The organism is Endozoicomonas acroporae (assembly GCF_002864045.1).
In the GTDB taxonomy this organism is placed as follows: Bacteria; Pseudomonadota; Gammaproteobacteria; order Pseudomonadales; family Endozoicomonadaceae; genus Endozoicomonas; species Endozoicomonas acroporae.
The window spans coordinates 1-57,671 of record NZ_PJPV01000022.1 but is presented as its reverse complement, the minus strand read 5'-3'; the positions used below and the strand labels follow the sequence as shown (position 1 = coordinate 57,671).

Below are 57,671 nucleotides of genomic sequence, written 5' to 3'. Positions count from 1 at the left end.
AAGTTGGGTAATGAGACAGTGCTGCCAGTGGTAGAGACAGGCGATAGTCCTGTGGCTTCCGGGCTGACGTCGGTGGTTGTGTATTCTTCGGATAATTTAGTGAGTGGTTTGTTGGCAATGGAATGTGTGTCAGAGCTATTGCCGTTGTTCTGAACAGTGTTCTGATCAGGTACAGAGGGTGGCTTAATAAAAAGTGTATCATCAGGGCGATGCTGGAGGCATTCAGTTAATTTCTTTTGCATTTTTTCTATCTTGCCTTCCAGAACCTTGGTTTCTGCCTGGTTTTTATTAATCAGTTTCTGGACATCTGACTCGGCATTTGTTCGATAAGACAGAAATTGTCTTTTGGTTGGTTGTTCGGATAAATCGTTTTGAACGGTCCTGGCAGTATATGAATTCTGATAAGTGGCTGTCGTGGGTGCTATCTGGTTGCTCATTACCTGTAACCTGTGTCCTGGTCAATTAAAGTGGTTAGTCTTGGAATTGATTGAATAACTGATTTTTCAGCTGGCTTCAGCCGGGTCGCTACGAAAGTCGGCAAATTCCCTGTTCATTTGCCTTGTCACTGCCTGTTGCCACTGACCGGTTGTTTTGCCCTTGAGTTCCTGCAAACTGGTCCTTGCTAGCTGGGCGATCACTTCCTCCTGCAACTGGGCGTCGTTGATCTGGTCGCCGAATACTTGTTGGAATTCCCTGCTGACCAGCGACTTGATGGCTGCGTAACTGTTGAGAATTTCGGTGATGCGTTGCCGGTTGAACTGGTGCAGTCTGACTGGTCGTGGCAGCGCGTTACCCTCTGTGTTGATCAGGCGGGCCCGGTCACTGGCACTGGTGCGCACCGGCAGCAGTGTTACCACCAGCTGATTGAGGCGCTCGGCATCATCCGGATGGGGCTCAATGCCCTGACGCTGGATCAGTGCCGCTGTCTTTATCCGGTTGATGGCCTCTGCCGGTGCCAGATCCATAAAGCGGGACTGGGTCTTATGGTAACGACCGGAGACCAGGCCATTGACCAGTGGCAGGTCGGTGGGCGGTGTGAAGTCGGCACTCTGGCTGGACGTCAGTCGTTGTTCAAAGCGTTTAGCCAGTGAGTCCCGGGTGCCTGCCGATGACGCCTGCTCCAGCCCGAGCCATTGGCCCAGTCGAGTGACAAATCCCTGAGGCTGGCGATTGTGCAGTTGTGCCGCCTGGTCAATAATCTTGTTGGACAGGTGTTGTGGTATATCGTCGTTAATTGTCTCTTTAGATAGTCGGCTTTTGGCCATCGCCTGTAACATAATTCTCGCCAGTTGCCCGGTTGCACCATGGTCAATGGTCTGACCCGTTGACGGGTCATGGAAAATTGGCGTGCCGGAGGCCTGGCTGGTGCCGCGCAGGGAGCCATCGGCCCGGAAAATATGGTCAGGCTGCTGGTGTTGTATGCCCACTGTCGTAGAGGTGAGAACGTTTGACAGGTAGGTTTCCATCACCTTGGCAACGGATGCTTCTGGCAGGGTCTGGACAATGGCCAGATTAATCAGATCGTCCTGGTTCCACTGTGTACTGACATTTTGATCCGGGGTGGTCAGTTCGTTGGCCAGGGCCGACAGTTCTGCCCGCAGTTGTCCGGCCAGGGCCTGGCTGTCAGTCAGTAGCCTCATGCCCGGTGACTGGTCAAGCGGGGAGGTGTGCTTGTCCGTGGTTTGTGGAGCCGTGGTGTGGCTAAGGTGTATGGGGCGATCACTGATTTTGGCGGTCAGCAAGTTGGCCAGCATCAGGTTATCGGTAACCGGATAGTTTGCCGGTGTTATAGCGTTTTTGGCGGTATGGCTATCGGTGCCGGGTTTACTCGCTATGGCCGATGGAGTACTGACCTTGCCGGAAATTGGAACCGGATGGCCGCTGGATTGGCCCGGGTCAGGCTGGACACTGGCCATGCCCCGGGTTTGGTGAGTTGGTGTGGTGCAACTCTCCAGTTTCCTGACAGGGTTTATATTGGGCTGCTGCTGGATACTCTCAAGAAACAGGGTTTGCTCCCGTTGCAAGATACTGGTTAATAACTGATGGTTGTGGGGCCTTTTTTGCCGGGCAAGGATATCACTGTTGAATCGGTCACCAGGCTGTTGTTCCACTGGCCCAGTATTCCCCGGCGGCTGGGAGGCTGCTGATGCCGACTGCCGTTTCTGGCCAGTTGTCCCACGCAGGGACTGGCCCAGGTCGGCCATAAAACGATCAAAGCCGTCGGGTTTGGCTGGCTGTGGTTGCTGCTCGATGGCCTTGAGCAGATGAGCTGTATTCCGCGAGACTACTGCCGGAGGGGAATAGACACCAGACGATAGTCGTAGGATGGTGGCACAGTCCAGCGGTTGTTGGTTGGTGTAGCCCAGGTCTGACAGCATTTGCAGGCGTATATCGCTGAACGTGGCATACATTGTCTGGAACTCGGACATTACCCTGGCGGTGATTAAGGATTGGGCAGTACGATGGTCATTGTCACTGGTCGCAGCTGAGCCCAGGGACTTCATAAACCGGTGAGCATTTTTATAAATATTCAGGAAATTGGTGCTGAATTGTTGATTCAGTTGGTTCAGAGAGTCCCCCAGAAGAATCTCTTTTTGCCAACTGTCTAATGGTTGCCCCAGCGTTGTTGGTGCCCGGCGGACCTTGTTGCGTGTATCGGCATAGGTTTTGGCCATGTCTTTATTGAATCGTAAATGGATCTTTTTGATTATGTTTGTGAAGGGTTTGATGACTCCCGGCAGCTCCCGGTTGTTATCCGATTCTGGCTGTGGCGCAGGCGAAGCATTTGTTGTTGCAGTTGTTGTTGCAGTGTCCGTTGTGTTTTCGGTTGAGTTTGTGTGATCGGAGATACCGGAAGTCTTTTCTTGTGGGGTGCTGTCGGAAGCAGTTGCCGACTGTTGTGTTGTTACCTGTTCGGTAGCCGTGCCTGTTGATTTTTTTGGTGCAGTGGTCAGTGACGTAGAAACAGCTGAGCTATCTCTGGAACCAGAAGTCACTGTCTGCCTGGTGGTGTCGGGGGTTGGTGCTTTCGTCTGGCTCGATTGCCTGGTCTGTACGGCAGTTGAGATGGTTGTTGAGGTTGGAGACACCGTTGTGCTGTCAGCTCTACCAGAGGTGCCTTCTGCTGTGGTGGTTTCAGATGTTGATGTTGCTTTTTCTTGGTTTGTCGTTTTTTGATGTGTAGCTTTTGTCGTCTGAGTTGTAGTGTCTGTTGTTGGCGATGTTACTGATTGTCTTGTTTCTGCAGGTGTTGAGGTTTCTGTCAGCGATGAAGCCGTCGTTGTGCTATCCGGAATAACGGAAGTTTCTTGTAGTCCCGGGCTATCAGACGTTGATTGGGCTTTTTCCTGAGTGACTGATTGTTGTGTTGTTGCCTGTTCGGCAGCCGTGCCTGTTGATGCCGACGTCAATGATGGAGAAGCGGCTGAGCTATCTCTGGAACCAGAAATAACTGTCTGCTTGGCAGTGTCGGGGTTTGATGTTGTCGTCTGGCTAGATTGCCTGGTCTGTGCAGCGGTTGAGATAGTTGTTGAGGTTGGAGATGCCGTTGTGCTGTCGGATCTACCAGAGGCGTCTACTGTTGTGGTGGTTTCAGTAGTTGATGTCTCTTTTGATTGGTCAGTACTGGTTGTATCTTCTGCAACAGTAGCAATATCTGCCTTTTTATTGTTGCTGTTTCCGGAGGTTGATGACGTCGCTGATTTGGTTGTTGGCTCTAGCGTGGTGTGCCCTGCAACGATTGCCTGTTTTGCTGGTGGCTGGTTTGGTTTTGCTGCCGAGCCCCGGGAAGTGTGCTTTTCAGAGTGTTCTTTATGATGTTTTTTGTTTTTGTCGATAGCGTCTTCTATGTCCTTGAACAACTTCCCTAATGTTTTGCCTACTTTCTTTACTATGATAACACCACCACCAGCGGCTGCCCCACCAGCGGCTGCCCCGCCACCGGCACTTGCCGCACCGCCAGCGCCGACTCCAGCAGCACCGACTCCAGCACCCGCTCCCGCAGCAGCTCCAGCTCCAGCCGCAGCTCCAGCACCAGCCTCTCCTGCTCCAGCAGCACCGCCTTCACCTGCTGCTTCTCCGCCAGCTTCACCACCTTCACCTTCGCCGTCTTCTACCTGGTTACAGCCGCCAACCGACCGTGTGCATCTGGCGGCCTGCCTTCCTGCTTTCCTGCCAGCTTTCCTTTCAACCTCTTCAACGGCTTTTTTCCCAGCTTTTTCTCCGGCTTTCTCCCCAGCTTTTTCTCCGGCTTTCTCCCCAGCTTTCTCCCCAGCTTCTTCTCCAACTTTCTCCCCGACGTTCTCACCTGCGTTTTGAGATAGCCGGTTAAGGACTCTGTCTGCAGCATCCTCGGTGAACTCATTGGCCATTTCTGACAGGCACTCGGGGCAGCGGGCCTTGAATGCTAACAATGCCAGGCCAACCTCTCCGGCAAAGCCGCCGATCCCGCCACCGATTATCCCACCAAGAGTATTACCTGATACACCGCTGCTGCCCTGGCTTTCTGGTGTTCCATGGGCACCGCCGGGTTGGGCTGCACCGGCCTGTGCTCCAACGGCACCAGCGACCGGCTCTGGAACAAGCAGGCTTAAGTCTCTTTCAATAGCCAGCTTGACCAGCTCTCCGGCAGTGCTGGTGGCCAGGTCAGTGGTTGCCTGTGCCGCACCTTGTGGTACTGATTGAGCATCGGCATCAGCGGTTTTTTTCGGGGCGGAGGTCAAGTGTTTGGCGATGTTATGCAGTGTGGTGACAGCGTGGGCATTCATCAGCCTGATGTCGTTAAATATTGAGCTACCGTAATGTTCAACAGGGTTCGGATGGGTGATGAATGTAAGGACTTCCCGCATCAGATACACCATGGGCATTTGCGCAAACTTTGCCAGATCTGCTGACTCTGATTGTGACAGGGATTTCAGATTGATGTTCAGAAGTTTCCGGGTGGCATCATTTTTGACTGTATCAAGGTATTTTGTCGTCAGGGCGTTGATTCTTTCCTTGTCAAGTGCTTTGAGTTCGGAGGGGGGGAGGGTCATGATATCTTTAACGGTGAGTGCTGAATCCCTGATCAGTTCCATGTTTTCCAACGGATCCAGCAGCGAGTTGGTAAGGTGAGCGAAACCTCTTCCGGGAACGGGGGCAGTGTGAGGCCCGGGGTGCAGCGGTATGTTATATTGAAGAGCAAATTGCTCTAGCGCATTTGGTATGGCTGTTTTTAGCTGCTCCAGAGTCGTACCGGTAACTGTCGTCACACCGGTTATAATATCTTGAACAGTTAGCCTGAAGAGATTGTTGCTTTTGCTGAAAGCAAAGTAACAGATGTGACCGTAAACAGGAGAGTCAACAGGAGAGACCGCAAATTGGACCCATTCAGTGCCAAGGCTGTCAACAGGAATCTGGTCTAACAGTTTATCGATCAGACGACTAATTGAATTGTAACCGTGCGATATGGATTCAATCAGCAACTCTAGATCATCCCCCACACGAACTGCTGCGTCGATCATCTGTTTAATATATATGCTTTTAGAATCCAGGCCCACTGACTCGGGATGGTTGTACAGTATCTCGTCGTTTCCGTAATATAATGCATCCTGCAAGATCATTCTGATCTGGATCGGGAGTCGACTGTAATCGAAACCAAATAATATTGACTTTGCCAAACTCACCAATGAATTGGTGAACATCCCATAACGACCGGCAATGGCTGTTGCCATTACATCCCCGGCACAAAATCCTTTTTCCTTCTGTGAATTGAATGCCAGGTCCAGTGCATCCTGGGCTAATGCTTCTAAAATGAGCTCTTTAAGAGGGACCGAGGCAGCTGCCTTATCGGTCAGTGATTGCAAGGCATGAACATTATTGAATTCTAACCTCCTGATCTTCTGTAAAAGGTCAAAGTAAGGATTTTCTGATGCGTAGTTATTTAGGGTACTTTGTACTTTGTGATGAAGTAAATTAACACTGAAGGTAATTTGGCCAACTCGGTAATAATTGCTGTTAGCGATGGCCTGTTCAATTTCGTCATTGTAGTTCTTCAGCCCTTTCATAATTGTGATTTTGTTTTTCATCCATTCAAACATCTCTGAAAATTCAGGGTCATCAGTGATGGTATCGCCATCATACAGAGCTTTGGCGAAGGCATTGCGTGTTTCTTCGAAGCCTTTGAAGAATACTTTCATTTCATTAGTCATTGGCGCTTTTTCAAATTTAATCAGCGCTTCGAGCAGAGCTTCAGTTAATTCTCTTGCAAGCGTTCTTCTGGTTCTTTTTCTTTTGGTGTCACTCTGGTTGTGGTTCAGGACGTAATTATTTATTTCATCAGTGAGCTGTTTCAGTTCATTGTCATAAACCCTGACAACGGCCGGAAAGGATTTTTTAATAGCCTCGGTGAAGGAAGAAACCATTAATACCAGATTGAATAGTTCATACATTTCCACCCTTGCTTCAATACCTGATATTAACTCGGACAAATCAATCATTGGGTGTGGCCGCTGACTGTAACGGATGTGCGGCAATGGATCATCCGGACGTTTACCGATGATGGTATCGGGCTGCTGGTCGATCCCGGTCATGGTATCGGGTTGCTGAGCTATCCCGGTGATATTCCCCCCGTAATTTTCTCCCATGAGCCTGCTTTTTTGCTGTTGCTGGTAGTAGTCCACCAGCTTGTCTCTCAGTGACGCCATTAACGTGATATTCACACTACCGGAAACCAGCTCCTTCAGTGGGGGGAGGGCAGTAGTCGGGATAAGTGCACTTGTGGCGTTGGTCGCCCGGGTTGTGTTTCCTGGTTGGGTTGTTATAGCCGTTGCTGAACTGTCGTTAGCGGTTGTGTGTGGGGGTATTGATGATGTGGTATGGGCTGTATGGTCAGCAGCTGATAAGTTGGGTAATGGGGTAGTGCTTGCAGTGGTAGCGACAGGCGTTAGTTCTGTGGTTTCCGGATTGACGTCGGTGGTTATGTATTCTTCAGATATGAGTCTGAGCGGTTTGTTAGCAATAGAATTTGTGTCAGAGTTATTGCTGTTGTTCTGGCCAGTGTTCAGACCAGGCACAGGGGGTGGCTTAATAAACAGTGTATCATTGGTACGATGCTGGAGGCATTCAGTTAATTTCTTTTGTATATTTTTTATCTTGCCTTCCAGCACCTTTGTTTCTGCCTGGTTTTTGTTAATCAGTTTCTGGACATCTGACTCGGTATTGGTTCGATAAGAAAGAAATTTCTTTTTGGTTGATTGTTCGGATATGTCGCTGTGAATAGTTGCAGCAGTGTATGCATTCTGATAAGTGAATGTTGTTGGTGCTATCTGGTTATTCATTACCTGATACCTGTGTTTTGATCAATTGGCATGAAACAATGTGTTGGCCATTTTTGTTATGATTTTTTCTGGCAGATAAACGGATAAATCAGGTGCTATTGTTTTTTGTAATAATTCAGTACACGGCAAAGGTATATTGTTGTAGTTTTGAGTACTAAACAGTGACTGGTAAACGTACATTGGATGGCAGAAAAACGTCATGGTTAAGATAGACGTCCATAGCCTTACTAAGGTCTCCACATGTACAGTTTTTGACTTCAGACCTGCAGGCCGCCAATGAAAATGTATCCGGTTTTTCTGTATCAAACATTTGTCCTTCAATATCAAAAAATGAAGAATGACGTTTAGAGCACTCTTTTGTCTGAAGTCGTTTAATTTTGATAAGTGCTGATAAACAATAATGTTTAAGAGAATGGTATATAAATCAGAAAATTCCAGATTTATGTTAGGTATTTTGAATGCTACTACTGAGGTTAATTCCACATCGGAGTTACAAGTGGTATACCAAGCGTTTTCTGGGTTTGTTGCGGTAAATAGTTAACTGTTGATTGTTTCTCTTTGGCTGCAGTCCTTTTCCTGAGTTAGTGGTCTGGGGCATACCATTTATGGGCAGCATTCGCTTTTTTATCAGAGAGTTGTCTTTAGCCAATATGGTTACACTGGTTGCTATTACATAGGGGGATAAAGCAAACACACACAAACAAGTGGATGGCTACCCTGCGGATGGCCGCCCCACGGATGGCCGCCCCACGGATGGTCGCCCCACGGATGGCCGCCCCACAGAACACACTCCTGTTTTAGATCACCATGTGATTGTGCCCGAACGAATGGCTTTACGAAGATGTTGCTAATTCCCGACTGCTGCCGATAGCAATGGCAATATTACTGACCAGTTATGAATCATGCACAATTTCCTGAGATACCCACTTTGCAGCATCCCTTCTGGTGCTATTGACCCCAGCTCGGTCCAACATGCTTCGGTGCCACTGCCATCCTCTCAAACGACTGTTGGCAAATTTGCGACTCACCAGGCTGAAGTCATGCAGGATGTGCAACCACAAGTGAGCCAATCGGGGGTAGACAGTTTTGACCATACGGGGAACGCCATCGGTGATAAAGCGCTCAGCGACAGGAATATCCAACAGGCTACTGGTCAATCGCTGCCTTCTATTAAGGGGGATCAGCTGGAAAAACCTGACCAGACAGAACTGAAGGAAACGCAAGGCCAGCTGCTCAAACAGGCCGATGGACTGCTTAAGAAAAGTAGTGAAAAGAAGGCGGTAACTGCCTCTCTGAGTGGCTTGAAAAAGTCAGTAGCTGAATTGAAAAAGGCTCAGAACGATAGCCCGAAGGTGGCTCTTGAGGCACTGCAAAAGACAGAGTTCCCGCCCGCCCTGAAGGTCAAAATTACGCTTGGAAGTGGCGAAAAATTGAGCCTGATCCCCCCCGGGGAAGAGTTGGAAAATCAGACCAACCTGGGCGAGCTGATGGAGAAAGCCGTAAAGATTCTTGAAAAGCATAACGATGAAAACTTCGCATCATTTGATCAGGCCAGCACTGACCGGGAAATCGCTAATCTGAAACAGCAAGTCTCTGACATCGATCAACAAATCGGGGAGGAGCCCTCGGGTATTAATGACTTGGCCAGGCTTGAGAACAGACAATGTCTGCTTACCATCAATGTGCGGGCCAGAGTTGAGGACGGTTCTGTCAGTGCCACGCACATTGATGGTGGTCCGATAGCCCAACAACAGACAATGGGAAGTTCTCTGGCAGGGCCTGTGCATATAGCCACAACTGACCAGCCTTCTCAAACCGAGCCTGAGGTGGGGCCGAACAATGACAGCTCTGTAAGGCCTGAAACAACAGCGCAGGGTCTGACAGATGCAAGCCCGGCTGATCAGGATATTTCCATCAACTCTGCGGATGCCGGAGGTGATACAGCCCCCCCGGAAGATATCGCAGTAGCAGTGACGATTGATAATCCTGTTATAGGGGACACTTCGCTGATCCCCGGCATCATGCAGGGTCCTTCCGGGCAAACAGACTCTACACCAGGCATAAGTTCGCAGCCCGATGGTACTCAGCAAACCGGTGGTACCGGTGAGGATTACAGTGAGCTTGATGGCGTCGAAGATTTGTTTGCTGAGCCAGCGAACTTCGCCAACAGTGCAGAATTAGACAGTGGTTTATCCGCCGGTGAAGTCGATCAAAGTGATACCGAGTCGCTCAAGACAGAAGAAGAATTGACAGAGGCAACACCGGCCGTGGATGGCGACAGTGGGCTTGGTGGAGTCGCTGAAAGTGATGTTGATGCTGAGCCGATCAGGAGCGAAGTTGATCCTCAGCCGGTTGAGACTGAAGCTGATACTCAGCCGATCGAGAATGAAGATAATACTCAGTCAATTGAGAACGAAGATGATACTCAAACGACCGAGACCAAAGCAAAATCGACTGAGCAAGCATCAGTCGAGGAGGATGATAGTGAGTTTGATGGCATCAAGGAGTTGTTTACTGAGCCAGGGAACTCCGCCAGCAATGCAGCATTAGACAGTGGTTTATCCGCCGGTGAAGTCGATCAAAGTGATGCCGAGTCGCTCAAGGCAGAAGAGGAATTGACAGAGGTAACATCGGCCGGGGATGGTGACAGTGGGCTTGATGGAGTTGTCGCTGAAAGTGATGTTGATACTGAGTCGATCAGGAGCGAAGTTGATCCTCAGCCGGTTGAGACTGAAGCTGATACTCAGCCGATCGAGACTGAAGATAATACTCAGTCAATTGAGAACGAAGTTGATACTCAAACGATCGAGACCAAAGCAAAATTGACTGAGAAAACATCAGTCGAGGAGGATGATAGTGAGTTTGATGGGATTGAGGCGTTGTTTGCTGAGCCAGACTCCGCCAACGATGCAGCATTAGACAGTGGTTTATCCGCCGGTGAAGTCGATCAAAGTGATGCCGAGTCACTCAAGACAGAAGAGGAGTTGACAGAGGTGACCTCGGCTGGGGATGGTGACAGTGGACTTGATGGAGTTGTCGCTGACAGTGTTGTTGATGCTGAGTCAATGAAGACAGAAGAGGAATCGACAGAGACAACATCAGCCGGGGATGATGACAGTGGGCTTGATGGAGGAGTCGCTGAAAGTGATGTTGATACTGGGTCGATCAGTAACGAAGTTGATTCTCAGCCGATTGTGACAGAAGCAGATACTCAAACGATCGAGACCAAAGCAAAATCGACTGGGCAAACATCAGTCGAGGAGGATTACAGTGAGCTTGATGGCGTCAAAGAGTTGTTTGCTGAGCCAGAGGTCTCCGGCAATAGTACCGTATTAAACGAAAATCCGGAGCCAGAGGTCGTTGATGATGGTACCTCACTAGACGAAAATCCGCAGCCAGAGGTCGTTGATGATGGTACCTCACTAGACGAAAATCCGCAGCCAGAGGTCTCCGGCGATAGTACCGTATTAAACGAAAATCCGGAGCCAGAGGTCGTTGATGATGGTACCTCACCAGACGAAAATCCGCAGCCAGAGGTCTCCGGTGGTAGCACCGCATTAGAAGACAATCAGCAGATAGATGTCAGCGCAAGTGAAAGGTCTGGAGATAATGCGCCAATCGACAGTGATACAACCACGGTTGGAGATGACCAAAGTGATGTTGATACTGATTCGATCCAGACCGAAGCGAAATTGACTGAGCAAACATCAGCCGAGAAGGATTACAGTGAGCTTGATGGCATCGAAGAGTTGTTTGCTGAGCCAAAGGTCCCCGGTGATAGTACCGCACTAGACGAAAATCCGGAGCCAGAGGTCTCCGGCGATAGTACCGCACTAGACGAAAATCCGCAGCCAGAGGTCTCCGGCGATAGTACCGTATTAAACGAAAATCCGCAGCCAGAGGTCTCCGGCGATAGTACCGTATTAAACGAAAATCCGGAGCCAGAGGTCTCCGGCGATAGTACCGCACTAGACGAAAATCCGCAGCCAGAGGCCTCCGGCGATAGTACCGTATTAAACGAAAATCCGGAGCCAGAGGTTTCCGGCGATAGTACCGTATTAAACGAAAATCCGGAGCCAGAAGTCTCCGACGATGATAGTACCGGATTAGAAGACAATCAGCAGATAGATGTCAGTGCAAGTGAAAGGTCTGGAGATAGTGCGCCAATCGACAGTGATACAACCACGGTTGGCGATGACCAAACAGATGTTGATACTGAGTCCCCCCAGACCGAAGCGGAGTTGACTGAGGAAACACTGGTCGATGAGGGTTTCAGTGAGCCTGATGAAGTCACTGGTATTGATGACTCTGAACGGTCAGAAAGCGTGATGCAGCGATCAGATGATAGTGACGTGGCTGAGGCCAGCACTCCAGATGAAAGTGAATTTACCGCTGAGAGCCCAGAACCTCAGGACTCGGTATCCAGCGATTCTGATTACTTCTCTGACGATGAAGGTGATCAGGGGACAACACAGACGCTCAGTCCCGAGCCCGACTTTGCCACGGATTTAGCTAAAGAGTCAGCCCCGATGGAGAGGGCTGAGGTCGTCCGTCAATCAACGGCTAATATCGGCGAGATCGCCAGGCGTCGAAAAGAAAGCCTGCGGGCTGCTTCGGCCCCGGCAAGTACAAAACCTGCTCCCTCTTCACCTGCCCCGAGGCCAGCAACGGGCATAGTAAACAAGCCTGTTGATGTGAGTGGTGTGAAGTCTGTCGTTGCTGGTCAGATAAACGCCACCAGGAATGCCAAATCAACAGACGCAATATCAAAAGAGGAGAGGGCCAGGGACAAGAAAAAGCTGGGTGTTTCGAGTACCTATAACGAAGCCAGTGTTATTGAGAATGCCTTTGACAAGTTGCAAAAAAATGCAGGTAAGCTGGAGGTTTCAAAAGATATTGCCAAGACTGCCAGAAAATACATTGCCAGTGAGGCTCAGGATAGTGGACGTTTTCTGCCCCGTCCTAACCCACAGCAGCGAGAAGCCCTCCGTTTTCTTGGTTTGAAAAGCAATGCCTCAGAGAGAGATATTCGTCTTGCCCTGTTTGACAAGGCCAGTGAATCGGCTGAATCAGGCAACAGGAAGCATGACAGTACTATGAAAACACTGAGCAAGCACCATAAGGCACTGTTTAACAAGTGATGGCGTATAAATATAACATTTATGGGGCAGTCTTTATGCCTCGTTCCCAGGCAAAACGGGGAACGAGGGGGGAAGGAGATTGTTTACATTAAACCCATTGATTCAAGTACTCAGTCTTCTTCAGGGGCTGGCGTTGAAGTTGGAGCCGGAGCTTCTTCGGGTAGTGGCGCTGGGGTGGGAACCTTGCCTTTGCCCTGGATGGCGGCATCATGGAACGGGAATTCCTCGCCATTTGCCAGTCGATTGATAGTGATCCCCTTATCCACATGGGAATAATATCGGGCTTCAAACTGAACTTCGGCAGCTCTGACAGGAAGCTTGCCCTCCTCCTTTCTTTTATTAATTTCTTTCTGGATAGCCTTCAGCGTTTCAAGCAGATCATTCAGCCTTGCTTGAGCTTGTGCAAGCCCCTGGTCTGCATTAAGTTCCCGGGCCTGATTTTTCATGGCACCAAGCGCGTGGACGTAACAACGGTAGATCTCTATAGGCGCTTTTTGTTCGAGACCAGCACCTACCGGAATCAGGGAGATGGCCTGATGGTTGGGCGGTGGGAAGGTGATGGTAACGGTCAGATCCTTTGGCGCGTCGGGGGGCAGTTCAATATTTTTTAAGGCAGTAATCATCTCTTTCGAACTTGTAAACCAGCCTACACTACCAGGCCCCTTGAGACCCTTGGCGCATGCGGCAAAGATTTCAAGGGTATCCCGGGCCTTAAGGGCAATGTTCATTTCGCCAAAGGCGGTATAGGCCTTTTCAGCTTGTTCCAGTTGGTTTTTACCCCGATTGAGCAGTTCCTCATTGCCCAGTGCCTGCAACGCTTCAGCGATTTTCCCGGGATCCTCCGTCTCGGCAGGTGGAGTTACGGCAGGGGCTCCATTGACGGAAATGTCAGGGTTCACACTCTTTACGTTATCTGGTAAGCCTTGTGGTTGAGCCGAAGGTGGTGGTTCAGGTTGGCGTTTCGGCTGAGCAAAATATGACTGGGGTGGCGGTGCTAATGTGGCACCATGTCCATTAAACGCAGGTCGATTATACGCAGGGGTGGGCTCGAACCGTGTTGGCTCCGAACCAGTGCCGAAGCCCTGTGCAGGAAAGGGTGGTGGTGTAATCTGAGTAGTCATGTCAATTACCTCCTTGTGCTGGATTAAATAGTCAGTGTCATACCTCTTTTGGACAAGAGAAGCCTGATTTAGTTCCAATCAGGCTTTCAGGAGGGGGTATAGTACATGGTGTTAATGAGTTTGACGGGTTGTCGTGCCTCCGCACTCCGTTCGTTCTGAGCCTGTCGAAGGACCCATAGGGCCTAAAGGCGGAAACTCCGGACTCTGATAGATCGTGCCACGCACCCTTCGACTCCGCTCAGGGTGAACGGAGATTGTACACGTCAAACTCATTGAAACCGGAGACGATTGGCTAATGAGGACTACAAACGCCGAACCTTGAATTTTCTGCCCTTAATCCTTCCTGCTTCCAGCTTTTTCAGTGCAGATCGGGCATTTTCCCGTTTGACTGCAACATAGGCGGTAAAGTCAAAAATATTGATCTTGCCGACCTGGTCTGCGGGAATCCCGGCATCGCCGGTCAGCGCTCCGAGGATGTCGCCAGGGCGGACTTTATGCTTTCGGCCACCATCAATGGCCAGGGTAACCATGGGGGCCGGTGCTGGCTGTTGGTTTCCGGTGAGTGTTTTCGGGTCACCAAAGACCAGGGGAGCCTTGAGGTCATCGCTGATATTATCCAGCTTGTACTGCTCCTGCCGGGTATGCAGGCTCAGTGCCAGACCTTTTTTACCCGCCCGCCCGGTGCGGCCAACCCGGTGAACGTGTACTTCCGGGTCCCGGCTCAGATCGTAATTGATCACTGCGGCAAGGTTTTCTATATCCAATCCCCGGGCTGCGACATCGGTGGCAATCAACAGGTTGGCGCTCTGATTGGCGAATCGTACCAGCATCTGGTCACGCTCTTTCTGATCCATATCGCCATGCAGCACTACCGGTTTGTAGCCCGCTTCGTAGAGTTCAGTGCCGACCTCTTTGCAGATTTGCCGGGTGTTGCAGAAAATCACGCTGGACTCAGGCTGGTAGTGTTGCAACAGCTTGATCAGCATGGCGGGTTTGTCCGCGTTTTCAGCATGATAGAAGCGCTGCTCAATATGCTCATGGTTATGGGTGCTCTCAACGGTAACGGTAACCGGCTGATGCTGGAAACGTTCGCTTAATGCCCGGATACCGCTTGGGTAAGTGGCCGAAAAGAGGAGAGTCTGTCGCTGTTCTGGTAAATGGTCGATGATGTTTTCAATGGCATCAATAAAACCCATATCCAGCATGCGATCGGCTTCATCAAGCACCAGCGTATTGACCCGATCGATCAATAAGGTCTTTTTCCGCAAGTGATCCTGGATTCTCCCGGGAGTTCCGACAACCACATGGGCACCATGCTCCAGTGAACCGATCTGTGGACCAATAGGCTGGCCACCACAAAGGGTAACGACCTTGATATTTTGCTGATATCGCGCCAGACGCCGGATTTCCTGGGTAACCTGGGTTGCCAGTTCCCGGGTCGGGCAGAGAACCAGAGCCTGGCAGCCAAAATCCCGCTGTTTCAATTTGACAATCAGGCCAATGGCAAAGGCCGCCGTTTTGCCACTGCCGGTTTTGGCTTTGGCAATGACATCGTGGCCTTCCAGAATTTCTGGCAGGCTGTTCTGCTGAATGGGGGTCATTTCCCGGTATCCCAGAGTGTCGAGGTTTTGCAGCAGGGCATCGGGCAGGGAGAGATTGGTAAAGCGGGTAGACGCTGTGGTGGTAAGAATAGGTGCAGTCAAATCAGGCTCTTGGCGTGTGCCATGGTACAGAATAGGTAAATGATTATAACAGAGTCTACCCTTAATGACGGTGAATCATTACCTATCAACTGATTGACGGTTGAATTGGCTATAAATTTTATCAAATGCAATGGAGCGAATCATGAAATCAGGTTCTCCGGAATTGCTTCCAGAGTCTGCACAGCAGGAAAGTACTCAGGAAGGGAAGCCGCTCTTCTGGCTCACAGGACTTCTGATTGGCATTGCATTGCAGCTATTCACATTACTGGTTGACCCTCCGGCCGGAATGAATGAGATGGCCTGGCGCTGTGCTGGCCTTGCCATGATGATGGCAGTGTTCTGGTCGGTCGAAATTCTTCCGACGGCGATTACCGCATTGCTCCCTCTGGTGTTGTCGCCAATGCTTGGTCTGGCCACCATTGATAAAGCGGCTGTTCCCTATGCACATCCGGTAATATTCCTGTTTATGGGCGGTTTTGTGCTTGGCCTTGCCATGGAGCGCTGGAACCTGCACAGCCGTATAGCCCTGAGAATCATGTTGATTACGGGCACAGGGGAGAAGCGACTGGTGCTTGGTTTTATCGTTGCCACAGCCCTGATCAGTATGTGGGTTTCCAATACGGCAACCACGATTATGATGATGCCCATCGGTTTATCGGTTATCGCCATGATTCGTCACCAGGGGAAGATGAGTCATGGCTTTCCTGTTGCTTTGTTGCTGGCCATTGCTTATGGGGCTTCAATCGGTGGTTTTGGCACCCTGATCGGTTCGCCGCCTAATGCATTACTGGTTGCTTTTCTTCAGGAGCAGTACGGTATACAGATTGGTTTTGTTCACTGGCTGATCATTGGCCTGCCTGCATCGATCATTCTGCTGGCTATTACTGGCATCTGGCTGGGGTATTTTGGCTACTGTCTGGGCGGGGAAGAAAACCATGGGGTAAGAGAGTCCATTAAGGCGCAGCAAAAAAAGAACGGTGCAATGAGCGGTGCAGAAAAAGCAGTCACCGCGATCTTTCTTCTAACGGCTTTTGCCTGGGTCCTGCGGCCCTGGCTGGGGGCAATGATGCCAGCACTGGCACTTTCCGATACCATGATTGCCCTGGTGGCCACCGTTCTATTGTTTATCTTGCCCGTTCGCTGGAACAAGCCTGAGTTTCTGATGAGCTGGAAGGAGATGCACCGTCTTCCCTGGGACGTGTTGTTATTGTTTGGTGGTGGCCTGAGCCTGGCATCAATGATTCGAACAACAGGGCTGGCAGAGTGGATTGCCGGATCATTAAACATCCTGGGGGATATGCCTCCTTTGATGGCCATCGCTTTGGTTGTCACCATTATTATTTTTCTGACCGAAGTCACCAGTAATACAGCAACCACTGCCGCCTTTCTTCCTCCATTGGGAGCCCTGGCCATGTCACAGGGAATGGACCCGGCTATTCTTGCCATCCCTGCCGCTATTGCTGCCAGTTGTGCCTTTATGTTGCCTGTGGCGACACCGCCCAATGCCATAGTCTATGGGTCAGGCATGTTGCCTATTCGACACATGGTGCGCAGTGGTATGGTGTTGAACCTTGCGGGTATTGTAATTATCACGTTGTTGAGCCACTGGCTGGTGAAATTTGTTATTTAATCTCCTCTTTATAAACTTTTAGCCCCCTGGCCTGATAGTTGTTCAGGGCAAAGGGGTGATCCAGTGAACAGGTATGCACCCAGACCCGCTGAGCCCCCCAGTTCCAGGCTTCCTGAATGGCGGTACTTAACAGGGCACCACCCAGGCCTTTGCCAATGAAGGGCTGCGCCAGGCCAAAGTAGGCAATCTGGATGTCACCGGCCACTTTTTGCAGTTCAAAGTAGCCGGCCGGGCTGCCTTTAAAGTAGCCGACCCATAGGCGAAGATTGTCGTTTTCAGCGTAGTCATGCCATTGTTCATCAGACCAGACCAGCTTGTCAGTCCATTCCCACGGCTGGCCAACGTAGCTGTAGAGAAATCGGTTGAATTGAAACTGCTTTACCTGACACTCCTGAATGACAAAATCTGGATGGGTGACGGGTTTATGGAGCAATTCATCCTGCGAGGTCATTTCCAGAAACCAGGTGGTTACTGTTTCTTTTTCCATATTACTTCTGGTTCAGTTGTCTTCGATATTGGTTAGAAGTTGATGATTGGTTTCTTCAATCGGGCAATATATTGGGCATGGCAATCACCATGTTGCCAGAAGCGGACATAAACCGGTTCCTGATTGACGGGAACCGGCGATAGAATCAATGAGACTGCTCCAGCCGCCTGGCATAGACGACGGCATTATAACCGACTGTCGCGACAACATTACCAGCCACAAATACTCATGACGATTGTTCGTCACCCTCTGGTATGAAAGATTTGCCACGGAGGCACGGAGACACAGAGGTAAAACTTTATCTTGTCTCCGTGCCTCTGTGTTTCCGTGGCAATTTTTCTTTCACGGCAAAGAACAGGATAATATCGGCTTTGAGGGCCAGAACTGTGAATAGGTCTTTTTCACTTTTGCCGGTGATAATCTGAGCTAACTGAAACATGGTGACCCCCCCGGGCTATGGCCATGGCTCAGTTATACCACCAGTCACGTTTGGTAAAATTGATGTAAGACAGTATTTTTACCTATGTCAGTGGATAACGTTTTTGTACCACTGACAGACGCATTTCCAGTTCACATTCCAGCTGACCCAGTTGTTCAAGTTGCTGTTTTTGCCGGGCATTGACATGCCAGTAGTGAGGGGTCATGGCCAGCAGGTCCATAATGGCCTGAGTGTTTTCCAGCATCATCAGGTGATGGATGGTCTGGCTTTCCAGCAGGGCAAGATCTTCCGGCAGATCCTGCAGGCGTTTATCTTCCGGATAAGGACGTACCTCATCATAAATGGCACGGCGAAGAGCCATCAGGTGGTTCTGGCCGGGGGTCAATAGAACAATATGCCCGCCAGGTTTCAGAACTCTGGAAAACTCAGGCCAGTCACTGCGGGAGAATATGCTGATCACAGCATCAAACTGTTCGTCCATCAGTGGCAGTTCACTGACACTGGCAACCAGCCATTCTATTGCTTTGTTTCGTTTGCTGGCGGCCAGAATGGCGGGTTTGGCAATATCAAATCCACAAACTGCGCTGTCTTCAAGCTGCTCTTTGATACCTGATGTGTAGTAGCCCTCACCGCAACCGGCATCAAGAATACGTTGCGGTGTTTCATTACCGAACGACTTGAGTTTATCAATCAAGGCATCAACGACGGGTTGATAGTAACCGTGATTCAGAAACCGTGTCCGTGCTTCGACCATCATCTGATCATCGCCGGGGTTTTTACTGCGTTTCTTATTGCTGGGCAGCAGGTTCAGATAGCCCTGGCGTGCCCGGTCAAACCGATGGTTATTTTGGCACACAGCGCTTTTGGGTTCTGACCAGAGCGCTTCATAACAGACTGGGCAACGAAGTAAGATGGGCATGGGCAGTATGGCTAAAAGCCAGAGAGTTTAATGGTCTCTGGCAGATATGCAACGGCTGCCAGTTCCCTGCTGGCAGTGCAGCCTGATTATGAAATTTACAGTAAGCGCTGCCCGCTTCCCGCCACCCGTTGACCGAAAAAGGCAGGCCGCCTGTGCTTTAACGGCCAGCAGCCAGCGAGCTTAACAAGTCCCAGTCAAATGCGGAACTTAGGAATTGTCCCGGAATAACTTCCTCTTTTTGCCACGGAGACACTGAGTCACAGAGGAAAAGATTTTTTCTTTTCTCCGTGCCTCCGTGTCTCCGTGGCAAGATTTTTTCTTTACCGGGCAACATTGGAAATGTGGAAGTTATTTCAGGACAGTTCCTTATTCCGGGACAATTCCTCAGTCAGTACAATTCTCAACCTTTCCCAGCTGCAGCCATTTCAACGGTTTTGTAAGCACCATCATAAACACCCACAGACTGCGCTTTCAGAATATTGTCACACATGGTTTTGATAATACTCTTGTCGTCTATCATTAATTGCATCATCTGAATGGCGGCATCGGTTTGTTCAAACTCTACGGTGCCATCACCGATTTCAGCAGATCTTAAAGCACCATAGGCTTCATGCCCGCCGACTCTTTGAATGAACAGCTTTGGCACCGGATAAAAAGCAAGCTCACTGGGCTTGGTTATCATAAAGTCGGTGATTCGCATCAGCAGGTTGGTGGTATAAACGGCGGAGAAAATATCACTGCTATAGAATGCGTGAATCCCTTCGATTGACTGATCGGAGTCCGGATTGGCGAAAGCCTGAACACCCTCCCAGTCATTATCAAACAAATGCGCCTTGTGCAGCGCAGGGATATCGGCGACCAGCTGTTCCCAGACGTTCTTATAATCACCAACATTGATCAGCAGGCTGACCTTACGGTTGATAATCTGTGGCAGGAGGTGCCTGATAATGGATCGATAGATTTCAAACTGTGCGCCGGCACCGCCAATGGTCAGAAGAATTCTGACCGGTTTCCCATTATTCAGGCGCTCCTTCCGCTTCTGGCAATCGCCTTTCAGATCAACCAGCAGTTCATGGTCAATAAAATGCCCGGTATGAAAAATGCTGTCCGCTGGCATTGGCTTTAGCACCTTGTCACCATCCATGCCTTTTAACATTCGGTAGCCAAAGTAACTGGAGGGTGTTTGTACCACATGCCGGGCACCTTCTGACAGATGCAGCGCCATGGGCCAGTTATCCGGGACCACATTAATCACATTGCTCATTCCGGCATGAATGGCAGCCTGAGCTGGCCAGGTATGAGTCCCCACGAATGGCATATCGTCAGGCAGATTGCCCAGAACAGTAGCCATTAGCTCACTGACTTTCTGATCTTTGGCGTTGAAGCTGAGTTTTTTGAAGCCTTCACTGTTAAGCTTTTCCCAGTATAACGAGTTAAACAGTGAATATTTCTGGGAAAGACGGGATCCAAGTGAGTAAAGTTTGTTAAGGTGACTGATCACCTGTCCGCCTGTGGTTTCCTGATAGGCATTCAGGTCCAGCCAGTATGGGGTATAGCCAAGATGTCTGGCTGCAGAGGCGATAGCCATTGATATTCGGTAATGGCCATAACCCATTCGAATATTGCCAATGATCATTCCCTTTTTGGTATCAATGGGCTCACCGGTGTTATTCAGGTTGATATTCTGTACGCCCAGTGCCGGGCCGATGACCGGGTTGAAGGTGCTGCTCAGCGGGTAGGATATATGACGGTCGTCGCCAAACTTTTTCAGATAACTTGCTTTGGCTTTAGTGGCTTTTTTAACAACGGCAGTGGGTTGCCTGTTGCCAAAAATTGATGACGTAAGATCCATAACAGTACCTTGTGCAGGTCAGTGCAAAAAATAAAAAACAGCAAAATATATGAATAGGTTTCACATTTATTATGATTTTTCTTATGCTGCCCTGTCAAAAGGTGAATTGATTTCATATATTGATCCGAATCATGGAATTGTTTGATGGGAGGGAAATAACGCCATGGAAACACAAGCACCAACCCGCCATGCACTGCTCACACCCGATGGCAGAGAAATTCAGGTTCGCTGCTGGTTACCGGAAGGCCCGGCCAGGCATGCCGTTGTACTCAGCCACGGCATGGGAGAGCACGTTGACCGGTATGCGCCCTTTGCCCGATTCTGCAATGAACACGCAATAGCCGTATTCGGTGCTAACCACAGAGGTCATGGAAAAAATGCCCAATTGCAGGGCCATTATGATGACCATCAGGGCTGGCAAAAGGTGATTGAAGATCTGGATAAGGTGGTCGCTTATGCTGCACAGAACACGGGTCTTAAGGTTATTCTGATGGGGCATAGCATGGGGTCATTTGTTGCCAGGCAATATGCGGCAAACTATGGAAACCGCTTAGAGGGGCTGATTCTTTGTGGTTCCAACCATCAAAATCCGGCTCTGTTCCATCTGGCCAGACTGGTTGCCAGAATTCAGATGGCTGTTCAAGGTAAACGACACCCTTCCAGGCTGTTAGGCTGGCTCAGTTTCAGTCAGTTCAATAAAACGGTCAAAAACGCTGAGACGGATTTTGACTGGTTATCCCGGGACCGGGAACAGGTGGGTAAATACATCGCCGATCCGCTCTGTGGTTTTTTATGCACCACCCAGTTCTGGTATGACTTTATGGGGGGATTAATAAGTATTAATTCTATGTCCACGGCCAGACAAATGTCGTCTGAATTACCGGTTTATCTGGTCGCTGGGGATAAAGATCCCGTTGGACGGATGGGGAAAGGCGTACAATCACTGTATCGGTTTTTCACATCCGCCGGGCTTAAACAGGTGGATATCAATCTGTACAAAAATGCCCGCCATGAGCTGTTTAATGAAACCAATCGTGATGAGTTTTACCAGAACATTCTCAACTGGATCACCAAAACCCTGCCTCGATAATCCTCAAACTCACTCTGTATTGAAGTTACCGAGTGAGTCTGCTTCGTCTCTTTTTTAATCATTTCCCCTCATAAACTGACAAAAATCAAAAAAAGTGAACCATCTTCATATTTTGTGTTGACGCTTTTTTGCTTCGAGCGCAATATGCCTCACATAAAAATATGAATAAATTTCACTTTTTATCTTTTTCGAACACAGCCAAGTTGTTGCGCTTAACACAGAACCCGGGGGAATCATGAAACTTAAACCTTTGAGTCATGTAATACTAATGTCGTCTATAGCGCTGGCATCCTGTGCTAACGCCAGTGTTGACGCCTTTCTACAAGACTCAACATTAGATATGAAAGCCAAGGTTAATATTTATAACCTGTCTGGTACCCATGATTTCAATTCCAAAAAGATGCCTGGCGTTTCTGGTACTGCCAAAATCAACATGGATGAAATTGGTTCATCCCTTTGGCTGGACTGGCAGTCCGGTTATTTATTCGATGTGTTTGGTGTACAACTGGGTTATCTGGGAGCGGCTCCCAACCTTCGTCAGAAAGGTTATATTGATGGTTTTATGTCGATGGGACCAATCAAAATACCTATGTCTTCGGACTACGGCCGTTATTATGAAGATGACACAAAAGACAAGCTGATTGGCAAGCTGGGCAACGCCAACGTTCATGTTCGTCTTGGCGATCAGGACAATTACGGCAAGTTGTCTGTAGGTCGTTTCACGCCCACGATTTATAATTTGCTGCACCGCCCGGATTACACCTACGGCGCATTGCACGAAGTTTATGAAGGGGCCTCGCTGACCGGCCAGTACCAATGGGACTGGGGCATGATTCAGCCCTGGGCAAATTACTTTACGGGTTACAGTGATATCCATTCGACCAAAACGGTTAATTTCAAAGATGACTTGAAAGACAATAAAGACTTCGGTTCATACGACAAAATTTATAACGTTGGTTTCCATACCGTTACCGATTACTACGTCAGCAGCGCCTCCTACTCAGTAGCCCCTGATTTTCAAAAGAACGGCATTATCGAAGTCTATTCCGGTATTCCAATAGGCTTCCTGACCGGCTCTGATACCTACGATAGCAGCAAGATCATCAAGTTCCTGGTTAAGTACGGAATGGAAGAAGGTGATGGCACACGGAACTCTGACCATAAGACAGATGTCACCGAATTTGGTATTGGCCTGGATACTGGCGACTTCGATATTCTGTTTGGTGTTACCCAGATCGGTGAGGAAAGCTTCCGAGGTTTTGGGACTCAGAATGGCAGAAAGGCCGGTGGTGGTACCGCTGTCTGGGGTGATATGGCGGTTGTGAACAGCTTCGACCTGGCTAATCAGCGTACTTATTTTGTCGTGGGTGGTTATGATCTGGACAGCGTCGGTTTGCAGAAATGGCGTTTCCAGGGGGTTGCAGCCATGGCAACTGATACTGACCTGAGTAAGTTGTCCTTTGATCAAGAGATGCTGAGTCCTGAAAAAGACTACACCGAAATCAACCTGGAACTGCTCCATAACTATGGCGGTGAAGGTTTGAGCTATCGATTCATGGTGGGTGCGGATACTAACCTGGACCTTACTGGTTTCGGTATTTTCTTAGAATACAACACTGACATTTTGAAGTAAGTTCGGGTCATGAGAAAGCGCGTTCATCTTAATTTTGACTGGCAATACATAGCAGATATTGATCCGTCTGATATTCACTCCCTGGCGTGGGAAAGTCATGCCTCAAAGGTCGATATTCCCCATACCAACAGGGAGCTGCCTTACAACAATTTTGATGAACGCGCCTATCAATTTCAATCAGCCTATCGCAAACAGATAGCCTTTGAGCATTTTGCCGATGCCAGTCATGCGCTGTTAAGGTTTGAAGGCGTGATGTCTTCCTGTCAGGTATTTTTCAACCGGGTTTTGGTGGGTGAACATCACTGTGGCTATTTACCGTTTGAAATTGATCTATTGCCTTATGTAAAAAAGGATCAGGATAACGAAATCATCGTTGTTGTTGATGCTTCTGAAGATCCATTAATACCGCCATTTGGCCATGTTGTGGACTTTTTGACGTATGGCGGCATTTATCGGGAAGTAGAGCTGATTCTTGTCTCAGACATTTATGTGAAAAACGCCCGGATTCATACTGCACCGGATAACGATAACAACCAGAAAGTCCACCTTGCCATTGACATTGCCAATCCGGATTTACACGACAATGAGTTAAATCTGGAGATTGCCCTGTGTGACCTGAATGATCAGGTTATCCACCAGGAACCTGTTGCTGTAACGCTGTCAAAACATCATACCCAACGGATTGATCATCATTTTACGGTGTCCGATGTCAGGCTGTGGGAGCTGGATAACCCGGCGCTTTATAAGCTGGTGGTTCACTTGTCTGGCGATGCGCCGTTAGATACCAGAACATTTCGCTTTGGCTTTCGCACGGTTGCTTGCAAAAACAACGGATTCTATCTTAATGGCAAACCGGTCAAGCTGATTGGCCTGAATCGCCATCAGTCATACCCTTATGTGGGCTACGCTATGCCCCAAAGTGCACAGGCTCGCGATGCCGAGCTTATGAAGTTTGAACTGGGCTGTAATTGTGTGCGCTCATCTCACTATCCACCGAGCAGCCATTTTCTCAATCGCTGTGATGAAATTGGTCTGCTGGTGTTTAATGAAATTCCGGGCTGGCAGCATATTGGTGAAGAACCTTTATGGCAGCAGAGAACAATGGACAATGTTCAGAGAATGATTGAGCGGGATGTCAATCATCCTTCTGTTTTTATCTGGGGAGTTCGTATCAATGAATCCCCTGACCACCATGATCTTTATAAGGCAACCAATGCCCTTGCCCGCCAATTGGACTCATCACGCCCGACCGGTGGCGTGCGGTGTATTGGCAATAGCGAACTGTTAGAAGACGTTTATACCTACAATGATTTTTCCCACACCGGAAATAACGAGCCACTGCAAAGCCGCAGGCAGGTGGCCGGTGCTGATGTGCCTTATCTGGTGACTGAGCACTGTGGCCATATGTTTCCAACCAAGCCGTTTGACAGTCAGGACCGTTTACTGGAGCAGGCATTACGACACGCCAGGGTGTTAAATAAAACCTTTGGTCACGCGGACTATTGTGGTGCTATTGGCTGGTCCCTGTTTGATTACAATACCCATGAAGATTTCGGCAGTGGTGATCGCATTTGTTATCACGGCGTGCTCGATATGTTCCGGGAACCCAAATACGCCGCCGCCGTTTATGCCAGTCAGCAGGATGAGATGCCGGTCATGGAACTGGCTGGCAATATGAAAAACGGCGATTATGCGGCTGGCCAGGCCGGTGCATTATGGGTATTTACCAACTGTGACAGTATCAAACTGTTTAAGAATGATCGTTATATCCAGACGTTTTATCCCGATAAAAACAGCTTTCCTCATCTGCCCCATCCACCCGTGGTCATTGATGATTTTATTGGCGACCAGATTGCTGTCAATGAACCATTCAGCCCTGACGACGCTGAAACCATTCGCCAGCTTTTTTCAATCATCATGCGCAAAGGGCAAGACGGATTAAACCTCTGGCAAAAGGCGCAGATGTTCTGGATATTGAAGAAAAACCGTCAATCAATTCAGGACGGCGTTAACCTGTTTTTAAAATATGTTGGCAACTGGGGTGATGCATCAGCCAGCTATCGCATTGAAGGTTATAAACACGACCAGTGTGTGATAAAAAAAACACGCAGCAAGTCCCGAAAAGCCGAGCTTAGCGTTAAAGCCGACCAGTCCCGGTTGCAACACCAGCATACCTATGATGTCACTCGCATCACCGTTCAGTGTGTGGATGAGGACGGTGTCGTACGTCCCTATGCCAATGATCCAATTCAGGTCGAAGTCAGTGCCGGACTGGAATTAATGGGGCCAGACTTTCTTTCTTTAACCGCTGGCAGAACGGCCTTCTGGGTGAGAACCAGAGGTGTCACTGGCCATGAACAGGTCAGGGTTAAATCCTCTCGTTTCGGACAGCACTGCATTGAACTCAACATTGAACTCGACGTTCACATATCAGCCTGAAACCAAAATATGGAGTTTCCATGGAAAGTAACAGTCTCTCAAAATGGAAGATATTCTTCTTCTCCTTTGGCAACTTTGGCTGGTGTCTGGCCACGTTTTCGTATTCAATTCTGATTACTTATTTTTACTACCCACCGGCGACTGAGTCGGCCAGTCAGATTCCTGAGTTTATATCCCGGGCACCGGTGCTTTTTGGTATCACCACCGTGGGGCTTATTTATGCCTTAAACCGGGCCCTGGATGCCATTACCGATCCGATTATTGCCAATCTCAGTGACCGGTCCACAAGTCGTTTTGGCCGCAGACGTCTGTTTATGATGCTCAGCTTCCTGCCCACCGGGCTGATGTCGGCAGCGATTTTCTTTCCTCCGGTGGATACTGTGTCCAGCCTGAATATTGTCTGGCTGGTGATGTGCTGTGTCATTGTGACGGTCAGTGTGACCATGTATGTCGTGCCTTATATGTCACTGATTCCAGAGCTGGGCAAAACCGACCATGACCGGATTATGATTTCTACCTTCTGTTCCGTTTCCTGGGCACTGGCCTTTGCCTTTGGACAGCTGATCTGGGTCATCAAAGACTACATTCAATCCCTTGGTTATACGCCGGTAGAAGCCATCCAGGTAGCCGTATCACTATTTTCTGTGTTGGGCATGCTGGCCATGGTCGTTCCTGTTCTGGCGATTAATGAAAAACGCGATTGCCGGGGCAGCTCAACCAATGAAGATATGCTGACTTCATTGAAAACCGCCATGGCCAACAAAAATTTTTCCCGTTTTACCGCCTGTAACGGTCTGGCATTTATGACGCGCTTCTTTCTGGAAGTGGGCGCTATTTATTACGTCACCATGTTGATGGGGCTTGAGGAATCTACCGCTTCTATCATTATGCTACTGCTGTTTCTGGCCAGTTTTGCCCTGTATCCGGCTGTGGTCGCATTATCGAAAAGATATTCCAAAAAAAGCCTGTTCCGCACCGCTCTGTTTGTTCAGGGCCTATTATTGAGCTGTTTCTCCCTTTGCACCCTTGTCAGCCGTCCGGATATACTTGGCTGGGCGCTGCTGGCGTTTATGCCGTTTCCCCTGGCGATTATGGGCATTATTCCCAATGTTATTGTGGCAGACCTGGCGTTATCTGATGCTGCAAAAACAGGCAATCATAAAGAAGCCATGTTTTTTGGTGCCAATATGTTTGCCTATAAAGCGGCAACCTCTTTAACCGCTCTGCTGTTTCCGTCCATCATCATTATTGGCTCCATTGCTGAAGCGGCTGACCTGTCTCCGGAGCCCACCACTCTGGGCGTTACCCTGTCCGCGTTACTGGCGGGCTGTCTGGCGTTTCTGGGAACGTACCTGATGGGTAAATATGATGAAAAACAGGTGATGGCTCAGATCGAACCTGAACCTGCTGAAAACACTTTTGCTACCGCCTGAAAAAGAAATTATTTGTGATTGCAGTCAATAATGATGAGCAGATTTTTCATCTGCAAACCCTGAACAGCAGCTATGTTGTACAAGTATCAGACGCTGGCCATTTATTAAATCTCTATTATGGTCAACGTCTGGAGCATCGGGACAACCTGTCGATCCTTGATCATTCGTATCAGGTCAAGCTCGGCTCTACCACGGCTTACTCCTCAGAAGATGAGCGTTACTGCCTGGAAACCCGGAAACAGGAAGTGAGCACTTCTGGCAAAGGCGATTACCGTGAATCCAGTCTGCATCTTATTTACACAGATGACGGGAGCAGTACATCGGATTTTGTGTTTGATCGATATGAATTGAACAGCAACAAACCCTGTCTGGATGGGTTGCCACAGACGCACTCACCCGCCGATGGCGATCAATCGTTAACCATCGTGCTTCGGGAGAAAATCAAACCGGTAGAACTGCATCTGCACTACACCTGTTTTGCCCGGCAGGATGTGATCTGTCGCAGCATGGAAATTATTAACCTGGGTTCAACACCGGTGGTGGTTGATAAAGCCTGCAGTATGAATCTCGACCTTTCCTCCCCGGCGTTTGATGCCCTTCATTTAACCGGGAAATGGATTGCCGAAGGGCAGCTACAGCGCCACGCTCTTTACAAGGGAGTGTTTTCTATTGGCAGCAACCGTGGTGTCAGCAGTGCCACCCATAATCCCTTTATGGCTCTGGCTAAGCCAGGCTGCGGGGAAATGACCGGCGACTGTTATGGCTTCAGTCTGATTTACAGCGGCAATCACAAAATCACCACTGAAGTGTCGCCCTACGACCAGACCCGCATAATGCTGGGTATTTCTGATTTTGACTTTCGCTGGTCACTGGCGGAAGGGGAACGGTTCACCTGTCCTGAAGCTGTCATGACATTCAGTCATCAGGGCCTTGGCAAAATGAGTAATAATTTCCACCGGATAATCAAGACACATTTGATTCCCCAGCCATGGCAGAATAAAGCACGCCCGATTCAGGCAAATAACTGGGAAGCCACCTACTTTAACTTTGATGAAGGCAAGCTGATGAAGCTGGCCAGAAAAGCAAAAGATCTTGGTGTTGAGCTGTTTGTTTTAGACGACGGTTGGTTCAGTAACCGGAATGATGAAACATCCGGCCTGGGTAATTATGTCGAGGATAAAAAGAAACTGCCCGGCGGGCTGGCAAGAATCTCCCGGAAAATTCGTCAGCAGGGGCTGCAGTTTGGCCTGTGGGTTGAACCGGAAATGGTCTCTGAAGACAGCGATCTTTTCCGTCAGCATCCCGAGTGGGCGGTTATTTCACCTAAGAGACAACCCTCTCTGGGGCGGCGTCAGCTGCTTCTGGATATGTCGAACCCTGAGGTTATTGACTACCTGTATCAGCAACTGGCGGATGTATTTCGTCGTGCAGAAGTCAGCTATGTGAAGTGGGATCATAATCGTAATTTCAGCGATGTTTATTCAAACCATTTGCCGCCCGACCAGCAATCCGGCTTCTATCATCGTTATGTACTTGGGCTCTACCGCTTGTTATTTAAACTGAAAGAGGCGTTTGGGGAGGTTCTGTTTGAAAACTGCTCCAGCGGTGGCAATCGCTTCGATCTGGGAATGACCTTTTTTATGCCCCAGACTTGGACCAGCGATAACACAGATGCCTATGAGCGGGTTGCCATTCAGCAGGGTTTCTCTTTACTGTATCCGCAATGCTGTATGAGTGCCCATGTCAGCGGGCATCCATCTCACCAGATGTTGAGGCATACGCCGATTGAGTCACGTTTTAATGTCTCCTGTTTTGGTTTATCCGGCTATCAACTGGATTTAACCAAACTGACCACCTTTGAAGAAAAGGTGATTATGAAGCAAATCCGCTTCTATAAGCAGCACAGGATGTTACTTCAACAGGGGGATTTTTATCGCCTCTCCATTGATAGTGGCAATCAGCAAACCGCCTGGATTGTGGTCAATGACGATAAAACCGAAGCCGTGGCGGGTTTCTTTCAGGGACTTCAGCAAGCCAATCCCACACTGAAAACCCTTAAACTGCCAATGTTGAATACCGATGGGCTTTACCAGGTAACCAGCAGGGAACAGTTTCACAATATTCGTCAGTTTGGCGATCTGGTGAACGAAGAACTGCCTTTGAATATCAAAGACCGGGGGATTTTACACGGTATCGTTGCTAACCGGGTTCTGCACCCAAGTAATAACGAAACCTACACTCTGTATGGTGACCAGCTGCAACATCTGGGCATTCCGTTAAAGAGTCAGTTTACGGGCACTGAAATGTCTGAGCAGGTGTCGCACATTGGTGATTTTGGCACCCGGCTTTTCCATATCAGGCAGCTGTGATGAGATACATGGCCATGGTATTTTAATGTCGCAAAAGCCCGTTGCCCGAAAAAGACAGGCTGCTTGTGCTTTTGCGGCCAGCAGCCAGCTTCCTAAACACCCGGCGCAGTAGCCCCGGAATACCAACGTATCAAAAAACCAAAATGACCGCCGATGCGCGCAAAGAGTGACCAAGATGGATTTACAACAAGTGACCAACCGGCGAAGTCCCGCACAGAGTAGAAGTCGGGCGAGAGTCACTGTCATTCTTCAGGCGGTTAAGTCGCTGATTGAAGAAAAAGGCATTGGTAATCTCAAGATGACTGACATTGCCAAACGGGCCAATACCTCATCCGGTTCTATTTATCAGTACTTTTCAGACAAAGACACTCTTATTCTTTCTCTTGCTGAGCACTTTATCGATCAGATCCATGCCATCCTCGACAGCAACCTTGCCGAACTGAAAAGCTTCAGCGACATTACGCGGGTTTTTGAGAAAAACTTTGATGATATTTACCGGTTGCACAAAAACGAACCGGCACTGAGGGAGATCTGGTTTGACTCCATTAACCCGGAGCTAAGCAAACTGGCGATCAGGGACTGTGAAATTAACACCGACAAAATTTACCACAAACTGCTTGAGCTGGGAGAGCCGGAAGACCGGGATCAACTCAAACGCTATATTTTGCTGCTGACCACTCAGTTTGCTGCCGCAATGAGACTGTGTTTTGCCAGCGATGCGGGCACTCCTGAGCAGTTCAGGGATATTTTCATTGATATCATGGTGTCCAGTGCGCCCGGGTATTTTAAGTCATGGTAAAGAATACTTTGTGGGGGCTTCATGACTGAACGACATGAGTTTATCAATCAATGCGCCAACGACGGGTTGATAGTAACCGTGATTTAAAAAGCGGGTTCTGGCATCGACCATCATTTGGTCATCACCGGGGTTTTTACCGAATCTCCGCGTAAAGCCTCGCCCAATCGGGCGGGGATACAAGTGCGCCGTGTAAACGGTGTATTGGAGTGCCACAAACGTGGCTGAGATTGCTGGTATATCTCATACCTACTGTAGTTAGGTACGCCTGGTAACAGGCTGAAATCCTGAAAAGGAGTGCTGAACATAGCACCTACAGAAAAGGCTGAGCAAAGGGGAGCAATCCGAACGATGCCGGTCAAGGTAATGTGCCTACGGTTAAGACCATACTGTTTAAACTCTAGCCGTGGCATTTCACCGCACCCGCAGCCCATGATTGCTACTGAGCTGCGCCGACCCTTGAGAGACCTCTGCTTGTATGGGGTCAGTGACAGCAAATCTCAACCAGCAGGGTCGGGCCACCTGAGATCAGTGCAGGATAAATGGCGGACAGGGAACCTAAGGGCACAGCATCTCTTATGCACTGGAAACATGGGATCGCCTAAGCTGGTCATTGACTTGTATGGTGACAGAGTCCCCGTAGTACCCAATGTCAGGCTGTAATGGTACTGGCAGCCGGTAAACAATCCGGCCTATCCGGATGGTATAAGCAAGCAGTGATGCGAGTGAAAGCCGAAAGGGAGAAGGGGGAGGGGAGGCAGTGTTGTGTGATCTTTAATTTTCAATGGTAATGGATAGTGAATATGCTTTCCGGAAAAACACAACGAAAATTAGAGGGACTTGAGACTTGTACTGCACGCTGGCAAGCTGCCAGACAACAGGTACAGTCCTCGTAACAGCATGGAGAGCAGTGTGCAGTGAAAGTTGCACGCACGGTTCGGAGGGGGGGAAACGGCAACCTGTTTACAGGAGCACGTTCCCTACCCTATGCGACCAGTCCGATAGGACTGGGGGTGAGATGGATTCCGTAACCAATGGTTATTATTCGTTGTATGTTTACAGAGTAGGTGGTACTTTGTAAACATGAAACTAAAACGCGCCTACAAAGAACGATTCTACCCAACACCTGAACAGGAAATACTTCTTGCTAAGTCATTTGGCTGTGGCCGTTTTGTTTATAACAACACCCTCCGTTTCCGTACTGATGCCTACTACAAAAATGGGCAATCTATCTCCCATTCCGAGGCAGAAAAGCGGCTTGTGTCGCTCAAGACAGAGTTCCCATTTCTGGCTGATGTATCCAGCGTGATCCTGCAACAAACACTGAGGGATCAGCAAGAAGCCTTCAAGAACTTTTGGGCTGGCAGGGCGAAATACCCCAAATTCAAAAAGAGACATTCGAGGCAAAGTATACGACTGACAAAGGCCGCTTTCAGTATGAAAAAAGGCCAACTGTTCATCGCCAAAAGCAAAGAACCGCTGAATATCCGCTGGAGTCGGCCCCTGACTTCTGAGCCTTCCAGCATCACCATCAGCAAAGATCGGGCAGGCCGGTACTTTGTTTCCATGCTCTGCGAATTTGAATCAAAACCAATGCCTGTTTCCAACAAGACAGTAGGCATTGATTTAGGTTTAACCGATCTGTTCATCACATCGGACGGTAAAAAATCCGGCAATCCCCGCCATACCCGACGCTATGAGCAAAAGCTCGCCTATCTTCAGCGTCAACTGGCTAAAAAGCAGAAAGGCAGTAACAACCGAGCCAAAGCAAGGCTCAAGGTTGCCCGTGTCCATGCCAAAATAGCCGACTGCCGGATGGATGCTACCCACAAGGCATCCCGTACACTCATTAACGAAAACCAAGTTGTGTGCGTTGAGTCGTTGAATGTGAAGGGCATGATCAAAAATCCAAAGCTGGCGAAGCACATCGCAGATGCCAACTGGGGAGAGTTTGTCCGACAGTTAAAGTACAAGTCTGAATGGGCTGATCGTACTGTGGTTGAGATAGACCGCTTTTTTCCCAGTTCCAAGCGGTGCTCCTGCTGTGGGTTTGTCCATGAAAGTCTACCGTTGTCTATCCGTGAATGGGATTGCCCTGAGTGCAAAACCCATCACGACAGGGATATAAACGCCGCAAAGAATATCAGAACCGCCGGACTGGCGGGGTTAGCCTGTGGAGCGACGGGGTCGCCTAGACTGGAACGGGGATAGCGGCTTAAACCGCTATCTAGGGAAGGCGTGTTGAAGCAGGAAGGTTCTTGGAGCGATCTAAGAACCCTCGCCCGATAGGGCGGGGAGTGTCAGTCTCTGCTTAGGAGGAGCATTCTTGTAGCGCTCCCTTTGGCGCTCTGTAAGCGGGATCTTCACAAAGTTTTTTCCGGCGCTCCCTTTGGCGCTCCCTTTGGCGCTCCCTTTGGCGCTCCCTTTGGCGCTTCCTTTGGCGCTCGGCGTAATCGGGATCATTCTTGTAGCGCTCCCTCAGGCGCTTCCTTTCGCGCTCTATGTAAGCGGGATTTTCACAAAGTTTTTTCCGGCGCTCCCTTTGGCGCTCCCTTTGGCGCTCTGCGAAAGCGGGGTCATTCTGGTAGCGCTCCCTTTTGAGTTTTCTTTCGCGCTCTACATAAGCGGGATCTTTGCGTCGCTCCCTTTGACGCTTCCTGTTGCGCTCTGCGTAAGCGGGATCCTTACGACGCTTCCTTTGACGTTCCCTGTTGCGCTCTGCGTAAGCGGGATCCTTATGACGCTTCCTTTGGCGCTCAATTGGTAAGAGGCAACTTTCATAAGACGGCTCAACTTCTGCATGGGCTAAATCGCCTGATGAATCAATTTCACACCTTGCAGAAGTGCGGGTTTGGTATTGGCTATGAAACGCAGGGTGTTCTGTGCCAAACCCTCTCACTGCAAGAAATGCGTGTTGTTGAAGCTGCAAACTACCTGGTTGAGGTATAGTAGTCGCAATGGGTGCTGTTGATTTTAAAGCTGTTGATTTTAATAAAGTATCAACACACTCTTGATCAGAACTTTTTACCGGTTGATGAAGGTTGTTTTCAACAACTGATGAGCTTTGTGAGGTTGATTTACCTGAATCTAAACTGGACTGGATCGAAAAACGTTCATTATCAGTAATATATTTGGAAGGGTGATCATTATTCTGAAACTTTCTTCTAACCGTTAAGTCAAATGTCAGAGCTTCTTCAGTACAGCCATCAACGATCACTACTGACCTTTTTCCCAGCCGGGAATCATCAAATGGATTATGAAAAGGCATCGTTGGCCGTTGAAGGAAGTTTTCAGTAATTTCATCAGCACGCATAGCACATAGAATTTTAGCTGCTTCTACAACTTCACGTGAGACGGCCAGACCTGATGCGCCAGACTCAGAAAAAGCCGTATCTTGAAAATAAGAAAAGCTAGAAGAAGCTGTATTTAATTGAGCAGAAAAAGTAGGACTATGCATTGAATTCTTGAATTCTTGAATTTCAGCTAAAGACCTCTTTTTTTTATAAAAGTTCCTTCCTGACAACCGATTCAATATTTATGTTAACCAGGCATAGGGATTTGCTCTGGCTATTATGGATATGTGCCAAAAAATTCCACTACAAGCTGGAGATAGTCCTTGTCTTCAGTGGGTACAATATCAGGCCTGAAGGCGCTTTATCTCTTCCTCAAGTTTCTGGGAAGTCTGTATCAGGGCAGCCACATTAACACCAGAGATAATGGCAGCCTGTACCTGTTCCAATGCCGATTCCTTTTGCCTGATGTCAGCAAGCAGGGTTGCCTGATCTTGCTTAACAGCAAATGGCTTGATGACCTTCATTTTCCGAGTCATGCGGAACACGCAGTCAAGCAGGTGCTTGAATGGTGGCATGTTGCATTCATCAGAGCGATCCTTCTGCGGGCCTGTTTTTCACCTTCGATTACCCAACGGCGCTTCTCGCCTTTCGTCTCAAGCAGGCGACGGGATTTATTCGCTGATTCTGAGTATGCCTAGCGTTGCCAGACGAATGACCGATACCAGATCATTAAGGGCTTTGCGGTCGAGGAGGAGCTTCTCCGAATCAACGTACAGGGAAACTCCGGTCTGGACAATTTCCCGAACGAGGCTATATCTATCGTCGAAGCCTTTCCGGCTGAGTCGGTCGGTATGTTCCAGAAAGATTACATCACCGGCTTTGATTTCACCTGTATTGATAGCGTGGAGCAATGCCTCAAGCCCTGACCGTTTTTTATTCCTGTAACCGGAAACACCAAGATCAGAAAATGTTTGGTCGGAGAAGGTAAGCCCTTCCTGTTGAGCGTATGCACGGGCGGCGGCAGTTTGACGGCGAACTGTATCACCATCAATCTGGGAAAGCATGGAGCACCTTTGATAACTATAGAGGCGCGGCACGACCTTCGCTCGCCCTGTCTGGGCAGGTTGTGTCATAGTTGCCGTTTACCTATTAATGATTGTGGTTGGTCTGGTCAGACAGATCGCCAGAGAGGATAGCAAAAGGTTATGCTGATAACTTCTAACGTGACCATGCAGTTCGGTGACAAGCCCCTGTTTGAGGATATATCCGTCAAGTTTGGCGAAGGTAACCGTTATGGACTCATTGGTGCCAACGGTTGTGGTAAATCGACGTTCATGAAAATTCTGGGTCGAGAGCTGGAGCCAACATCCGGCACTGTCAGCAAAGACCCCCATGAACGTATGGCCAAGCTGAGTCAGGATCAGTTTGCCTATGAACACTACACGGTGATCGATACGGTGATTATGGGGCATGCCGAGCTCTGGAAAGTAAAAGCCGAACGGGATGCTATTTACGCCAAAACTGAAATGACCGAAGAAGAAGGCATGCGGGTTGCCGACCTTGAAGTTCAGTTTGGTGAGATGGATGGCTATTCCGCTGAAGCCCGTGCAGGCGAACTGCTGCTGGGGCTGGATATTCCCATTGAACAGCATTACGGGCTGATGAGTGCCGTTGCGCCGGGCTGGAAGCTGCGTGTGCTGCTGGCCCAGGTACTGTTTGCCGACCCGGAAATCATGCTGTTGGACGAACCCACCAACAACCTCGATATTAATGCGATCCGCTGGCTGGAAGAGATCCTCAAGCAGCGTGACTGCACCATGATCATCATCTCTCACGACCGTCACTTCCTGAACAGTGTCTGTACCCACATGGCGGACCTGGATTACGGCAAGCTGCAGTTGATGCCCGGTAATTACGATGAGTATATGACCGCAGCCACTGCGGCCCGGGAGCGCCTGCAGGCCGATAATGCCCGCAAAAAAGCCCAGATTGCCGAGTTACAGTCCTTTGTCAGCCGCTTCTCTGCCAATGCGTCCAAAGCACGACAGGCGACTTCCAGGGCCAAACAGATCGATAAGATTCAACTGACAGAAATCAAACCTTCCAGCCGCCAGAATCCGTTTATCCGCTTTGAGCAGGAGAAGAAGCTGTTCCGTAATGCGCTGGTGGTGGAAAAGCTAAGCCAGGGCTATGAAGAAGATCTGTTCAGCAAAGTCAACCTGATGGTTGAAGTGGGTGAGCGTATTGCCATCATTGGCCAGAACGGTGTCGGTAAAACCACATTGCTGCACACATTGGCAGGCAACATGGAACCGCGTACGGGTACTATCCAGTGGTCAGAAAATGCCAATATCGGTTACTACGCTCAGAATCACAGTGCTGACTTTGATATGGATATGAACCTGTTCGACTGGATGAGCCAGTGGATGAAGGAAGGCGACGATGAACAGGTGATTCGTGGCGTGCTGGGCCGGATGCTGTTCTCCCAGAGCGACCTGAAAAAATCCGTACGGGTTATTTCCGGTGGTGAGCAAGGCCGTATGCTGTTTGGCAAGCTGAGCCAGCAACGCCCCAATATTCTGCTGATGGATGAGCCAACCAACCACATGGATATGGAGTCCATCGAGTCACTGAACCTGGCGTTGGAAAACTACAAAGGCACCCTGATTTTTGTCTCCCATGACCGTCAGTTCGTCTCATCGCTGGCTACCCGGATTATCGAAATCAAGGATACCGGTATTGTCGACTTCCACGGTACTTATGATGATTACCTGCGCAGTCAGGGAATTGAGTAACTAAATAATTCCGACATTTGATGCGCACTCTCCGCTCACCCTGAGCGCCCTTCGGCTCCGCTCAGGATGCACGGACGAAGGGTACTTGCTGCGATCTATGTCAGCACCGATATCCACCAACAATTCGTAGCGTTCTTTGTTCAACATGACAGGCCTCCAGAATGTTGGTTGTGGCACACAGGGTAGCTTAAAAAAAACCAATTGCCAGCGGATGGCCGCCCCGCAGCATGACACACTTGTTTATTTATATTGTTAACTGATCTTGTTTGTCTTGGCTCAGACAATAGGGCTAAAGCTGCTGAAACAATACAGGGTGTTGCTCAAAAAAATACCTGTTTTTCTTGCGATCCCAAAACCCTCGACTATGTTTTTCAGGCAAGAAAAAACCCGGCTCGAACGGAGGTGGCACTCCTAACCGGGTTTCACTTCAAACAATGAGCTGATGCTCGCGGAGCAGTATAGCAATGATTTCGTTCGCCTACACAATTGGAGCGGTAAAATTGATTAAGGTGGAACTGAATTTTAACGGCATGGAAAATCTGAGCACGACACAAAAACTCTTATTGATCGTGCTGGCCAGCTACGCCAATAGTGAAGGGGAGTGCTGGCCCAGTCAATTGAGGCTGGCTAAAACATTGGGAATCAATCCTGCCACAGTCAATCTCGGCCTGAAAAAACTGGAAGCGGAAAAACTGATCGAAAGCCGCCCGAGAAAAACCATCAATGGTGGCACCGCCAGCAAAATATACCGTATGTTGTTCGAGCCATTCATGTTCCGTCAGGTACAGGAGCAACGTTACAACTGCTTCGGCCAGCGGATCGACGACCCGCGTATGGCTGATACGTCATGGGCCAGCGAGTAAAGAAACACCCTCAATGTAGAAAGCCGTGAACAGCTGGCTTAAACCGAGAAAGGCGCTTCCGACACAAACACCATTGGCTCCCCGGTTAAAGGGTGAGTAAAGCCCAGTCTTGTGGCATGCAGGTTCAGGCGTTGACTGGCCTGCCGGGCAGCCGGGTGGGCATAAAACTCACAGCCCAGAATGGGGTGGCCAAGTTCAGCCAGGTGAACTCTTAACTGATGGGAGCGACCGGTCACCGGTTTAAGCAGTACCCGGTCAAATGCCGGTCTCTGATTGTCAATCACTTGAAAGTGGGTCAGTGATGGTTTGCCCAGTTCATGGTCAACTATCTGTTTCGGCCGGTTTGGCCAGTCACAGCGCAGAGGCAGCTCTACTTTTCCTTCCGGCTGCGCAAGTTTTCCCCACACTTCGGCAATATATTCCTTGGCAACGGTACGGTCCTGAAACTGACGGCTTAAGGCACGATGGCTGTCGGCATCCAGTCCGAAGACCATCAGGCCAGAGGTAGACATATCCAGCCGATGGACGACACGGGTTTGCGGGTTGATGGTCTGCAGCCGTGACAGTGCGCTGTCGTTATGATTGGGTGGCTTGCCGGGAACACTGAGCAGGCCTGCCGGTTTATTCACCACAACAATGCACTCATCGCGGTAAAGCTCCGACAATGGCTCGTTGCAGCAGGGGACAATAAAAGTATCATTCATGGGCCGATTATCGGGATAAAGTCCTGTTAAGTCATCTGGGGATAATGCGGATGCCGCTCTGAACGCTCATGCTCCTGCAGGCGCTGGAAATGTTGAAAGTTGTTCACTTTGAAGGTTGCGGATAGCGATTATCCCGGGCCTGCTGAATGGCTTTATCCATGTCCGATGAAGGCACCGGTGGGGGGGCTTTTTCTGTATGCCGTTTGTGCTGGAACTGCTGACTCAACGATCTGGCATCTTGTTGGGGAACCAGCATAAAGTCGACCCGGCGGTTTAATCCTGACTCCGGATCCAGCCCCGGAATAGGCTGGTTTGCCCCCATGGCTGCTACTAACAGTATCTGATCTTCCGGCACTCCGGTGAAAACAATGACTTTCCTGACTGTTTCGGCCCGTTGTCCGGAAAGCTCCCAGTTTTTCCGGGTGGATTCCGGGGTATTATCAAGGTCAGAACCAATGACACCATCGGAGTGCCCGGTAATAATGATTTTGAAGGGCAGTTTTGCCAGCACCTGGGCCAGGGCGATTAGAAAATCTTCATAAAATGGTACCAGGTGCCTGCTTCCCTGTGGAAACATGGGACCGATTCTGGCCTGAGCCAGTGTCATAAGAATCATCCTGGGCCAGGCCCGCAGCTGAATGTCTTTTGCCTTGATGGCCTGTTCTTTCGGCAGTTTGGATAATCCGAGCACAATGGCAGCGATGCCCTCGGCACTGGCAGTGTTATGACCGGCAAGCTCAATACCCGTCATACCGGAGGGCTTTGGCCGTATCTGCACTGGTATTCCCGGTAATATCGAGCGCTCTCCCTGCATCTCCACCGGCGAGTTACTGCTAACACGGTTGAGAAGACCCGGATTGGAAAAATAGGTGGCAATGGCTTCCTTTTGCACGGGTGTAGTCGCGGCCACCAGCCAGAGCACCAGGAACAGGGCCATCATGGCCATGGCAAAATCGGCAAAAGCCACTTTCCAGCTGCCGCCATGGTGCGCATTGCCGTTGGCAGTGCGCCCCCGACGGACCACAATCGGCTGATTGCTCTCTGGAGCCCTGGCCATTAATGGCTAGCCCTCAGGGATTGCAGCAAATCCTCCAATTCCGGGAATGTAGGGCGTAACTCTTTATAAAGCAGCCGCCGCCCTGAATCCACGGCGGTAATCGGTGCCAGCCCTGAGTGGCTGGCAAGCAAAGTCATTTTGACACATTCAAACGCCAGCATTTCACTCTGCTCAGTACTTTCCAGCGCTGCGGCCAGGGGGCCAAAAATACCGTAGCACAGCAATATACCCAAAAAGGTACCCACCAGTGCTGCTGCTACCTTGACCCCAATCAGCTCTACCGGCCCATCCATCGCACCCATAGTCACCACGATGCCCATCACCGCGGCCACAATACCAAAGCCGGGGCAGGCATCAGCAATAGTGTTCAGTGCTTTTGCCGGGCGTTTCAGATCCTCTTCCAGGGTTTCTATCTCACTTTCCATCAAACCTTCAAAGGCATGTCCGGGCATACTGCCCATACCGGTAATCCGTAAATTATCGGTGATAAAATAGAGCAGTCGTGGATGGGATATGATGCGCTGATAACTCTGAAACAGCTCACTGCTTTCCGGCGTTTCAATATCGTCTTCAATGGCGTTCACGCCCTTTCGATGCCGGGTTTCAATCAGGCGGAACAGCAGGGCCAGCAAATCCATAAAGAAGGCTTTGTCGAACTCTTTATTTCTGATCAGTACGTATTTCAGATGAGTGAGGGTCATTCTCTGGACAGTGGCCGGGTTGGAAATCACAAAAGCACCGATCGCGGCACCGAGGATGATAAGAATCTCAGGGGGTTGCCACAGTGCCAGCAGCTTGCCGCCGGCCATGACAAACCCGCCAAAAACACTCAGAAACAGGATGGCAAAGCCAGCGACTCTCAATAGCATGCAAAACTCGGTACGTTGTTAATACTAAAGATAAAACCTTGCCACGGAGACACGGAGACACGGAGAAAAGAAAAAATCTTTTCCTCTGTGCCTCCGTGGCAAAAAATCCGTGCCTCCGTGGCAAAAAAGAGGAAGTTATTCCGGGACAATTCGTTGTGTGATTACTGAATCACCATATTAATGATGAAGACATCCTCTACCCCCTTAGTAAGTGATAGCCCCGTCCTGTGTCGAACCGTAGTCAGAAGCTGTTTCCGCAATTCCTCCCGATTTCCCGTGATCATCACATCCTCGAATGTCCAGGATGACAGCTGGTCAAGCATGGCATTGAGAATGACCGGTCGATTCATTTCCATTTGTTCAAGGCATTTGCTTTTTCGGGTCATGATAGAAACGGATAACTGCATATAATGGAGTTCATAGGTTTCATCATTAGCCAGATTGACGATCATATCTTTAAACGACAGATATTGCGCAGGTCCCGGTGACGCGACAGTGGGCACTGGCGATAGTGAGTCGTCATCCTCCCGGAAAAAAAACCAATATGTTGCACCACCTGCAATAGCAAGCATGACAACCCCCGCCAGGATAAGAGCGATGAAATTAACCCTGCCACGTTGCACTGCTGGCCACTGAGCATAAGCACTGTTCTTTATGGTACGATCATCGTCGTCAGTCTTCATATTCTCTTCATGTTCATAGGAAAGCTCTGTTAAACAATGGCTAAATATGCAGATCAATAAGCGCCACACCGAAGTGCCGCGATAGAGCAATGGGTGACTGATATGCTGGTGAGGTTTGGGATGCTAGAGCCAAAAGATCTCCGTCTGTGCCAGAAAAATAAGACCTTCCTGCCAACTCTTCGGCCAACGGATGTTCCCTTCCCCGGCCTGACCCGGAATGATCAGGGGTGGTTAATGAGAGTGCTATTTTCAGCCCAGACTCCGTTGCTGAAGAACCACCGGGCCCTTCTTTATTCACTGAACTGCCGGGAATGTGCATCTGCTGAATGCTGTCGCTGACCAACTGCTGCAGTGTAGAGGAACAGCTTTCAAGGGTTGGCAGAGACTGCTGGCTGGCTTGCAGATTCACGGTGACCTCGCTGTTATGGCGAGTCATCACCACCTGCACCGTACCCAGTCCGGGAAACTCGGCAACGGCCCGGGCATAACGATCCCCGCCAAGCATCAAACAGTTTTTCACCGGGGCCGTTACCGGTTGAATTGCAGACGATTGACTTCCGGGCAATGGCTGGCGGACGCTGGCAGGTTCCAATCTTTTCAGAAGTGTATCCGATACCTCAGCTGTTACTGGCTGTATGGTTGTCTGACTTTCTTGATTGGCGGGCGACGACTCCAGGGTTGACTCTGGGGCTAAGGCCTCCTGATTCGACAGTATTCGCTTTTGTGTGGCTACCATAGAAAGCTGTGCAGACTGACGCAGCGAGCCAATCTCCATGGTTTGCTGAACGTCAGGTAACACCGCCTGGCCGGAAGCCTCTTCCCCCGGATGGTCAGGCTTAACTGGCCCCATCTCTACCGGGTCTGGTCTCCGGGTCAGTTGATCAGACGGCAAGTGTTGTGAATTTAACGTCAATTCGGGGTGAGGGTGAACCGCTGGAACTTCTGCATCTGTGGTCGTTGCCCACTCAATTGCCTGTATGTCGTCCCCGAAATCCGCTGTGTTGGTGTAGATAGTCGATGGTAAATCGGAATGTAAAGACGGATTCGAAGCCCCCTCAGGATTTATCGGTCCCAGAGGTTCGATCATCTGCTGCAGAATTGCCTGAAACTCATCTTCCTCCGGCAGTCCGTTCTGCACCAACCCGTTCTGTACAGACAGCTGCCCGGTTATCGCCTCCCGGGAATACGAGGCTGGAAGGAATTGTCCCTGAATAACTTCTTGCCACGGAGACACGGAGGCACGGAGAACAGAAAAAATCTTTTCCTCCGTGCCTCCGTGTCTCTGTGGCAAAGTTCTTTCCTGGCTGGATAGCATCGGAAATGTGGAAGTTATTTCAGGACTGTTCCGAAGTGCGTCGATCACACGGTCAGTCTCAGTGCCAACTGTCTCAATATTCATAAAAGATGGCTCTCTGTTTACGATAAACAGGCGGGCTCTTTCATCGCCCTGTTCATCCCATGGCATGGTCAGGGGAACCGAACTTTCTGCTTATGGCTGTTAATAACTTCGACATTTCAGTAAGCGCTGCCCGCTTCCCGCCACCCGCTGCCCGCAAAAGACAGGCTCCAGCCTTAACAAGTCTCAGTCATCTGCCCCTGCTGTAAGGCCAACTCATCCCAGGCACCTTTAACCGTATCGATCATAGACCGGGCGGTATTCAGGGGGGCAGTATCATTATCAGCGATCACGGATGTCAGACATGCAAGGCAGTGGTCATATAATTCAAGCAGCCGGGCGGGCAGTTCATTGGCCGACGGGGGCTGACCTTGCTGATTGTCGACCATGGCAAGGGCCTGGTTTCTTAATACCATCAAAATAGAGAGGGCGTGGTGAATCCGCTCTCCGCGAGCGGCACTGTCACCACTGTTGATATGGCCGTGGCAGCGGTCCAGGTCATCCAGGAATAATTGGTACAGCAGGGAGGTCTGCTGGAAAACACTCTCTTTCCGGGCCAGGTGCCCGTACTGATGCCGGGTGTACTCAGTGGCTGGAGACTTCATAATCGCCCCTTGGGAACTGTCCTGAAATAACTGCCACATTTTCGATTTTATCCAGTAAAGAAAAAACCTTGCCACGGAGACACGGAGACACAGAGGAAAAGATTTTTCTTTTCTCCGTGCCTCCGTGTCTCCGTGGCAAAAAGAGGCAGTTATTCAGGGGTAATTCCTTATTTCCAGTGGTGAAAATCAGGTCACGCAGGTCAAGTAGGTCAAATAGTGTCAACATAGGCCAGGTTCCGGTTCATGCGCTGTACGGTTTGCTCCATATTTAAAAACTGCTGATTGGTGCGCTGATGAAGCAATTGTCGTCTCATATCCAGTGCATACTGGTCCGACGCCAGCCGTTGCAAATCCCGTGACAGATAACTGATCCTCGATATTAAAGGGCCACTGCCCGATAACAGCGTGTCCATTTTCTGCGCCAGTGCCAGCACCGGCTTTTCCCGGTCCGACAGAAACTGCAGGACCTGGTAGGGCATGGCATTCAGCTGGTGGCGAAACCAGGCTTCATCCAGAGACCATAAACCGTTGCGCTCAGTACTGACCCCAAGATCCAGTAAACTGGTGATCTGCTCTGAACTGCTTAACCCGGTATCTGCAGACGTGGCGTTGACCAGTTTACGCAACTGACTGCTGATTCCCCTCAGGGAGGCGGGGGTGCCCGCATCGATCTGGAGGCCCTGGTTGTCCCTGGGGTCACTGGCTTGCAGCAGGTTATTGCAGTGATTGACAAATTCCGACATTGCGCTGACCAACGCCTCAACATCCTGGCTGACCTCAATGTATAGCTGCCGGTCAGGATCGGCCTGTTTCAGGGTCAGGCTCAGCCCGCTAATGGCGGGCTGGTTGACGTTGCCGGGCAGATACAGGGTGACGCCGTTAATACTGATCAGGGCATCAGCCGGAGCCACCTGTTCTGACATGATCTCTGCCAGCCTGGCACCGCTTCCGGTGCCACTGAGCGTCATACGAAGATCGGCCCCTTTTTCTGCACCGGTCAGCAGCAGCTGTTGCCCCGCCTTGCCGTTAATGACCGTTGCCCGGACTTTCCCCTGAGTGCCCAGCTGAATGGCTTTGGCGATGGTCGCCAGGGTGCTGTTGGCAACAATATTAACCGTCCAGTGCCCACCATTAAGGGCGAGATCCAGCGTACCTGCGTCTTTAAAGGTGGTATCTCTGGCAAACGGCGGGCTGGTCATAATTTGCGGTGAGGCCAGCTGATGGACCGACAGCTGATAACTGCCGGGATCAGGACGACCCCTGACGCTGACGCCAACCCGGTCGGACTCACTGGACACCGCAACCCAGCGGCCAAGACTGTGGCCATTGCCATTCACATGGTGACTGTTGAGACTGGCTTCCTGAACCAGCGCCCGGGCGGAGTGCTGCAGGTTACTGACCGCCTGATAGACCGAAACCATCAGATCCTGCTCCCGGGACAGCTGATTTTCCCGCCGTTTCAGGGCATTTTCCGAGGGTGCCATGTCAGCATTGACCACAGCATCCACCACAGTCCCCAGATCAAAACTGCCCGGCAGTGGCGCAACCGTATTCATTCAATGAGTCACTGCAACAAAGCCAGGACTTCCTGCTGCATGGTGTTAGCCCGGTTCAGGCCGGACATACTGGCTTGTTTCAGCACTTGATCCCGGGTCAATTTGGACATTTCGCTGGCATAGTCGGTGTCTTTGATCCGGCTTCGGGAGCCCATCATATTCTCCCGAACGTTCTGAAGGTTGTAGATGGTGTGCTGGAAGCGGTTTTGAATGGCACCCAGTGTGCCCCGGTTGGAATCCACGTCGGCTATTGCGTGATCAAGGATTTTGATGGCTTGCTGTGCACCAGCATAAGTGGTGATATCGATGGAATCTACCGGCATACTACCAGACTGGGCTTCCTTTGTGGCAGTGGCGAGCGTTGGCACTAAACTGCCATCGCTTTTCATGGTATAGGTGGCGTTGTTATCCGAACCGACCCACTTAATATCACCCACGACGGTCATCTTTTCTGACGTAATTGACTTTGCTTCCTCAGTTGCATCACCTGCATAATCGAGTGGCCGGGCTTCGGCAGTGAAGGTAAGGCTATTAGAACCTGAACCTCCTTCTGTAGAAGATGCAGACAGGGTGATATTCTTACCACTGCTATCAACCAATTTTATTTTAGGGCTGGTTGCCGTTGTTTTATCAACCGTTGCCTCAAGATTTGCCAAAGAAGCCAGCTCTTCCGCCAGTTTTTCTGCGGCCTCAGCAATAGTGGCGGCAGTCTTTGGCGAGGTTTTAGTAGTGTTATTAACGGTCAGGGAAATGGTGTCGCTTGTATCCCAGGTGGAGGAATCTCCGGCTGATAAGATCACTAATGCCGATGTCTTTGCCTTCCCGCTCATACTGGATACCGCGCTCGTTACCTTACTGGCAATGGATTGGGCGCTATCCCCGGCCTCTATGGAAATATTGCTTTCATTGCCATTAACCCCGATCGTCAGGCTCTGTGCTGCAATGGCGGTTGTTCCCGGCAGAGCCATGCCAGGAAATGTAAGCGTTGCCCCCTTCATGATACCAATGTCTTTACCGCTGACACTATTGACATTGACGGTAATAATCTCATTGGCGTAGGCACCCACCTGAATGTTCTTGTCAACAAACGAACCATCCAGCAATTTCTGTCCGGCAAAGGTGGTGGACTCGGCAATCCGGTTCAGTTCCGCCCCCAGCTGTTTCAGCTCCCCGTTCAGGGCAATCCGGTCATCGCTGCTGTTGCTGTCACTGGCGGACTGTACTGCCAGGTCCCGCATCCGCTGGAGCAGAGACGCGGTTTCCGTCATGGCCCCTTCCGCCGTCTGGGCAATAGAGATGCCGTCATTGGCATTACGCACCGCCACACTCAGGCCATTAATCTGTGAACTCATCCGGTTACTGATCTGCATCCCGGCGGCATCGTCAGCGGCACTGTTGATGCGATAACCGGTCGAGAGCCTTTGCATCGCTGTATCAAGACCGTTCTGGGCCCGCTCCAGACTGATTTGGGCTTGCATTGATGGAATATTGGTGTTGATACTGATGGCCATAACAGCCTCCTAGAGATAATCAAATAACGACAGGTTCGCTACCTCAGAAAGCCCTTTAAGAGCGGCTTCATACTGTACTTTCTGCTGATTCAGATGGCTGATGGCACTGATATAATCCAGATCACCCAGCTGCCCTGCCTGTTCCTGAAAGTACAACCTGGCCTCGTGAAGGTCACTGCGAATACCATCCAGTGCTTTCATTCGGGTTCCCAGGGCGGCATGAACGCTGCCAGCCTGATTCTGTGCCTGATCAAGCTGTACCAGGTAACCGGCAAGCAGCGTTGACAGGTTGGCGGGTGGAGCCTGAAGTGTCTGCGCTATCTGACCGAGCATAAGGATTACATTAAAACCTGATCCACCGTCGTCCACAGTAAAGCACAAAGACTCAGCACTGTCCGTAGACGACATTGTTATATCGGAGGCGACTGTTATTTGCCGTATGTCGTTATTGTTATTAAAGACAAACGATTCATTGCCATCACTGGCCGTTGAAACCGTCACCGGCGGTGTGCTGGTCCGGGAACCGGCAAACAGGTAGTAACCTTCGGCATCACGGCTGTTCAGCAGCCCGATAATTGCGTTTCGCCACTGCACAACCTGCTGCCCGAGGGTGGCCAGGTCCACCGCTGCCAGCCCGGGGTTGTTGGCCTGCAGCACCAGCGCACGGATATCCTGCAGGTAGCCTGTGTAACTCTGCAACAGGGTATCTTCCATTTGAAACTGGGACGTCAGGGCAGTAATGGAATTCAGGTATTGGCCGGTCTGGCTGATCTCTCTGTTGACACTTTGCAGTTGCGTCCAGCTGCCCGGAGCCTTGGCTGGTTGGGTTATCTGTTTGCCCGTGGCCACCTGGTTCCAGCCTTCCAGCTGGTGCTGACTGATGTTCTGCAGATCCTGCAAAACCATGGCCTGCTGTTGTGCTGTACTTACCCGCATCGGTCTCACCGACAAACTGCCAGCAATTCATCAATAATCATCTGACTGGTTCGTAACAGACGTGCATTGGCCTGGTAGAACTGCTGGAATCGCAGCAGGTTAGCCGCTTCTTCATCCAGATTAACACCACTGAGACCCTCCCTCTCGGCAACCGCAGCCTGATATAAACTCTGACTGGTTTTCTTCTGTCGTACAGCGGAAGCCGTCTGGTTGGCAACAAACGACTGAAGTAAAATATTAGCTTCCAGTACATCAGGAGAGCTCGCAGAATCACCGTTTAAACAGCCTAGCAGTGCCAGCAGATTCCGGTTGTCGCCGGGTCCTGAGCCTTGTGCCGCAAACGCCAACTGCTCAGGGTCGTTAAGAACAATACGCAATTGTGTGGCTTCATGGCGCCAAGGTGTTAGCAGGAACTGATCATTGATAGCCGGTGTTCCTGTCAGGTGAATGGTAAGGCCATCAATGGTAAAAGGCGTCGCTGCCGTCAGGCTACCACTGAATGATTGCCCGTCCGACAGTCTGGTTACACGACATTGATCAGAAGCCGTAAATACCAGCTGGTATTCCGATGGCACCAGCTGGGAAATATCGCCGATTGCAACGGTCAATGCCTCCGTCCCCGAAACCGTTGCCGGCAGGACCCGCTGCTGCATAGCCGATGTTGAGTTGATATCCTGAAACAGAGGCCTACCTTTATCACCGGCCAGATCAACACCCAGCTCCAGCTGAGAGTTCACTTCCGAGGCCAGCACCACCGCCATCCGCCCCAGCTGATTGATGACGGGCATCAGCCCATCCCGATGGAGCTTTTGCAGCCCTGCCAACCGGCCCTGCTGCGGTGTGACCTGAACAGCGACGCCCGGGATATTGACCATCACATCGGGGTTCATTGGGTCAGCAGCGTCCGGGTTGATACTGAGGTCAAAATACTGCGTGCCAATGATCAGGGGAATCGCCCCCTGGCTGGATGGAATCACCAGGTTAACGGCATTATTACTGTTGCGATAAACCTCCACCGATACCTGTTCAGACAGCTGATTAATCAGGTTGTCCCGCTGGTCCAGCAGGTCCGCATAGTTGCCATCGCTGATTTTATGATTGGAGCCATTGCCTTCGATGATCTGTTTATTGAGATCAGCAATGGCCGCGCCCAGCCGATTGGCCTCGGTGATCACATTGCTGATCTGGCTGGTCTGTTGTTGCGAGATGACCTGCAGCTGCTGACCCAGGGTATGAAAACGGTCCACCAGTTGTCCGGCACTGCCCAGCCATTGTTGGCGCAGGGGCAGAGATTCTGGGCGTGTTTCCAGCCGTTGCAGGTTGCCGATAAAGCCATTGAGCACCCGGGTTAACCCGGTATCATCCCCGCCGAGCAACTGGTCCAGCTGAACCATGGGTACGGCAAAGCTGTCTGCCATTGACTGGCTGGCACTGGCGCGAAACACCTGGTCGTTAAGATAGTCGTTCGATACCTGTATCAGATAAAGCACTCTGACGCCACCCAGTTGGTTCAGCAAACCGCCCCAGTGGCTCTGCTGGGTAATCAATACGGGTTGACGCCGACTAAACCAGGGGGTTTCGGCATTGGCAATATTATGGGCGGTATTATTTAACAGAATATCGGCAGTATTTACCCCGCTAAGCCCGATATGGTTGACGGTCATGGCTGGTCACCGGACAGTTTTTCCGTCAGCCGGTCCGCCAGACACTGTGCCAGCAACGCTCCGGCAAGTTCGTTCTGGAACAGTGATGCTGTGCCGTTGTGCTCTTTGCCGGCGAACAGTCCTGAGGTTTTCTGCAGATGACGGGTCACTTCCCCCAGTAACACCCGCATAAAGTCGTTGGATGATGCTTCGCAATCACGGTTGCTGCCGGTGACCGGCCTGCTGGCCCCCGCATCAAGGGGGAGTATAGGGTGGGTGGGGTGGGATAGCGGCGTGAAAACCATGGCAAACCTCCGATTGGGAATTGTTCCTGAATAACTTCCTCTTTTTCGCCACGGAGGCACGGAGTCACAGAGGAAAAAGAAATTTCTTTTCTCCGTGTCTCCGTGTCTCCGTGGCAAGGTTTTTTCTTCACTGGATAAGATTGGAAATGAGGAAGTTATTTCAGGACAGTTCCTCACATGATCACCAGCTCACCCTCCATCGCCCCAGCTTCCTGGATAGCCTGGAGAATTGAGATCAGTTCATTGGGCGTCAGTCCGGCACTGTTCACCACATTAACAATATCGGACAGGCTGGTGGTGGCAGGGACAATAAACATGCCACCGGTTTTTTGTATGATGTCGACGGTGCTTTGCTCCTCGATTTGTGTGGTCCCAATGGAAAACGGGTTGGGCTGGATCACGCTGGGACGCTCCATGACTTTCACGGTGGTGGAACCATTGCTTACGGCTACCGGGCGAATGCGGACATCGGCACCAATAACGATGGTTCCGGTACGGGAATTGATCACGACGCGGGCCGGGGTGACGCCCTGGGGAACATCCAGAGTCTCCAGCATGGACAGAAACGTCACCCGGTTATTCCGTCCCTCGGGTACCGTGACTTCAATCTGGCTGCCATCTACTCCCCAGGCAATATGACTGCCAAAGTGATCATTGATAGCCTTGACCAGTAAACGGCTCTGGCTGTAATTCTGCTCCCTGAGATTTAATCGTACGACATTCGACGTTATTTCTGGAGGAATGATCGACTGTTCAATGGTGGCACCTCCCGGAATGCGTCCGACCGTCGTTGTATTGATACTGATCTGGGTGCCGGTAGCGCCCTGGGCAGACACTCCGCCAACAATCACTGAACCCTGGGCCAGGGCGTAGACCTGGCCATCAATACCCCGTAATGGTGACGCCAGAAGCACACCGCCACGGAGACTTTTGGCGTCACCAATCGAGGAAACCATCACATCAAGCGTGGTTCCCGGGCGGGCAAAGGTGGGCAGGTTGGCACTGATACTGACGGCAGCAACATTCTTCATCCGCGGATCACTCCCCGGGGGTAACTGAATACCAAACTGGCGCAGCATGTTGACCATGGACTGACTGGTAAAAACGGTTTGACGGGTCTGGTCGCCAGTACCCTGCAAACCAACCACCAGGCCATAGCCGATCAACTGGTTTTTGCGCACACCTTCTATATCGACCAGGTCCACCAGACGCACTGCCTGACTGATCGGCGAAAAAACAAGCGTCATCAATAACAGCCAGACCAGCCTGTTCAAAATGGAAACCAGCTGCTGTTCAGAATACGGGAGAGCCAGCCCTGGGTGTTGGCCTGGGCCAGGTCGCCCCGGCCGGTATAACTGATTTTTGCCTGGGCCAGACGCAGCGAGGAGACCTTGTTGTCCTGGGTAACGTCTTCAGGGCGCACCACACCGCTGACAAAGATGACTTCATCACCCTGATTCAGCCGGACCATTTTGCTGCCCTTAACCAACAGCGCACCACTGGGCAGCACTTTTTGCACGACCACGGTCACCGAGCCGGTTAAATGGTTTTGCTGGGAGGTCGATCCTTTGCCGCCAAAGTTCCGGTTGCTGCTGAGTTGTGTGTCCAGTCTCGAGTATTTGTTCCCGAATACCGTGGGGGGCGCTATGGTGGCACTGGCATTTTTGTCCAGGCTGGTATTGGCCTTTTTACTGGAGAAGGTCTTTTCCTGCAGCATCACGGTCAGAATATCGCCGGGGCGATAGGCTTTCAGATCATCAAACAGGCGCATACTGGTGGCATATGTATAAAGACTGCCCGGTGCCGGTGCCGGAGGGGGCTCCGGGGCACGGGTAAGCACGGGTTCAGTGTCTTCATCGTCGGCATTATTCAGGGGCTGGTTGTGTGGCAATACCACCTGACAGCCCGGCAACCCGATCACCAGCACAGCGATCAGCCAAATAAACGTCGATGTAACTGTTTTGCCCATAGGGTGCATCCGGTTTGAATTGTTCCTAACTGCTTTTCACCAGATATTCCTGGGAATTACTGGCCACATCGATGGCCCTGGCCTGCATTTCATAAGCCCGCTGAATCATGATCAGATTGACCAGCTCTTCCACCACATCGACATTGGAGGCCTCAAGGGAAAACTGCCGGATTTCACCAAGACCATTGGTGCCGGGAACGCCCTCCACAGGGGAACCGCTGGCAGCGGTTTCCAGATAGAAGTTATCGCCGATGGACTGCAGCCCCATGGGATTGATGAAATTAACCAGAGAGATCTGCCCCAGAACCTGAGCTTCCGGGCTACCGGGCATGGCAACGGATACCGTGCCATCCTGACCAATGGTGATGTTCCGGGCTTCCATCGGGATGGCGATCACCGGCTCTATCGGCTGGCCGGTGGCCACCACGATTTCACCTTCGCCATTGAGCTGCAACTGTCCGTTACGGGTATAAGCCATCTCTCCGGAAGGTAACTGAACCTGCACAAAGCCATCGCCGACAATAGCCAGATCCAGCGCATTACCGGTATTCTGGACATTGCCATTGGTAAATATTTTCTGGGTGGCGGTGATTCTGGCACCCGTACCCACCTGCAGGCCGCTGGGCAGTTCATCCCCACTGTTGGCCATTGCTCCGGCCTGTTTCAGGGTGGTATAAAACTGATCCGCAGCCACCACCCGTTCTTTTTTATAGCCATAGGTGCTGATATTACTGAGGTTCTGGGAAGCAGCCATCATTCTGGCATCCTGCAGGGTCAGGCCGCCCTGGTTTATCCACAGACTGTTCATGGTGATGCTCTCATTAACTAATCTCCTGAAGACGGAAGCGGTGATGAACTCGTTCTCACAAAGAGCGAGAGTGTGACAAAAGGTATAAAAGCGTTGAACCACAAAGACACTAAGGCACAAAGGAAGCCTTTTTTGTTTGCCGGGCGCAGCTCACGCAAACCCGAAAAAAACTTTGTGTCTTTGTGCCTTTGTGGTTCCCTAAAGACACTAAGGCACAAAGGAAGCCTTTTTTGTTTGCCAGGCGCAGCTCACGCAAACCCGAAAAAAACTTTGTGTCTTTGTGGTTCCCTTCTTTTTAAGGCTTTCAGCTACCAGCGCCGGGTCAGGTTCAGCAACTCATTGCCTCGCCCTGCCATCTGATCAAAGGCTGATAACATACGAACATGGAGATCCATGGTTTTTCCAGCTTCCACCACATTCAGGTACTCCGCCATCAGGTCAACATTGCTCTCTTCAAGCGCCCCGCTGACCATCTTAACCCGTGGATCAGGGACTGGCGCACTGCCATCCGCCAGCCTGAACAGGCCATTCGGGCTCCGAATCAGGTTGGCCTGGGGGGGATTGGCAAAGCGGATACGCCCCACCTCTTCAACGTCTTGACCACCGGCAGGAACGACACTGACAGACCCCTCACTGCCAATGGTCAGCTGACTGAATGCAGGAATGGTCAACGGCCCCGTCTGTCCCATGACGCGGGCACCATTGCCGGTCAACACCTCACCCGTTGCGGTCAGACTGAGCAAACCGTTTCGGGTCAGCCCTGCCTTTCCGCTGGCATCTTGCACCACTAACCATCCGGCACCGTCGATGGCAACATCCAGCTGGCGTCCTGTGGGTCTCAGAGAGCCGCTGGTAAAATTGGTGGCAGCCTGAAGGGAAAATGCGGGAGCCCGTTGTTGGGCCATTGCCGTCTGTGTCTGTGCCAGTTTTTGGGCAAATACCGAGTCGCCCCGGTAACCGGGCACCGACTGACCGGATAAATTACCCGCAAACACGGACAGGCTTTGCCAGACCCGTTCGGCACTGGCGGTGGTCATCTGCATTCCGGAAAACATGGCCAGGTGCCCGTCAGGTGAGATTGATCAGTGTTTGTGACAGGACATCTTCTGCCTGGAAAGCCTTGGCGCTTACCTGAAAGTTGCGCTGGGCGAGAATGACATCCGACAACCCGCTGGCCAGATCCACATTGGACTGTTCAACAAACCCCGCCCTGATAAGGCCCGCGCCATTAAGGCCCGATGGACTAAAGAGCGGAGTGCCGGATACCATAGACGACATCCAGGTATTATTCCCATTAACCACTAACCCGTTATCATTGGGAAAGGTAGCCAGTGCCACCTGACCAAGCAGGTATTGTTCACCATTGCTGTAGCTACCCTGCAGAAAACCGTTGTCGGCAAAACTGACCTGGTTAAGGCTGCCCGCCATTTGCCCGTCAACCACCAGGGGACGGAATGACGAATCAATGGCGAACTGGGTGATGCCGGAAAAGTCCATGGCCAGGGGCTGGAGAACGGCACCTGAGGGCAGCTCCGGTGGTGTCAGTGAAAACTGCGCATCGGCGGGTGTCGTCAACAGGCCTGAGCTGTTGAATGTCAGGTTTTCTGTCTGTTTGAGGGACTGCCCATCCACCTGAAATTCAAGCAGCCACTGACTGGTCTCGGTTTTGGTGAAATAGCTACCCAGCGTATGTTGTTCGCCAAGGCTATCGAAAATATTCAACGCTCCGTACCAGCTGAATGTCCTTGGGTCTGACGGGTTAAGGGCAACCGTCGTACGATTAATCACCGGTTCACTGGCATTGAGGTTAATGGTAGCTGATGCTTTGGTGGTTGCTTTGCCTGGCCGGTTAGCCTGAATGACCTGCAAGTCAACCAGTTTTGAGGTATCAACCGCACCCTGATTATTGACACCAAAGCCCCTGAGGCGGTAACCACTGGGGTTCACCAGATAATTCTCCTTATCCTGTGTAAACAGGCCTGCCCGGCTGAAGAGCTGCTCTCCATTATTGCCAAGGACAAAAAAGCCCTTGCCATCAATGCCCAGGTCAAAGGCATTACCCGATTGCGTCAACTGTCCCTGGGCAAACTCCTGCCGGGTTGCCAGCAGAGTGACCCCGGCCATATCCACCGATGCAGTTCCCGCCTGGGCATAGGCATCACCAAGAATCGCCCGGAACGACTTATAACCATTCGTTTCCGCATTGGTCAGGTTCTGGCTGGCTATTTCCAGCTGACTTTGGGCGGCATTCATGCCGGAGGTACTGATTGACATAGACGCTTACCTCACCGATGAGACAACAACAGTCAGCCTTATGGTCGGGTCACGGAATGAATGCTGGACAGTGCCACAGGCTCGATGGCCTCAAGCCTGATCTGTGGTGCCTGATCAGAGCTGTTGAAAACAATACTGTTTGCTTTACTGACCAGCTGCACAGGAACCACTTCACTATCACCATCCAGGGTGCTTTGCAGCCAGTACTGACCATGAGGCAGCGAGCCAAACAGTTGGTCCAGGCTTTTCTTTATGGAAGTACCCGGTGACTCATTATGACGCCCCTGATAATGGGCTTCTTTTACCGGGGTACCATTTTGATCGGTGAGCAAAAAATGCAACAAGTGCCCTGTACCTGGCGAAGGAAAGGCCAGGGCTAATTTATTCCCATCGCCATTGAATGAAAACTGGCGGGCATCAATAGCGACCTCCTGACCCAGCAGTGCCGTAGCGCTGGACAGTTGGGCCGTTGCAAACTGATCGCTCAACCGGCTGATACCGGCGTGGATATCTCTTAACTCTGATACGGAAGTCATGGCCGCCAGCTGATTCAGCAGATCACCGCTTTCCATCGGTTCAAGCGGGTTCTGGTGCTTAAGTTGAGTAATCAACAACGTCATAAAGTTTTTACTCAAGGCACTGGAACTGTCGGGAGAAGGCAACGACGAAGCGCTACCACCGATGAAGGGCACTTCGTGTTGAATGGATGAAATCATAGTGATACCCACTTAGTCAGAAAATACGATTTCATTTGGTTAACTACTTATGAACACCGATCAGCTCCAGTGCCTGGCCCTGCATGTGACGGGCGCTGGTGAACACCGAGACAGCCGCATCAAAAGAACGGGCTGCCGAAATCATGGTCGCCATTTCTTCAATCGTGCTGATATTCGGGTAAAACACTTCACCGTTGGCATTAGCCAGAGGATGGCCCGGCTGATAGCGCACCTGGGGAGGTGACTTATCTTTGATAATGCCCGCTACTTCAACGGTAAACGCCGGAATATTCTCTCTGGCAGCGGAGCCAGCATCTACGGTTCTGGCCTGAAGTAACGCTCGCCCCGGCCGCAGCACCTCAGCAGCAGACGCTGCTGCAACCTCATTGTAAGAGAGCGCCTCGGCCACCAGTGTCATACGGGTTGCCTGGGCGACCATGGCGTAACCAGACATAGCCTGAACCAACTGCAGACTCATAGGGTTCTCACTTCATCGAATTAACAATTTATGACGTCTATTCTCGGACAGCCTCCTAGGTAGTACATGGTTTCAATGGGTTTGATGTGTACAATCTCCGTTCACCCTGAGCGCCCTTCGACCCCGCTCAGGATGCACGGACGAAGGGTGCTTGGCACAATCTATCAGAGTCCGGAGTTTCCGCCTTTAGGCCCTATGGGTCCTTCGACAGGCTCAGGACGAACGGAGTGCGGAGGCACGTCAACCCGTCAAACTCATTGAAACCATACACTAGCGACCACTGATCACCTTATCCAGCATGCTCAGACGCTCCCGGATTAACGATATGCTGATATTGTACCCGGCCATCGACTGTGCAAGTTTTGCCTGCTCCAGTGCCAGAGATACATCGTTACCATTTTCCGAGGCAATACCGCCTGAATTTTTAAAGGCAATGGATAACTCAACATCCGCCAGTTGATTTGGGGTGATATGCCGTTTGTCTGAGACCGACAAATCCTGAGATAAACCATAAGCCGAATGGTAAGTGTTGAGGTTAGCCTCAAGTGCCCGGTATTGTGGTGTTTCAATATTAAAAATATTGCCTGACTGGATGGCAATCTGAGAGCTTCTGAGCTGTGCAACTCTTGGGTGTATACCCATGGCCGACTCAAATGAAATCAACATACAGGCTATCTATTCGTCTATATTAAGTCGTGTGTAAAGAGTAGTACGTTGTCGTAAAAAATGTATTTATTTGTCACATATTTTATTCTCCACAGGAAATTATCAATCAGTCGTCGTTTTGTTTTATCCCTGTGTCTGTGCTTGCTCAATATTCCCAATATTGCAAACGCCCATACAGTGTCATGTACGGATACCAGCCCGCAGTCAGATCAATCAGATAAGAGTTCTGATCAAAGGGTTCAGGGGGAGGTCATCAGTCAACTCTGTGAGCATTCGCGCTTATTGGCTAAACGTTTTAACGGCCGTAATCCCCGGGTGGTTTTGCTGCATAAAGAACGCTGGCAGCAATTGCCAGACTGTCCGGTAACACCGGATATCCGCTTCTCTGCCATGGCTCAGAACGGTAAACTGCCATTATTGATCAGCTGTCCTGATCATCTCGGCACCTTCCCGGAACACCGCTGGAAACAACGGCTGGCGGTCAGAGTGGATTTTGACGTATCGGTATTGCTTGCCGACAGGGATCTGAACCGGGGCGAGGCGTTGTCGGGGCCAGGACAGCCGAGGCTGAAAACATCAAAAGTTCGTTTGAGTTCCCTGAAACCGAATGTATTTCAGGATAATCCTTCCGGATACATCGCTACCCGAAAGATTGGTGCTGGCACTGTGATTACCACCGATATGGTAAAAAGGGCCACTGCTATCCGTCGGGGGCAGCATTTAACCATTGTTGTTCAATCAGAAAATATCGAATTAATTACCACCGGTGTCGCCATGGAAAGCGGCCATATTGGTGATATTATCCTGGTTCAGAAAGAAAATGGCAGACCGTTCAAATGCCGGGTGATCAATGAAGGTGAGGTACGCCCGGTTGAAGGGGAGAGGCGGTCATAATGTCCGATGATGAGTCTCAAGACGATGGGGGCCAAAAAGAGAGTTCGCAACTTCATCAGTTACTGCAAAATCTGGAGAGGCTGTTGAGCCTTCAGGCCCGGGCAATAACCCGAAAAAATATTGAGTCAGTGGTGCACTTATCAGGGGAATGTGCTGATATTTGCCAGCAGTTAGAACCCATCTTATTAGCATCACGTCAGGATAAAATAACAAGTGACAGTCCTGTTCAGGTGCTTGAAACAGAGCGATTGATCCGGTCGTGCCGGGCACTGCAACAGAGTAATAGCCATCAACTGGCGAGACTGGCCGATTATTGCAATACGTTTATAGAGTTGCTCCGTGGGCCGCCCTTATCCTACGGTAAAAATGCGACTGTCAGATATCAGTCCAGTCGTAATACTTTGTGCAAATTGTAAAATAAAAAAGAACACCAAAAGATTTTAAAGCCACAACAATCAAATATTTCGTCCTTTTGCTGATAAAAGTGTATTCAGAGGTCTCTGGCGATTTCACCATTTGGCTCGAACAGGGTTTAAATCGACATAGGCCATAAGCAGAGCCGCTTCGTCGAGCAGCGCCTGGCTTTTGTAACGTCCTTCCCGGAACGTAACCGCCAAAATAACCCACGTCCTACCCCGCTGAGATTTGATCGTGGATCATAAAACCTCTGATTGCATGGAGGCTCCGATGACCACCCAGAAATCACTAAAGAACAATGGCTGCAACGGATCGAAGCCTGGCACGACTCCGGGCTTAGCCAAAAAGCCTGGTGCCGACAAAATGGCGTCAGACCATCACAGCTTGGTTATTGGAAAAAGAAGCTGTGTGCAGGCATCTCAAGAATAAGCCGATCCGGCGGGGTTGGCTATTACGCTGGTTAAATTAGCGTTTACGTTCTATTGTTGTCATCCCCAGACGATTCTCCAATTGGAAACAGGTAATCCCCGAAGAAATCATGCAGTCACCTTCCTCCTCAGTAACCGCAGACACGGCATCCCCGTTAACATCCACTGAAGCCGGAAGGCACCAGCCAGCAAACAGCCGAAAACAAGAAAGAAAGCGATCCATGTCAGGTTACCAGGTGGAACAGACAACAACGGGCACTGGAACATTTCCACCGCATCAACTGCAATCTGAATCCGGGCCCATCCCATCCATAAAGCGCAGGCGTGTTACTGACAACAGCAGGAGTATTGTGTGTTCTGCAACTTCGCTACCTGCTAATCCGGAGCCAATGGAGACCGAACCGGCCATGCCTGCTGACGCAGCTTCCAGGCTTCCG

At 50.4% G+C, this 57,671-nt stretch carries 44 protein-coding genes (1 of these 44 running past the window's edge); 14 read left to right on the top strand and 30 right to left on the bottom strand.

All coding sequences use genetic code 11. The features are described from left to right. Both CX664_RS04170 and CX664_RS04165 read right to left on the bottom strand, forming a co-directional pair. The coding region annotated (locus CX664_RS04170; RefSeq protein WP_145999809.1) for a hypothetical protein crosses the window boundary (this coding region is incomplete at its 3' end): on the bottom strand, positions 1 to 437 show 437 of its 5,256 nt. The annotated region extends 4,819 nt beyond the left edge of the window. A gap of 66 nt (positions 438 to 503) precedes the next feature. Beyond that, positions 504 to 7,316 (bottom strand): hypothetical protein, encoded by a 6,813-nt coding sequence (locus CX664_RS04165; RefSeq protein WP_101745515.1) that lies wholly within the window; start codon positions 7,314 to 7,316, stop codon positions 504 to 506. A 1,040-nt stretch (positions 7,317 to 8,356) separates the two neighbouring features. Between CX664_RS04165 and CX664_RS04155 the strand changes: the two genes are divergently transcribed. Next, positions 8,357 to 12,457, top strand: coding sequence for a midas domain-containing protein (locus CX664_RS04155; protein ID WP_101745513.1), 4,101 nt, complete (start codon positions 8,357 to 8,359; stop codon positions 12,455 to 12,457). Positions 12,458 to 12,567: 110 nt separating this feature from the next. Here CX664_RS04155 and CX664_RS04150 read toward each other — a convergent pair whose 3' ends face one another. Further along, positions 12,568 to 13,578, bottom strand: a complete 1,011-nt coding sequence (locus CX664_RS04150; RefSeq protein WP_101745512.1) for a hypothetical protein — start codon at positions 13,576 to 13,578, stop codon at positions 12,568 to 12,570. Positions 13,579 to 13,880: 302 nt separating this feature from the next. Further along, on the bottom strand, positions 13,881 to 15,281 hold the full coding sequence (gene dbpA / locus CX664_RS04145) for an ATP-dependent RNA helicase DbpA (protein ID WP_101745511.1): 1,401 nt from the start codon (positions 15,279 to 15,281) through the stop codon (positions 13,881 to 13,883). 142 nt (positions 15,282 to 15,423) lie between these two features. Here dbpA and CX664_RS04140 point away from each other — a divergent pair, with 142 nt between their 5' ends. Next, the gene (locus CX664_RS04140) at positions 15,424 to 16,911 is read left to right on the top strand and encodes an SLC13 family permease (protein WP_101745510.1); all 1,488 of its coding nucleotides are present in this window, start codon (positions 15,424 to 15,426) and stop codon (positions 16,909 to 16,911) included. On the opposite strand, the gene CX664_RS04135 is transcribed toward CX664_RS04140, so the two are convergent. From CX664_RS04135 to CX664_RS04125, 3 genes are all read right to left on the bottom strand, one after another. After that, positions 16,904 to 17,398 (bottom strand): GNAT family N-acetyltransferase, encoded by a 495-nt coding sequence (locus CX664_RS04135; protein WP_101745509.1) that lies wholly within the window; start codon positions 17,396 to 17,398, stop codon positions 16,904 to 16,906. The two genes, CX664_RS04140 and CX664_RS04135, sit on opposite strands and share 8 nt — an antisense overlap. Before the next feature lie 521 nt (positions 17,399 to 17,919). Next, a complete protein-coding gene (locus tag CX664_RS04130) occupies positions 17,920 to 18,756 on the bottom strand; it encodes a putative RNA methyltransferase (RefSeq protein WP_101745508.1) in 837 nt (278 codons plus the stop codon). A gap of 400 nt (positions 18,757 to 19,156) precedes the next feature. Beyond that, positions 19,157 to 20,608 carry a DUF6937 domain-containing protein gene (locus CX664_RS04125; protein ID WP_101745507.1) on the bottom strand — a complete coding sequence of 484 codons (1,452 nt, stop codon included), beginning with the start codon at positions 20,606 to 20,608 and terminating at the stop codon, positions 19,157 to 19,159. 163 nt (positions 20,609 to 20,771) lie between these two features. On the opposite strand from CX664_RS04125, the gene CX664_RS04120 reads away from it, so the two are divergent. From CX664_RS04120 to CX664_RS04090, 7 genes are all read left to right on the top strand, one after another. Continuing rightward, positions 20,772 to 21,698: an alpha/beta hydrolase gene (locus tag CX664_RS04120; RefSeq protein ID WP_101745506.1), complete on the top strand. Its 927-nt coding sequence runs from the start codon at positions 20,772 to 20,774 to the stop codon at positions 21,696 to 21,698. A gap of 235 nt (positions 21,699 to 21,933) precedes the next feature. Continuing rightward, positions 21,934 to 23,331, top strand: a complete 1,398-nt coding sequence (locus CX664_RS04115) for a hypothetical protein (RefSeq protein ID WP_145999807.1) — start codon at positions 21,934 to 21,936, stop codon at positions 23,329 to 23,331. Positions 23,332 to 23,340: 9 nt separating this feature from the next. Continuing rightward, complete coding sequence (locus tag CX664_RS04110; RefSeq protein WP_101745504.1) at positions 23,341 to 25,770, top strand: glycoside hydrolase family 2 protein; 2,430 nt, start codon at positions 23,341 to 23,343, stop codon at positions 25,768 to 25,770. Positions 25,771 to 25,790: 20 nt separating this feature from the next. Continuing rightward, complete coding sequence (locus CX664_RS04105) at positions 25,791 to 27,203, top strand: MFS transporter (RefSeq protein ID WP_101745503.1); 1,413 nt, start codon at positions 25,791 to 25,793, stop codon at positions 27,201 to 27,203. Positions 27,204 to 27,217: 14 nt separating this feature from the next. Continuing rightward, on the top strand, positions 27,218 to 29,572 hold the full coding sequence (locus tag CX664_RS04100) for an alpha-galactosidase (RefSeq protein ID WP_101745502.1): 2,355 nt from the start codon (positions 27,218 to 27,220) through the stop codon (positions 29,570 to 29,572). 175 nt (positions 29,573 to 29,747) lie between these two features. After that, positions 29,748 to 30,371 (top strand): TetR/AcrR family transcriptional regulator, encoded by a 624-nt coding sequence (locus tag CX664_RS04095; RefSeq protein ID WP_101745501.1) that lies wholly within the window; start codon positions 29,748 to 29,750, stop codon positions 30,369 to 30,371. Between the two features lie 1,080 nt (positions 30,372 to 31,451). Continuing rightward, complete coding sequence (locus CX664_RS04090; protein ID WP_101745500.1) at positions 31,452 to 32,579, top strand: RNA-guided endonuclease InsQ/TnpB family protein; 1,128 nt, start codon at positions 31,452 to 31,454, stop codon at positions 32,577 to 32,579. 100 nt (positions 32,580 to 32,679) lie between these two features. Here the strand turns inward: CX664_RS04090 and CX664_RS25535 are convergent, their stop codons facing one another. From CX664_RS25535 to CX664_RS04070, 3 genes are all read right to left on the bottom strand, one after another. Beyond that, positions 32,680 to 33,267 (bottom strand): hypothetical protein, encoded by a 588-nt coding sequence (locus CX664_RS25535; RefSeq protein WP_180966371.1) that lies wholly within the window; start codon positions 33,265 to 33,267, stop codon positions 32,680 to 32,682. A gap of 738 nt (positions 33,268 to 34,005) precedes the next feature. Beyond that, a complete protein-coding gene (locus tag CX664_RS04075) occupies positions 34,006 to 34,236 on the bottom strand; it encodes a hypothetical protein (RefSeq protein ID WP_101745497.1) in 231 nt (76 codons plus the stop codon). Positions 34,237 to 34,332: 96 nt separating this feature from the next. Continuing rightward, positions 34,333 to 34,794 (bottom strand): recombinase family protein, encoded by a 462-nt coding sequence (locus CX664_RS04070; protein ID WP_101745496.1) that lies wholly within the window; start codon positions 34,792 to 34,794, stop codon positions 34,333 to 34,335. 72 nt (positions 34,795 to 34,866) lie between these two features. Here CX664_RS04070 and CX664_RS04065 point away from each other — a divergent pair, with 72 nt between their 5' ends. Further along, complete coding sequence (locus CX664_RS04065; RefSeq protein WP_101745495.1) at positions 34,867 to 36,456, top strand: ABC-F family ATPase; 1,590 nt, start codon at positions 34,867 to 34,869, stop codon at positions 36,454 to 36,456. Positions 36,457 to 36,986: 530 nt separating this feature from the next. Next, positions 36,987 to 37,319 (top strand): helix-turn-helix domain-containing protein, encoded by a 333-nt coding sequence (locus CX664_RS04060; RefSeq protein WP_180966370.1) that lies wholly within the window; start codon positions 36,987 to 36,989, stop codon positions 37,317 to 37,319. Positions 37,320 to 37,357: 38 nt separating this feature from the next. Here the strand turns inward: CX664_RS04060 and CX664_RS04055 are convergent, their stop codons facing one another. The 19 genes from CX664_RS04055 to CX664_RS03965 all read right to left on the bottom strand — a co-directional run bounded on the left by CX664_RS04055 (position 37,358) and on the right by CX664_RS03965 (position 55,495). Then, entirely contained in the window at positions 37,358 to 38,023 is a 666-nt protein-coding gene (locus CX664_RS04055; RefSeq protein WP_101745493.1) for a pseudouridine synthase, read from the bottom strand. Between the two features lie 103 nt (positions 38,024 to 38,126). Then, a complete protein-coding gene (locus tag CX664_RS04050) occupies positions 38,127 to 39,080 on the bottom strand; it encodes a flagellar motor protein MotB (RefSeq protein ID WP_101745492.1) in 954 nt (317 codons plus the stop codon). Next, positions 39,080 to 39,949 carry a flagellar motor stator protein MotA gene (motA, locus tag CX664_RS04045; protein WP_101745491.1) on the bottom strand — a complete coding sequence of 290 codons (870 nt, stop codon included), beginning with the start codon at positions 39,947 to 39,949 and terminating at the stop codon, positions 39,080 to 39,082. Before motA ends, CX664_RS04050 begins: the two co-directional genes overlap by 1 nt. A 161-nt stretch (positions 39,950 to 40,110) precedes the next feature. Beyond that, positions 40,111 to 40,632, bottom strand: a complete 522-nt coding sequence (locus CX664_RS04040; protein WP_101745490.1) for a flagellar basal body-associated FliL family protein — start codon at positions 40,630 to 40,632, stop codon at positions 40,111 to 40,113. A 40-nt stretch (positions 40,633 to 40,672) separates the two neighbouring features. Continuing rightward, positions 40,673 to 41,770: a hypothetical protein gene (locus tag CX664_RS04035; protein WP_145999805.1), complete on the bottom strand. Its 1,098-nt coding sequence runs from the start codon at positions 41,768 to 41,770 to the stop codon at positions 40,673 to 40,675. Positions 41,771 to 42,204: 434 nt separating this feature from the next. Continuing rightward, positions 42,205 to 42,633 (bottom strand): flagellar export chaperone FliS, encoded by a 429-nt coding sequence (locus CX664_RS04030; RefSeq protein ID WP_180966369.1) that lies wholly within the window; start codon positions 42,631 to 42,633, stop codon positions 42,205 to 42,207. Between the two features lie 209 nt (positions 42,634 to 42,842). Next, positions 42,843 to 44,189: a flagellar filament capping protein FliD gene (gene fliD / locus CX664_RS04025; RefSeq protein ID WP_101745487.1), complete on the bottom strand. Its 1,347-nt coding sequence runs from the start codon at positions 44,187 to 44,189 to the stop codon at positions 42,843 to 42,845. 8 nt (positions 44,190 to 44,197) lie between these two features. Further along, a complete protein-coding gene (locus CX664_RS04020; RefSeq protein ID WP_101745486.1) occupies positions 44,198 to 45,700 on the bottom strand; it encodes a flagellin N-terminal helical domain-containing protein in 1,503 nt (500 codons plus the stop codon). 9 nt (positions 45,701 to 45,709) lie between these two features. Then, on the bottom strand, positions 45,710 to 46,636 hold the full coding sequence (locus CX664_RS04015; RefSeq protein WP_101745485.1) for a flagellin N-terminal helical domain-containing protein: 927 nt from the start codon (positions 46,634 to 46,636) through the stop codon (positions 45,710 to 45,712). A 5-nt stretch (positions 46,637 to 46,641) separates the two neighbouring features. Further along, complete coding sequence (flgK, locus tag CX664_RS04010; RefSeq protein WP_101745484.1) at positions 46,642 to 48,300, bottom strand: flagellar hook-associated protein FlgK; 1,659 nt, start codon at positions 48,298 to 48,300, stop codon at positions 46,642 to 46,644. Beyond that, on the bottom strand, positions 48,297 to 48,584 hold the full coding sequence (locus CX664_RS04005; RefSeq protein WP_101745483.1) for a hypothetical protein: 288 nt from the start codon (positions 48,582 to 48,584) through the stop codon (positions 48,297 to 48,299). Before CX664_RS04005 ends, flgK begins: the two co-directional genes overlap by 4 nt. 173 nt (positions 48,585 to 48,757) lie before the next feature. Further along, positions 48,758 to 49,831, bottom strand: a complete 1,074-nt coding sequence (locus CX664_RS04000) for a flagellar basal body P-ring protein FlgI (protein ID WP_101745516.1) — start codon at positions 49,829 to 49,831, stop codon at positions 48,758 to 48,760. 23 nt (positions 49,832 to 49,854) lie between these two features. After that, positions 49,855 to 50,553, bottom strand: coding sequence for a flagellar basal body L-ring protein FlgH (locus CX664_RS03995; RefSeq protein ID WP_101745482.1), 699 nt, complete (start codon positions 50,551 to 50,553; stop codon positions 49,855 to 49,857). A gap of 25 nt (positions 50,554 to 50,578) precedes the next feature. Beyond that, on the bottom strand, positions 50,579 to 51,361 hold the full coding sequence (gene flgG / locus CX664_RS03990; RefSeq protein ID WP_101745481.1) for a flagellar basal-body rod protein FlgG: 783 nt from the start codon (positions 51,359 to 51,361) through the stop codon (positions 50,579 to 50,581). Between the two features lie 308 nt (positions 51,362 to 51,669). Next, positions 51,670 to 52,398 (bottom strand): flagellar hook-basal body complex protein, encoded by a 729-nt coding sequence (locus CX664_RS03985; RefSeq protein WP_163372486.1) that lies wholly within the window; start codon positions 52,396 to 52,398, stop codon positions 51,670 to 51,672. A gap of 31 nt (positions 52,399 to 52,429) precedes the next feature. After that, positions 52,430 to 53,635 carry a flagellar hook protein FlgE gene (locus CX664_RS03980; protein ID WP_101745479.1) on the bottom strand — a complete coding sequence of 402 codons (1,206 nt, stop codon included), beginning with the start codon at positions 53,633 to 53,635 and terminating at the stop codon, positions 52,430 to 52,432. 38 nt (positions 53,636 to 53,673) lie between these two features. Further along, a complete protein-coding gene (locus CX664_RS03975) occupies positions 53,674 to 54,351 on the bottom strand; it encodes a flagellar hook assembly protein FlgD (protein ID WP_101745478.1) in 678 nt (225 codons plus the stop codon). Between the two features lie 43 nt (positions 54,352 to 54,394). After that, positions 54,395 to 54,829 (bottom strand): flagellar basal body rod protein FlgC, encoded by a 435-nt coding sequence (gene flgC, locus CX664_RS03970; protein WP_101745477.1) that lies wholly within the window; start codon positions 54,827 to 54,829, stop codon positions 54,395 to 54,397. A 270-nt stretch (positions 54,830 to 55,099) separates the two neighbouring features. Beyond that, the gene (locus CX664_RS03965) at positions 55,100 to 55,495 is read right to left on the bottom strand and encodes a flagellar basal body rod protein FlgB (protein ID WP_101745476.1); all 396 of its coding nucleotides are present in this window, start codon (positions 55,493 to 55,495) and stop codon (positions 55,100 to 55,102) included. Positions 55,496 to 55,672: 177 nt separating this feature from the next. Here CX664_RS03965 and flgA point away from each other — a divergent pair, with 177 nt between their 5' ends. The 3 genes from flgA to tnpA all read left to right on the top strand — a co-directional run bounded on the left by flgA (position 55,673) and on the right by tnpA (position 57,270). Then, positions 55,673 to 56,389, top strand: a complete 717-nt coding sequence (gene flgA / locus CX664_RS03960; RefSeq protein WP_180966368.1) for a flagellar basal body P-ring formation chaperone FlgA — start codon at positions 55,673 to 55,675, stop codon at positions 56,387 to 56,389. Then, positions 56,389 to 56,805, top strand: coding sequence for a hypothetical protein (locus CX664_RS26180; RefSeq protein ID WP_180966367.1), 417 nt, complete (start codon positions 56,389 to 56,391; stop codon positions 56,803 to 56,805). Before flgA ends, CX664_RS26180 begins: the two co-directional genes overlap by 1 nt. Before the next feature lie 255 nt (positions 56,806 to 57,060). Then, positions 57,061 to 57,270: an IS66 family insertion sequence element accessory protein TnpA gene (gene tnpA / locus CX664_RS28050; RefSeq protein ID WP_420810342.1), complete on the top strand. Its 210-nt coding sequence runs from the start codon at positions 57,061 to 57,063 to the stop codon at positions 57,268 to 57,270. Between the two features lies 1 nt (position 57,271). Here tnpA and CX664_RS26175 read toward each other — a convergent pair whose 3' ends face one another. Beyond that, positions 57,272 to 57,457, bottom strand: a complete 186-nt coding sequence (locus CX664_RS26175) for a hypothetical protein (protein ID WP_101745473.1) — start codon at positions 57,455 to 57,457, stop codon at positions 57,272 to 57,274. Positions 57,458 to 57,671: the final 214 nt, after the last annotated feature.

What these genes read in the sequence shown, in the direction of transcription:
- CX664_RS04165 (WP_101745515.1), bottom strand. Translation starts at nt 7,316, where the DNA reads ATGAATAACCAGATAGCACCAACAACATTCACTTATCAGAATGCATAC.
- CX664_RS04155 (WP_101745513.1), top strand. Translation starts at nt 8,357, where the DNA reads ATGCAGGATGTGCAACCACAAGTGAGCCAATCGGGGGTAGACAGTTTT.
- CX664_RS04150 (WP_101745512.1), bottom strand. Translation starts at nt 13,578, where the DNA reads ATGACTACTCAGATTACACCACCACCCTTTCCTGCACAGGGCTTCGGC.
- CX664_RS04140 (WP_101745510.1), top strand. Translation starts at nt 15,424, where the DNA reads ATGAAATCAGGTTCTCCGGAATTGCTTCCAGAGTCTGCACAGCAGGAA.
- CX664_RS04135 (WP_101745509.1), bottom strand. Translation starts at nt 17,398, where the DNA reads ATGGAAAAAGAAACAGTAACCACCTGGTTTCTGGAAATGACCTCGCAG.
- CX664_RS04130 (WP_101745508.1), bottom strand. Translation starts at nt 18,756, where the DNA reads ATGCCCATCTTACTTCGTTGCCCAGTCTGTTATGAAGCGCTCTGGTCA.
- CX664_RS04125 (WP_101745507.1), bottom strand. Translation starts at nt 20,608, where the DNA reads ATGGATCTTACGTCATCAATTTTTGGCAACAGGCAACCCACTGCCGTT.
- CX664_RS04120 (WP_101745506.1), top strand. Translation starts at nt 20,772, where the DNA reads ATGGAAACACAAGCACCAACCCGCCATGCACTGCTCACACCCGATGGC.
- CX664_RS04115 (WP_145999807.1), top strand. Translation starts at nt 21,934, where the DNA reads ATGAAACTTAAACCTTTGAGTCATGTAATACTAATGTCGTCTATAGCG.
- CX664_RS04110 (WP_101745504.1), top strand. Translation starts at nt 23,341, where the DNA reads ATGAGAAAGCGCGTTCATCTTAATTTTGACTGGCAATACATAGCAGAT.
- CX664_RS04105 (WP_101745503.1), top strand. Translation starts at nt 25,791, where the DNA reads ATGGAAAGTAACAGTCTCTCAAAATGGAAGATATTCTTCTTCTCCTTT.
- CX664_RS04095 (WP_101745501.1), top strand. Translation starts at nt 29,748, where the DNA reads ATGGATTTACAACAAGTGACCAACCGGCGAAGTCCCGCACAGAGTAGA.
- CX664_RS04090 (WP_101745500.1), top strand. Translation starts at nt 31,452, where the DNA reads ATGAAACTAAAACGCGCCTACAAAGAACGATTCTACCCAACACCTGAA.
- CX664_RS04075 (WP_101745497.1), bottom strand. Translation starts at nt 34,236, where the DNA reads ATGCCACCATTCAAGCACCTGCTTGACTGCGTGTTCCGCATGACTCGG.
- CX664_RS04070 (WP_101745496.1), bottom strand. Translation starts at nt 34,794, where the DNA reads ATGACACAACCTGCCCAGACAGGGCGAGCGAAGGTCGTGCCGCGCCTC.
- CX664_RS04065 (WP_101745495.1), top strand. Translation starts at nt 34,867, where the DNA reads ATGCTGATAACTTCTAACGTGACCATGCAGTTCGGTGACAAGCCCCTG.
- CX664_RS04060 (WP_180966370.1), top strand. Translation starts at nt 36,987, where the DNA reads ATGGAAAATCTGAGCACGACACAAAAACTCTTATTGATCGTGCTGGCC.
- CX664_RS04055 (WP_101745493.1), bottom strand. Translation starts at nt 38,023, where the DNA reads ATGAATGATACTTTTATTGTCCCCTGCTGCAACGAGCCATTGTCGGAG.
- CX664_RS04050 (WP_101745492.1), bottom strand. Translation starts at nt 39,080, where the DNA reads ATGGCCAGGGCTCCAGAGAGCAATCAGCCGATTGTGGTCCGTCGGGGG.
- motA (WP_101745491.1), bottom strand. Translation starts at nt 39,949, where the DNA reads ATGCTATTGAGAGTCGCTGGCTTTGCCATCCTGTTTCTGAGTGTTTTT.
- CX664_RS04040 (WP_101745490.1), bottom strand. Translation starts at nt 40,632, where the DNA reads ATGAAGACTGACGACGATGATCGTACCATAAAGAACAGTGCTTATGCT.
- CX664_RS04030 (WP_180966369.1), bottom strand. Translation starts at nt 42,633, where the DNA reads ATGAAGTCTCCAGCCACTGAGTACACCCGGCATCAGTACGGGCACCTG.
- fliD (WP_101745487.1), bottom strand. Translation starts at nt 44,189, where the DNA reads ATGAATACGGTTGCGCCACTGCCGGGCAGTTTTGATCTGGGGACTGTG.
- CX664_RS04020 (WP_101745486.1), bottom strand. Translation starts at nt 45,700, where the DNA reads ATGGCCATCAGTATCAACACCAATATTCCATCAATGCAAGCCCAAATC.
- CX664_RS04015 (WP_101745485.1), bottom strand. Translation starts at nt 46,636, where the DNA reads ATGCGGGTAAGTACAGCACAACAGCAGGCCATGGTTTTGCAGGATCTG.
- flgK (WP_101745484.1), bottom strand. Translation starts at nt 48,300, where the DNA reads ATGACCGTCAACCATATCGGGCTTAGCGGGGTAAATACTGCCGATATT.
- CX664_RS04005 (WP_101745483.1), bottom strand. Translation starts at nt 48,584, where the DNA reads ATGGTTTTCACGCCGCTATCCCACCCCACCCACCCTATACTCCCCCTT.
- CX664_RS04000 (WP_101745516.1), bottom strand. Translation starts at nt 49,831, where the DNA reads ATGACGCTTGTTTTTTCGCCGATCAGTCAGGCAGTGCGTCTGGTGGAC.
- CX664_RS03995 (WP_101745482.1), bottom strand. Translation starts at nt 50,553, where the DNA reads ATGGGCAAAACAGTTACATCGACGTTTATTTGGCTGATCGCTGTGCTG.
- flgG (WP_101745481.1), bottom strand. Translation starts at nt 51,361, where the DNA reads ATGAACAGTCTGTGGATAAACCAGGGCGGCCTGACCCTGCAGGATGCC.
- CX664_RS03985 (WP_163372486.1), bottom strand. Translation starts at nt 52,398, where the DNA reads ATGACCACCGCCAGTGCCGAACGGGTCTGGCAAAGCCTGTCCGTGTTT.
- CX664_RS03980 (WP_101745479.1), bottom strand. Translation starts at nt 53,635, where the DNA reads ATGTCAATCAGTACCTCCGGCATGAATGCCGCCCAAAGTCAGCTGGAA.
- CX664_RS03975 (WP_101745478.1), bottom strand. Translation starts at nt 54,351, where the DNA reads ATGATTTCATCCATTCAACACGAAGTGCCCTTCATCGGTGGTAGCGCT.
- flgC (WP_101745477.1), bottom strand. Translation starts at nt 54,829, where the DNA reads ATGAGTCTGCAGTTGGTTCAGGCTATGTCTGGTTACGCCATGGTCGCC.
- CX664_RS03965 (WP_101745476.1), bottom strand. Translation starts at nt 55,495, where the DNA reads ATGTTGATTTCATTTGAGTCGGCCATGGGTATACACCCAAGAGTTGCA.
- CX664_RS26180 (WP_180966367.1), top strand. Translation starts at nt 56,389, where the DNA reads ATGTCCGATGATGAGTCTCAAGACGATGGGGGCCAAAAAGAGAGTTCG.
- CX664_RS26175 (WP_101745473.1), bottom strand. Translation starts at nt 57,457, where the DNA reads ATGGATCGCTTTCTTTCTTGTTTTCGGCTGTTTGCTGGCTGGTGCCTT.